The sequence below is a fragment of the Dyadobacter psychrotolerans genome (assembly GCF_004349265.1).
Lineage (GTDB): Bacteria > Bacteroidota > Bacteroidia > Cytophagales > Spirosomataceae > Dyadobacter > Dyadobacter psychrotolerans.
This window is the reverse complement of sequence record NZ_SMFL01000001.1, coordinates 115343-173013: the sequence shown is the minus strand read 5'-3', so window position 1 is coordinate 173013 and position 57671 is coordinate 115343. Positions and strand designations below refer to the sequence as shown.

Genomic DNA, 57671 nt, shown 5'->3' with positions numbered 1-57671 from the left:
TTCAACTGCTTTATCCATATCGGCATCTTCCAAAATGATAAAGGCATCGCTTCCACCCAGTTCCAGAACCGATTTTTTAAGGTTTTTCCCCGCTTCGGATGCCACACTCGCACCAGCCGCTTCACTTCCTGTCAGAGAAACGCCCTTAATACGTGTATCTGATACCAGCCCGGATGCCCGTTTACCGGAAATCAACAGGTTCGTGTAAATTCCTTTTGGCGCACCTGCTTCTTTAAAAAGATCTTCGATGGCGATGGCGCACTGCGGTACAATGGAGGCATGTTTTACAAGCACCGTATTGCCAACCATGATATTGGGTGCGGCAAAGCGGGCAACTTGGTAAAATGGAAAATTCCAGGGTTCAACACCCAATAGAACACCGATGGGGCTATAACGGATAAATGCTTTTCCATATTCAGGAGCCAGCGGTTTGTCGGCCAGGAACTTTGCACCGTGATCGGCGTAATAATCAAGAATATCAGCGCTCAAAGTAATCTCACCTTCTGCCTGCGCGATGAGTTTGCCCATTTCCATGGTAATGAGCCCGGCCAGATACTGTTTTTGGTCCCGCATCAGTGTGGCTACTTTGTGGAGCAAATCTGCACGCTTTTCGTAGCTGGTTTTTTTCCATTCAGTAAAAGCGGAGGTAGCGTTGGAAATCGCTTCATCTACCTGAGAAACACTCATTTCTTCGAAAGATTTGAGGAGTTGGTTTGTATTGGCGTCAACAGTTTGAATCGCCATAATTGTTTTTAGTTTAATTTTAGTTGATTATTCATCAGGAAACCTATCAGTCAGGTTTATTTCCAGGCTGTGGCGCATAACTTTTATCAAATAGCAGAAAGAACAGAGTACCCGATCCCTCCTGCGACTCTACATGTACTTTCACATTATTTGAAGCAAGAATGTCGTAAGTTGAAGCCAGCCCGATACCCAAGCCGCCGGGCTTATTTGTATAATCGGTCTGAAAGATTTTTTTTAGATTTTTTTCGCTGATTCCACATCCGTTGTCCTCGATCTGAACAACATATTTTCCTGCGAAGGGCATGGCTACTACTTTTAATTCTCCGCGTTTCGGGGCCATGGCCTCAATGGCATTTACAACGATGTTGGTGAGGGCAATTTTCATTTTCAGGCGATTAAGAGCCACTATGTAGTCTGTGGGATCATATTCTTTACGCACCGCAACGTTTTTAAGCAAGATCCTGTCCTGTGCCATTTCGACAACTTCATCAAGAAGGTGATGAATTGACTGATTTGCGACCTGAGCTTCATTGCCGTTATGATTTTTGATAATTTGGTTAACCAGATCGTTAATCCTGTTTGTGCTGCGTCTGATGATATCCAAATAGATTTTTAGATCATCCTCCTTAGCCTCGGAGATTATCATTTCAAGAGACAAATTGATCGTAGACAACGGATTAAGTATCTCGTGTGCCAGTGTTGCTGTAAAATCACCAGGGACTGGCGTCTCTAATAGACGATGAAGTGAATTCATTTTTAAAGAATTTCTTTGTGGGTGGATCCTAACCTCAAAGTTGAATGGATTTCAAACGGAAAGTTTACATGCAGTAGTCAAATAGTTGCATAATTCACAGGTCAATTCTGTCGTGAAAGTGTGAAGGATGTAAGTTTTACAAAGAAATTCATAACTTTTTTTGATTTTCTGTGACCAGCTTTGCGTGAGGCTAAGTTACCTACCCATTTTGTATTCCGATTTTGGGGTCTTGACTATTAATTTTTTGTTTTAAATATAATTCAGCATCACAAATGGATCACAGCAAAATGAATCATAATCATAATCCTGAAATGGGCCATGCCGGGCATAATCATCAGGCGATGATCGACGATTTCAGGAAACGCTTTTATGTGGTGCTGGTTCTTACAGTTCCAATCATGCTGTTGTCTCCGATGATACAGCATTTCATTGGCGTTTCATGGCAGTTTCCGGGGTCAACTTATATCTTATTTGCCTTATCAACGGTTGTCTTTCTGTATGGTGGCTGGCCGTTTCTAACAGGATGGTTGCAGGAAATAAAAGAGAAAAATCCCGGAATGATGTTCCTGATCGGATTTGCTATCTCGGTTGCATACCTCTATAGTTCGGTAGTTGTCTTTGGACTTGCGGGAGTGGATTTTTTCTGGGAGCTAACAACGCTTATTCTCATTATGCTATTGGGCCACTGGATTGAAATGAAATCAGTGGCTGGCGCTTCAAAGGAGTTGGAATTACTGGTACAGCTTATGCCTGACGACGCTCACAAAGTCCAGGGAGACAAAGTTGAGGACGTGAAGACGAGTTTACTGGTCAAAGATGATGTTGTTCTGATAAAACCGGGAGAGAGAGTGGCGGCAGACGGAATAATACTGGAAGGGGAAGCTTATTTAAATGAATCAATGCTGACGGGGGAATCAAAACCGGTAGCCAGGCAAAAAGGGGCCAAGGTAATCGCTGGCTCGATAAACGGAAATAGCGCCTTTAAGATCACCGTATCCCACACAGCAAAGGATTCTTATCTTTCTCAGGTAATTAAGCTGGTTGACGATGCGCAAAGATCAAAATCACAAACCCAGCTACTGGCCGACACAGCAGCAAAATGGCTGACAGTAATTGCTTTGGTTTCCGGGATTTTGACTTTTGCCTACTGGTACATAACCGGGCAGTCGTTTGCATTTGCCATGGAAAGAATGGTAACGGTGATCGTGATATGTTGTCCTCACGCGCTTGGCCTGGCGGTTCCGCTAGTTGTTGCCAAATCAACAGCATTGTCTGCAAAGAACGGCCTGCTTATTAAAAACAGACAGGAATTTGAAAATTCAAGGAAAATCACGACGATTGTTTTTGATAAAACGGGAACCCTGACAATCGGAAAATTTGAGGTCTCTAAAACGGTATCTCTCAATAGCCATTACTCCGAAAATGAGATTATTCGTTTTTCGGCAGCTCTCGAACAGAATTCTCAGCATCCCATTGCAACTGGTATCCTTCAGAAGGCAAAAGATTTGTCGATTGCTCTTACGCCGGTTAAAGATTTTAATGCTCTTACCGGTAAAGGTGTAAAGGGAACCATTGAGGGGAAAGAAGTAATGATGGTTAGTCCGGGTTACCTGAAAGAAAATGATATTTCGATTCCGGAGGGTTTTGCTGCGAGCGACACAGAAACATTCGGCTTCCTGCTCATTGACAATGATTTGATTGGATACGTAGCTTTATCTGACGAAATACGTCCGGAATCATTCGATGCCATTCGGATTTTAAAGCAAAATAATATCAAGTCTATTTTACTTACAGGTGATAACAAAACGGTGGCTGCAAGTGTATGTAAGACATTGGAAATGGAAAGCTTCATTGCGGAGGTACTTCCTGAGCAGAAACTTCAAAAGATCAAAGAACTGCAAAATGCAGGAGAGTTTGTTGCCATGACAGGCGATGGGGTCAACGATGCTCCGGCACTTGCTCAGGCTGATATCGGGATCGCAGTAGGCAGCGGAAGTGATATTGCGGCTGAAACAGCAGGCATTGTTTTGGTTAACAGCAACCCGAAGGATATTGTCAATTTAGTATTATTTGGCAAAGCAACCCACAAAAAGATGATCCAGAATCTGATCTGGGCTACGGGCTACAATGTAATCGCATTGCCTCTCGCAGCCGGCGTATTATACAACCAGGGTATTCTGCTTAGTCCGGCAATTGGGGCCGTTCTAATGACGTGCAGTTCAGTGATTGTTGCCATTAATGCCAGCCTTTTGAAGGTGGATGCTACTGGGAAGGGGAATTGAATAGTTATTTAACACGTAGCTGTCAAATTTGCTCTGCCGATGTTGTATTTAATGTGTGATTGATACAACTCTTAGCGTGAAGGATGTAAGTTATCAGCCCTGAGTTTGATGACCTTTACTCAGTAATAATGCTATTGTAAATAAAACTCAGACACAATGAAAACCAACGAAGAATTGCAGAAAGATGTTCAGGATGCGATCAAATGGGAACCCCTATTGAAAGCGGCTGAAATAGGCGTTACCGCCAAAGATGGCGTGATCACACTTTCCGGCATAGTTGACAGTTATGCCAAGAAATCAGAAGCAGAAGCTGCCGCTAAAACAGTAGCAGGCGTCAAAGTTGTGGTTGAACAAATTGAGATCAAAACATACAGCGAGCTAAATCACCGTGATGATATCGATTTGGCCAATGAACTACTGAAAGTTTACAACTGGAACTGGGAAATCCCTAACGACCGAGTGAAGGTCAGAGTCGAAAACGGCTGGGTTACAATAGAAGGTGAAGTTCAGTGGAATTATCAAAGAGAGGCTGCCGAAAGAATTATCAATAAGCTTATCGGAATCAAAGGAGTGTCCAATAACATTACGATCAAATCTGAACCACACGATGAGATTGAAAAAATGGCTATTGAAAGTGCACTGGCTCGCAACTGGTCTATTAAAGAGCAGGATATCCATGTAAATGTTGCAAATAACAAAGTGATCCTGACCGGTACAGTTGGCTCCTGGTATGAAAAAGATGAAGCGGAGCGCCAGGCCTGGAAAGCACCTGGTGTTGAAATAGTCGACAATGATATTGTTGTTGCGTATGACTATTCTCTGGTAGATTAACCGCTGAAACGAGAAGGAAGACCCCCCTGCTTTCAAAGCTGAAAAAGTTAAACCAATTAATATAAGCTATTATGATGTACAATGGATATAGTTTCTGGGGAATGCACATGTTATGGTGGATTATCTGGATGGTCATGTTGTTTTGGATATTTGCTACACCTTACAATATTCCGGGTCAAAAAAGGACCGCCGGGTCTCCCCTTGATATATTGCAAAAAAGGTTTGCAGCTGGGAAAATTTCCAACGCGGAATATCAGGAAACGAAAGCTACCCTGACGAAGGACCTGGCCAAATAAAGTCTGATTTTACTCAACGGAAAACTTCATCAAATTGAAAATCAGTTCGTTTGCAGGAAAACCAGCTGAGCCCTGGATGCTGGCCAGCATTCCAGGGCTTGTTGCTGCATATTATACAGGAATTCCGGATGCTGAAAATCCGGAAGAAAGAGTTGTTTTCGGAACTTCCGGACACAGGGGAACTTCATTGAAAAACACCTTCAACGAATTGCATATTCTGGCTATTTGTCAGGCCATTTGCCTATTTCGGGCGGAGCAAAAAACGAATGGTCCTTTGTTTATGGGTATGGATACACATGCCTTGTCTGTCCCGGCGTTTTCTACGGCCATGGAAGTTTTGGCGGCAAACGGCGTGCAGGTTATGATTTCTCAGGACGATGAATTTACGCCAACACCTGCCGTTTCACATGCCATTCTCAGGTATAACAAATGGAGAACTTCTGGTTTTGCAGACGGAATCATTATTACCCCGTCGCACAATCCGCCTGGTGATGGCGGATTTAAATACAATCCCCCGTCCGGCGGACCAGCGCCCTACGAGACAACGACCTGGATAGAAAATAAGGCAAACGAAATACTGCGTGCCAAACTGAAAGGGATAAAAAGAATTCCGCTTGCCAAAGCACTGCATGCGTCTTCGACACACCAGTACGACTATCTGAACACCTACGTGAACGATCTGAATAATATCATCGACATGGCAGCTGTTGCCCATTCAGGATTAAAAATAGGCGTCGATGCGCTGAGTGGCTCCGGTATGCATTACTGGGAACCGATTGCCGAACGATACGGATTAAACGTGACTGTTTTTAACAAAACGCCTGATCCGACATTCGCTTTTATGCCTGTGGATTGGGACGGACAGATACGCATGGATCCGTCCTCTGAATACGCCATGCAAAACCTGATCGGGTTAAAAGACAAATTCGACATTTCCGTTGCCTGCGACACGGATTACGACCGGCATGGTATCGTGACCAGCAAAGCAGGTTTAATTCCCCCAAACCATTATCTGGCGGTGATGATCGACTATCTTTTTAGGCACAGACCGCAGTGGCCGGCAACTTCCATGGTGGGTAAAACGGTGGTAAGCAGCCAGATGATAGACCGCGTTTCGGCAAGGCTTGGCAGAAAAGTTTACGAAGTGCCGGTTGGTTTTAAATGGTATGCGGACGGGCTGCTGGATGGCTCACTCGGCTTTTGCGGTGAAGAAAGTGCAGGGGCGTCCTTTGCCCGGATGAACGGGGAAGTATGGACAACGGACAAAGATGGAATGATTGCCGCGCTGTTATCCGCGGAGATTATGGCCGTTACAAAACAGGATCCGGGGGAGCTATACGAAGAACTAAGTAGTACGCTCGGGACTTCTTTTTATAACCGGATTGAAGCCGTAGCAACGACTGCGCAAAAACAGTTACTGGGCAAGACCTCAGCAGACCAGTTTAAACAAAAGCAATTGGCAGGGGAGAACATTACTTCCATCATCACCAACGCGCCAGGCAACGGTGCCTCCATTGGCGGACTGAAAGTGAGTACCCAAAACGGCTGGTTTGCCGCACGCCCTTCCGGTACCGAGGAAATCTATAAAATCTACGCAGAAAGCTTTGAAAGTGAAACGCATTTGAAGCAGATCCTTGCGGAGGCGCAGAGGATGGTGGATGCTGTTTTAAAATAATTTTCTTTTTCCAAAGTCTTTTCTTGCCATTTTCTTAATATATCGCAGCAGATAAACCAGTGTTTGGTTTTGGAAGTTAGCGTCTTTTAGTATGGTCGATGTTTTCAGGATATTTGGTTTATATCTGTAATCAGTATCAACCCTCTACATTTGTAGGTGTACGTATTGTGTCGTTGTTAATCAGTACTTTCTATCACATAATTCATAAACTTGAATTTTTTTTCAACCTTATTAACGTGGCCTTCTTTGTAGGTATATTTATCATGCTGTTTTTGCCTTTCAAATGCATATGCTCTATTTGATCTCGGCTTGATATGAAGGTAATCGCCAAGATATTCGCCAAAAACCTGATTTTGCAGGGTGGGCTCATTGAAAAATGCCTTGGCTACTGAATAGTCTATCGGAGCCGTTAAGGTGGTTTCCAGGTCATGCCGGTATTGATGCGCTTTGATCACATACAAATCTTTTTCTTTGGTGATCCGGGTTTGAAAAACGCCTTTGTTCGTCTTCGTATCTACCGTTGCAGATTGCAGCACATCATTTTCGTAAATGCTTTTTACAATGTAGTATACCTTTACTTTAAAAAAAAGGAGGTTAACATTTATATCGCTGATCAGGGTATATTGCGTTTTACCGTCCTGCGCGTCCTCGCGTATGGCCAGCATTTTTCCTACGTTCGCTCCCGATAAAACCACATCATAATGCAGGGTATCCGGCCTGACCTGGCTCTTTGCAGCGGAAAGGGTAATGCAGAGTAGTAAAAAGATAAAGGTAACTTTCATTATTTATAAATTAATTTAGCAAGTCCAACGGAGAAAATTGTGCACAGGTTCGCTAGGGGCTTGTTGCCGTTTAGGTATCAGCGCCATGTTGAAATAGGAAAGTTTTAATCAGTGTTTTCGTCTTTTGAAGGGATTGAAAATGCAAAGTCTGAAAACCCATGCCGCTTGCAATTTCTGTCAAAAGCTTGCCGTCGTCCACGTAAAGTGCATGTTCTGGTAAGGTATGCGATATGTCACTGGCCAGTTTTAGCATCGCTGTGTCCGGCTTGTGCAGATGCACATAACAAGAAGAAATGTAGCCGTCAAAGAGCTCGTCCAGTTTGAAATGTTTGATCCTGTATGCATTGAGTTCCCTTCCTTCATTGCTTACGGCAAATACTTTCAGCTGGTGTTTTTGTTTGATCTCTTTAAAAAAATCAATACTTCCGGCAATGGCAACCGACTGGGTGAACATAAAGTCCGTGAAATCCTGTTTTGAAAACGTCCTTGGTTCATAAAAAATAACCCAGTCAAGATACTCGTCATGGGTGATTTTACCTGATTCATAAGTCACAAATACCAGTTTATGCCGTGCTTCAACCTCCTGTTTTTTGAGTCCGAATTTGGCTATCGCTTTGTATCTGGACTGGTGTTGCCAGCCATTGGAAATCAGCACGCCTCCAATGTCCAGAAACAATGCCTTAATTTCAGATGTTGGTGTTTTATCAAACATTTTCTGGTTTTTCAAGGGAATAATGGGAGCATTATACGATGGTTGCCGGATCCATTACATACTGTCCTTTTCTGGCAAGACTGTTACATTTGGCCTTGTAAAGCAATATGGTCTGGGCAGCTACGGTATTTTCGGCTTCGCCTTTCCAGCATTCCAGGGCAGGAAGTTGTATGGCTCTGGCAAAAGAGAATGTTACCGGCCACGGAAGTCTGGAGCCGTATTTCAGATTCATCTGATTCAATCTTTCCGTGGCTAATTCTCCTTCTTGTCCACCAGACAAAAAAGCAATTCCTGGTACCGCCGCAGGGACGGATCGTTTCAGGCATTCTATCGTTGCATCAGCTGTTTTCTCCACACTTTTCTGGTCCGTGCAGTCAAGTCCGGGCAAAACCATATTCGGTTTTAGTATCAACGCTTCCAGTAAAACCCGCTGTTTGTATAGTTGATAAAATAGGCTATTCAGTACCCTTTCGCTCACCTCGGAGGATTCATCCAGACTGTGGTTTCCTTCCATCAGCACTTCCGGCTCTACGATCGGGACCAGCCCGGCTTGCTGACATAAGGCGGCATATCTGGCAAGTGATTGCGTATTTGCTTCAATACATTGATTTGTCGGGATTTCCTCTCCAATGGAAAAGACGCCGCGCCATTTTGCAAAACGTAGACCTGAGCTCGCAAAATCGATAAGCCTGGCACGTAAACCATCGAGACCTTCGGTGATTTTTTCGCCCGGGAAATTGATCAGATCTACGGTTCCGGTATCTACTTTTATACCGGGAATGATGCCGGCCTTCTGTAGCACGTCCACGAACTGTTCACCTGTTGATGTAAGTTGGCGCACTGTTTCCTCGTATAATATTGCTCCGCTGATATATTCACTAAGTCCCGGTGCGGTCACAAGCAGCTCCCTGTAATCACGTCGCTTCTCGGGCGTTTGCGGAATGTCGTATATAGCAAATCGTTTGTTGCAGGTTGGTGAGCTTTCATCCATTGCCAACAATCCCTTTCCATCTGCCATTAGCGCGTGAGCTGTATTGATCAGGATACTTTCCATCGTATTATTCATATCGGCTTATAATTACTGATGAGATCATTTGAATTCTTTGATTAAATCTTAACTGTCATTACACTTAGCATAAAGGTCACATGATTTTTGCTGCTGGTTGTTACGAAAGTTTTTCTGAAAGTTGTATTTATCACAGGTTTATTTCAATTCTGATATTTTGAATCTCCGTAATTGCAGAAGGTGTTTTGACGTAACATTGATCATGGCAGGAAAAGATTACGTCCTTGTAAATCAGTGATTTTTACAACTTTTTTTCCTAGGTATGTAACAAATCGGGACGGGAAGCTGACGACTTTTACAATCATATAATTGATAAGAAAGGTAGCGAGGTATCGATATCAATACAGAAATTAATCTAAAAGCATGAAAGACCACAAAAAACGACTTAAAGCACTTTTTATAGAACTGGTTAAGCTTCAAAGACACGTTATTGCATCAGATCTGAAACTGCTGGTCATTGTGGAAGGGCGTGATGCGGCCGGAAAAGATGGCACTATTAAAAGGATAACCAAGCACCTTAGTCCCCGCGAAACCATTGTAGTGGCGCTGGGGAAACCGTCTGACGTTCAGTTGCGGGAGTGGTACTTTCAACGTTACACCAGTCATTTACCAATTTCTGGTCAATTTGTGCTCTTCAACAGAAGCTGGTATAACCGTGCAGGTGTTGAAAAAGTGATGGGCTTTTGCAGTGAAAAGGAGTATGAATTATTTTTTAATGAAGTCGAGTTGTTTGAGAGAATGCTTGCCGACTCCGGTTTTATTATCCTGAAATACTACCTGGACATCAGCAAGGAAGAGCAGGAGTCGCGGTTAGAGGATCGGAGAACGGATAAGTTAAAGCAATGGAAAATCAGTCCGATCGATCAGCAGGCAATCAAATATTGGCAGGATTATTCCGATGCCCGAAACAAGATGCTGGAGCGTACCAGTTTTTTAACGACGCCGTGGTTTGTGGTTTCTGCAGACCATAAGAAACACACGCGCAATGCCCTTATTACGCATCTGCTCAGTCAGATCGATTATGAGGATAAAGATCAGGAGCTGCTTTCTTTTGATGACGGTCTTGTTTATTCGGCCACCGCAGTGGATGCAAACGACAGGTTATTCTGACAAAAAAACAGTCGGTGCCTATCCTTACCCGTTTTTCGGCTCATGAAAATAGAATCACGATTTGATTCACGCCGCACCTTAATACACAACAGAAACAGAAATTCCAGATACTACTTTCATGGAAGAACAGGAAAAAAACAACAGAGGATTATACGGCTTTTTGCCATCCGATATAGAAGGCATACGAACGCTGGCCAGGCTGGCCCTGGACCTGCGATGGAGCTGGGACCATGCTGCTGATGACTTATGGCGGCAGCTGGATGCTGAACTTTGGGAACTTACGCAAAATCCCTGGATCATGCTGAAAACCGTTTCCCGGGAGCATCTTGAACAAAAATTGAGAGACAAAGCCTTTCAGACGAAAATGGACGAGCTTATCAGTCAGAAGCAGCTTTCCGAGACAACGCCATCGTGGTTTCAAAACGCACATCCGGAATCTCCGCTCAGCTGCATTGCCTATTTCAGTATGGAGTTTATGCTCAGCGAAGCGCTGCCTATTTATGTAGGAGGGTTGGGCAATGTGGCTGGTGACCAGTTAAAATCTGCAAGTGATCTGGGTCTTCCGGTGACAGCCGTAGGTCTTCTTTATCAGCAGGGCTATTTTCGCCAGCAGATTGATGAAAACGGTATGCAGCAGGCGTTGTTCCCTTTCAATGATCCTGGGCAACTGCCCGTGATTCCATTACGCCTGCCTAACGGTGAATGGCTAAGGCTGGAAGTAACATTGGCTGGCTTTACAGTGTGGCTCCGAACCTGGCAGGTGCAGGTAGGAGGGGTAAAGCTTTACCTACTCGATACCAATGATATGGTCAATTTGCCGGTTCACCGCAATATAACCAGTCAGGTATATGGGGGAGGTAATGAGCTGCGGATACAGCAGGAAATCATTCTGGGGATTGGCGGCTGGAAGTTATTAAAGGCACTGAACCTGAATCCGCAAGTTTGTCACATGAATGAAGGCCACGCCGCTTTTCTGATACTGCAACGAGCAAGGGATTTTATGAAAACAGCAGAAGTGTCCTTTGATGTGGCGCTGGCTGTAACGCGTGCGGGCAATTTGTTTACGACCCACACCGCAGTAGCTGCCGGTTTTGATCATTTCAGCCCTGCTTTAATGGAGAGGTTTTTGGGCCCTTATGCTTCGGAAGAATTACAGATTGAATTTAACCATTTAATGGCATTGGGCCGGCAGGATCCCAACAATAGCTCAGAAAGTTTTAATATGGCCTATCTGGCTATTCATGGAAGCGGGGCTGTCAACGGAGTAAGTCGTTTACATGGCCATGTGAGCAGAAATCTTTTCCAGAATCTTTTTCCGCGCTGGCCGCAGCATGAGGTGCCGGTGGGGCATGTTACCAACGGCGTACACATGCCTACCTGGGATTCCGAATCCGCTGATAGGGTTTGGACCAAGGCCTGTGGGAAAGACAGGTGGAGAGGGGAGTTACAGGAAATGCACGACGGTCTGGATACTATTTCCGATGAAATGCTTTGGCAGATGCGTACCACCTGCCGCACGGATCTTGTGAACAATACCCGGAAAAGACTTGAAAAACAAATGAGCGTAGCGGGAGAACCTGCTGAAAATCTGGCGATTGCTAAGGATGCTTTTGATCCTGAAACACTTACCCTTGGTTTTGCACGCCGCTTTGTGGCTTACAAACGTCCAAATCTTTTACTTCACGACGAGCAGCGGTTTATCCGCATACTCACCAACCCTGAACATCCCGTTCAGCTGGTCATTGCCGGGAAGGCACCTCCGTACGATGAAACCGGTAAGGGGCTGATACAGCAGTGGGTGCAGTTTGTCAGTAAGCATAAATTATATAAGCACGTAGTTTTCCTGAGCGACTACGATGTCCTGCTGGCAGAGCAGCTTGTGCAAGGAGCGGATGTATGGGTCAATACCCCCAGACGGCCTTGGGAAGCATCCGGCACAAGCGGAATGAAGGTACTGGTGAATGGTGGCCTGAACTTGTCGGAACTCGACGGATGGTGGGATGAGGCATATACCGATGAAGTGGGCTGGGCCATCGGCGACCGGGCTGAACACGGCGAGGATGCTGGCTGGGACGCTTCGGAAGCGAATAGTTTGTATGAACTTTTGGAGAATCAGATTGTCCCGGAATTTTATGCACGCAATGAGTCGGGCCTGCCAGTCCGCTGGATCGAAAGGGTACGGAAAAGTATGTCACAACTGACGCCGAGGTTTTCTGCGAACCGTACCGTAAGGGAATATACGGAGCAGTATTATTTGCCTGCGGCAGCCAATTTTTTGAACCGTGCCGCCGAAAATGGCGCGGCGGGTGTCAGGATGGTGACCGCAAAGGAAGATCTTGAAAGAAAGTGGCAGGGGATAAATGCAGGGATAGTGCAGATTCAAAATATTGCCAACAGTTATCAGTGCCGGGTGACGGTGCAGTTGAATGGAATAAGTGCCAGTGAAGTATCGATTGAAATGTATGCGGAAGAAAGCAACGGTCTGGAAGCGGAGATCATCAAAATGCTTCCGGAACCAAATGGTCAAGAGAATGATGGCACTGCATTCGCGGTACAATTTGATAGCACTAGAGCAAAGTCAGATTATACGGTAAGGATCATTCCGTCTTATGAAAATATTCAGGTGCCACTGGAAGATAAACTGATTTTCTGGCAGCATTGATACAGGCCTTTTGAATCACTTCGATTGGATAAAAATACTAGAATACCAATGCTAAAATGATAAAACCATTAACCAAAATGAATGATTATGGAAGCAGAAATAATTGATAATGACCTTGAAATCTTGTCGCCCGAAATGGTGCGCAAGATGAATGCATACTGGCGTGCAGCCAACTATCTGTCGGTAGGGCAGATTTATCTTTACGATAATCCTCTCCTAAAAGAGCCTTTGAAACTCGACCATGTAAAACCTTTGGTGGTGGGACATTGGGGCACCACACCCGGACAGAATTTTATTTATGTCCATCTGAACCGGATCATCAAAAAATATGATCTGGATATGTTCTATATCTCTGGCCCTGGTCACGGTGGTCCTGCTATTGTCGGGAACGTGTACCTGGAAGGCAGCTGGAGTGATATTTATCCAAATGTGACCCAGGATGAAGCAGGACTGAAAAAGCTGTTCAAACAATTTTCTTTTCCCGGAGGGATTTCCAGTCATGTTGCGCCCACAACGCCGGGATCCATTCATGAAGGCGGTGAACTGGGTTATTCGCTGAGTCACGCTTTTGGTGCCGCCTTTGATAATCCGGGTTTGATTGTGGCTTGTGTGGTGGGAGACGGGGAAGCAGAAACCGGACCACTGGCGACGGCATGGCATTCCAATAAATTCCTGAATCCGGTTACTGACGGAGCTGTTTTACCCATTTTACACTTGAATGGTTACAAGATCAGCAATCCAACTATTCTCGCTCGGATTGAACATGAGGAACTGGATCAATTTTACAGGGGCTGCGGCTGGACGCCGTATTTTGTAGAGGGAGATGACCCTGAAACCATGCATATCCTCATGGCTGAGGCTGTAGAAAAAGCAGTGGTTGAAATTCTCGAAATACAGAGCGGATCCAGCGGAACAACAGGCAGGCCCCGCTGGCCAATGATTATTCTAAGGTCGCCCAAAGGGTGGACTGGTCCCAAGGAAGTGGATGGCGTCCCTAATGAAGGCACTTTCAATTCACATCAGGTGCCAATTTTGGTGGATGCCGACCATCCGCAGCACGTTCAGCAACTTGAAAACTGGATGAGAAGTTATAAACCGGAGGAGTTGTTTGATGAAAACGGAGCACTGCTAGCCGAGCTGAAAGAGCTGGCACCTACTGGCGACCGCAGAATGGGGTCCAACCCCCATACCAACGGCGGCATGCTGTTGCATAACCTTCACATGCCCGACTTTCGTAACCATGCGGTGGATGTTGTGGTGCCTGGCGGGATCATGGGCCAGGATACGATGGTGCTTGGGAATTTTATCCGGGATATAACCAAAGCCAACCAAAGCGAGCATAATTTCCGGGTTTTTGGTCCGGATGAAACCATTTCCAACTTACTGGGAGCTGTTTTCGAAGTGACGAATCGCCAGTGGGAGGCCAGGCAGGAAACAAATGATCAGTTTCTCGCTCCAAGGGGAGAGGTACTGGATTCCATGCTTAGCGAACACCAATGCCAGGGCTGGCTGGAAGGCTATTTACTCACAGGTCGTCACGGTATTTTTAATAGCTATGAAGCCTTTATCAGGATCGTTGATTCCATGTTCAGCCAACATGCCAAATGGCTGAAAGTAACCTCAGAATTGCCCTGGAGGCGTGATATTGCCTCATTGAATTATCTGCTGGCTTCACATGTATGGCAGCAGGATCACAACGGGTTTACCCACCAGGATCCCGGATTTATGGACCATGTGATCAATAAAAAAGCCGACATCGTACGCGTTTATCTTCCGCCGGATGCCAATTGTCTTTTGTCAATCATGGATCACTGCCTGAGAAGCAGGCATTATGTAAACGTGGTCGTTGCCGGTAAACATGCCTTGCCTCAGTGGCTGGATATGCAGTCGGCTATCATTCACTGTACCGAGGGGATCGGGATCTGGCAGTGGGCGAGTAACGACCAGGATGGTAAGCCCGATGTAGTAATGGCCTGCGCCGGAGATACGCCTACACTGGAACTTTTGGCGGCGGTTTCCATACTTCGGGAACATTTGCCTGAGCTCAAAATCAGGGTCGTGAATGTGGTGGATCTGATGAAGCTGCAATCTGAATCAGAACATCCGCATGGCATGAGCGATCTGGATTATGACTCGATTTTTACCAAAAACAAACACATTATTTTCAACTTTCACGGGTATCCGTGGTTGATTCACAGACTGACCTATCGTCGTGCGAACCGGAATCTGCACGTGCGGGGATACAAGGAAGAAGGTACGATCACAACACCTTTCGATCTGCGTGTTCAAAATGAAATTGACCGTTTCAACCTGGTGATCGATGTGATAGACCGTTTGCCGGAACTGGGCAGCAAGGGCGCTTATCTGAAACAACAGCTCAAAGACAAGTTGATTGAGCATAAGATCTATGTCAATCAGCACGGAAAGGACATGCCGGAAATCCTGAATTGGAAATGGATTGCGGGTTAATTTTAGCTGATTAAAATGAAGGGTATTAGAAGGGCTTTGATTCGGGTTTTGCTAGTACCCTTTAATAAATTTTAGTTTTCGGTAAAAAATGTTTTCCAGATTTGCGATGCTCTCTCAATTTCTAGTCCAAATCATTTTTTTAGTTTAACATTCAACGCAGAGACACCTATAAATACCATCAGTTCTACGCGTTGTCAAAACTTTTGATAAGCCTAGACTTCCGACATCGATAACGGAAAAATTCAAGAAGCTACCCCGGACTAGAATATAGATCAGGTAAATAAACGGGTAGATGATCCATTTTGGGATCTGTTGTTAGAGAAATTTTGTCTTCGTAAAAATATCCGAAAATAATAATTAGTACAGGTATTACAGAATGTAGTAATTCATTCAGAATCATTGGCAAGCCGATTGGAGTCCAGATTTGGCGTAAAGCTAGTTGGAAAGACACCTGAAAGATCTACTCTCTGTTCTACCTAAACCACCCCTCTCAATATGTGATTTATGTAACATATTCCACCAAAGATATAACACTTAAAGCACCGTTGATTTTCATCTTTGCAGCCTGAGCAATGGCTTAGGCGCTTACGACAATTTCGAGCTTGTCCCATTGGCCAGGTTAATGCCGCCTTTAAATTAATACAACCATAAATTTCACTCCATGACAGAAACTACTTCTCCAAAATCCGGCAACGGTTCAATCTTTGGAAAGATCATTGCTGTAAGGGGAAGCGTGGTCGATGTTTGGTTTGAAACCGATATTCCGGCCATTTACAGCTTGCTGCACGCGGGAAAAAATAATGAGATATCTTTTGAGGTGATGACCCAGCTCGATAGCCATACGGTGCGCTGCATTGCGATGACTGCGACGCAGGGCCTGGCACGCGGAACGTTTGCCGAATACAAGGGATGCGAACTCACCGTACCGGTGGGTAAAAATATCCTTGGACGGATGTTCGATGTCTTTGGAAATACAATTGATAAACTAGAACCAATCCCGAAAGCAGAACGGCGCAGCATCCATCAGTCGCCGCCGCCTTTATCGGACAGGTCTACTAAATCTGAAATATTTGTGACTGGTATTAAAGCGATCGACGTTCTGTTACCCCTGGAAAGGGGTGGGAAATCTGGTCTCCTTGGGGGCGCCGGGGTCGGTAAAACCGTTTTGCTTACTGAATTGATACACAACATGGTGGGCCAGAATCAGGGCGTCAGTATTTTTTGCGGGATCGGCGAACGCTCCCGGGAGGGCCAGGAGCTTTACCATGAAATGAAAGACGCCGGTGTGCTGGATGATATGGTGATGGTGTTCGGACAAATGAATGAACCTCCCGGAGCCCGTTTTCGGGTGGGGCACGCTGCTTTAACGATGGCTGAATATTTTCGCGACGATGAGCAGCGGGACGTACTTTTACTGATCGACAATATTTTTCGTTTTATCCAGGCGGGTATGGAGGTTTCGGGCTTAATGGGCCAGATGCCCTCCCGGCTTGGTTACCAGCCTACGATGGGTACGGATCTGTCCAAGCTGGAAGAGCGGATCGCGCATACAAAAACTGGTGCCATTACGTCTATTCAGGCGGTGTACGTCCCTGCGGATGACATGACCGACCCTGCGGCTGTGCATACATTTGCTCACCTTTCGGCATCGATCGTGCTTTCGAGGAAGAAGGCCGGTGAAGGGCTGTATCCGGCCATTGATTTGCTGCAATCGAATTCTAAAATGGCTACTCCAGGTATTATCGGAGAAAGGCATTACCAGCTCGCGCAGCAAATCAGGGAGACACTCGCACAATACGAAGAATTGAAAGATATCATCGCGATGCTTGGAATGGAACAGTTGTCGCCAGCGGATAGAGCGCTCGTGAACCGTGCCCGCAAGCTTGAACGGTTTTTTACACAGCCATTTTTTTCTACCGAACAGTTTAGCGATCTGGAAGGAAAGGACGTAAGCCTCGAAGATGCCCTGAGCGGCTGTGAACGGATTTTGGCAGACGAATTCAAGGATTTGCCCGAAAGCTGTTTTTACATGATCGGTAAGGTAGAAGGGGCAATTGCTAAAAGCAAGGATAAGGGTTCCGATAAAGTAAAAACAGGTCAAAATGAAGAAGTAACAGCCTGATGGTCATGGATAACCAGTTGATGAGCTTGAAAATTCTTCTGCCATTCGGCGTGTTTTCCGACGTAAAGGAAGTAAGCAGGATGGTGATGCAAACCTCCGAAGGTTCGTTCGGGCTGCTGCCGCACAGGCTTGATTGCGTGGCGGCGTTGCAGCCAGGCATTTTTAGTTATGAAATAGCGTCCGGTGATACAATATACCTGGCGATTGATGAAGGAATTCTTGTAAAAGCAGGTAGCCTGGTTAAACTTTCTGTACGCAACGCCATCGCAGGATTAAGTCTTGGGAAGCTTCATGAAGCGGTTCAAAAGCAGTTTTTAGAGCTTACGGAAAGTGAAAGAAATGTGCGTTCGGTGATGGCCAAGATGGAAGTGGGATTGCTTTTAAGTCTGGGGAAATTTCAAAAGGAATCATAATGGAAACTGCCGATCAACATAATGAAAGTGAATTTAGTAGGAATGTTTTCGAAATGGAAAAGCGAAAGCTGAAAGCGTTACGCGAAAAGAAGTCGGGCGTTTGGGCTGGTCTGGGCATGTTTGGTATGGTCGGATGGTCGGTAACGGTACCCGCATTACTGGGTGCGGCTGCCGGGATCTGGCTGGATAGAAAATTCCCTCAGTTATTTTCATGGACGCTGACCTTGTTGATGGCGGGCTTGTTAACTGGTTGTGTGATCGGGGGCTACTGGGTCACAAAAGAAGATAGGGAAATGCATAAAAAGAATTGAAACTGATATGAGAGAAATAATAAACGAATATGTTGCCGCGGCGTTCCTGGTGGGATTAATATTGGGTGCCCTGTACTTTGGAGGGCTCTGGCTGACGGTCAGGCATACCATGGCCAGCCGTTATCCTGCTGCCGGTTTTCTTGTGAGCTATATTTTGCGTACCGCCGTAGTCCTTGCCGGATTTTATTATGTCGGGATCGGTGGCTGGCAGGGCCTTTTGATTTGTCTGGCTGGATTTATCCTGGCACGTTACCTGGTCATTTATGCGACGAAAAGGGAAGACAAAAATGAAAAAATGCAAACCAAATTAGATAAGGTATGAAGCTCAGTCCGGATGAAACGGTATTTTGGGAATATGGCTTTTTCCATCTCAACCTGACGATCGTCACGACCTGGGTGCTGATGTTTGTGTTGGTGGTGGGCTCCGCCCTGATCACACGAAATCTGAAATCCGGAATGAAGATCTCACGCTGGCAGTGTATACTGGAAATGGTGGTTACCGGCATCAATGGTCAGATCAAAGAAGTCGGGCTCGACAAACCAGAAAAGTACATCGCTTTTATTGGAACTTTGTTTCTGTTCATTGCCTTCGCCAATGTCTGCATTATTTTTCCCTGGTATGAACCGCCCACTGGTTCTCTTTCGACAACGGCTGCATTGGCGGTTTGTGTTTTTATGGCGGTTCCGTTTTATGGTGTCGGCGCAGATGGATTCGTTGGTTATTTGAAATCCTATATTGAGCCAACGGTCATCATGCTTCCCTTTAACCTGATCAGTGAAGCTTCACGCACACTTGCACTGGCCATACGTCTTTTTGGCAATATGATGAGCGGAGGTTTGGTGGTGGCCATTCTGATCTCAATCACACCGCTGATTTTTCCGATCATCATGAGCGCGCTCGGACTGCTGACCGGTATGGTCCAGGCTTATATTTTCAGCATACTGGCAACGGTTTACATCGCCGCTGCCGTCAAAAAAACAGATACAACCGAAAATTAAATAGTTATAAAAATGGATAGTGTTACAATTATTGCAATGGTCTCAATCATTATGGCGGGATTTACAACCAGTATAGGCTGTATGTTCCCCGCCCTCGGGGAGGGGAAGTCGGTTGCGACCGCCCTTACTTCTATTGCGCAGCAGCCCGATGCTGCCCCTGTCATTACCAGAACTTTGTTTGTGGGGCTGGCCATGATAGAATCTACGGCCATTTACTGTTTCGTGGTGTCCATGATCCTGATTTTTGCGAATCCTTTCTGGAACCACATTATCTTAAAATAACCGAATATGCAAATTGACTGGTTCACAGTAATTGCCCAGATTCTTAATTTCTTTATTCTGGTTTATCTCCTGAAACGCTTTCTGTACAAACCTATTCTGAGTGCGATAGACGATCGTGAGAAAAAAATCGTGGGTCAGATCCAGGATGCGGAAAAAAAGAAAAGCGATGCGAAAAAGGAAAAAGAACAGTTTGTCGAAAAGAATAAAACCTTTGACGAACAAAAAGAACAGCGTGTAAAAGAGTCTGTTGATGCAGTAAAGGCCGAGCGAAAAAAGCAGTTGGATCAGGTCGGGAAAGAGGCTGGGGTTGCGCGCGAAGAACATAAAAAGTCCCTGCTAAAAATGCAGGACGATATGGTCAAAACAATTGCAGAGAAGACCCAAAGGGAGGTTTTGCAAATTTCCCGGAAGGCGCTGGTGGATCTGGCGTCCGCCAATTTGGAAGAGCAGACGACGGCCGTTTTTCTGGATAAGTTGAAGGCCATGAAACCGGAAGAAATTCAGCGGCTTACGCAGGCCTTCAAGTCGGACTTTGATCATGTCCTCGTTTCTACCGCTTTTGAAATATCTTCGGAGTTACAGACTAAAATCCGAAGCGAGGTGGATAAGGTGCTTGCGGCTTCGGCGGTGTATGATTTTAAGGTTTTGCCGCAAATCATCAGCGGTGTTGAGCTTTCACTGAATGGCTATAAACTAGCCTGGACGGTCTCTGCCTATCTCGATGCATTGAAAGACGGGGTATCTGAAACATCAAAGCAAAGCGCTGAACCCGTTGTTGAAGAGAAATAATAACGCTGAGGGTTTCACTGCATTTTAGAGGTTCTTCCTTTGCAGTAAAATCCTTATCTATTCAATATTTAAATAAAATAATATGTTTTCAAGCCAGGCGGGTAAAGCGGTCGATGATGCTTTAGAGTTGCTTGAAAAGAGCAGGGAGAAGTATAACTTCACTTTATCAATCAAAGAAACGGGTATGATCACCAGCGTTTCGACCGGTATTGTAAAAGTAAGCGGACTTCCCGGTGTAGGATTTGAGGAATTACTGAAATTTCCAAATGGCCTTTTCGGAATTGCCTACAATCTGGACGCAGAAGAGATAGGCGTCATTTTACTTGGCGAAGACTCACTGCTGAATGTTGGAGATCAGGTCGAAAGGACCGGAAGGGTCACTGACATACCCGTTGGAGATGCCTTGATTGGAAGGGTGATTAATCCACTCGGAGAAGCTGTGGACGGAAAAGGGGAGATTGCTTTCAGCGATCGCATGCCCATAGAACGTCCTTCGCCAGCAATAATGGACCGGCGGGCAGTGAGTGTGCCTTTGCAAACGGGCATCAAAGTTATCGACGCCCTGATTCCGATTGGACGTGGGCAGCGCGAACTGATCCTGGGTGACCGGCAGACCGGGAAAACGGCTATTACCATAGACGCCATTTTGAACCAGCGGGATAAAAATGTAATCTGTATTTACTGTGCGATCGGTCAACGGGCATCGTCTGTGGCGAAAGTACGTGCAAACCTGGCCGAAAAAGGAGCCATGGACTATACCGTTATGGTTGTAACTGAAGGGAATAATGCACCCGGACTCAAATACATTTGTCCGTATGCCGCCACCTCCATTGCTGAATATTTTATGGAAAAGGGGCGGGATGTGCTGATCGTTTATGATGATCTGACCAACCATGCCAGAGCGTATCGCGAGTTATCTCTTTTACTCCGCAGGCCGCCCGGAAGGGAAGCTTTCCCGGGAGATATTTTCTATATTCATTCCAAACTTCTGGAACGCTCCACACGTCTTGATGAAAAATTGGGAGGCGGCTCGCTCACGGCACTACCGATCATTGAAACGGAGGCCCAGAATATTTCAGCCTATATTCCAACGAATCTGATCTCAATTACCGACGGACAAATATATCTTTCTCCAAAACTATTTGAACTGGGCATATTACCAGCCGTTGATGTGGGCAAATCGGTATCCCGTGTGGGTGGTGCGGCTCAGCTACGGACGTATCGGTCCATTGCCAATCTGAAACTTGAATATGCACAGTTTGAGGAGCTGGAAACTTTTTCGAGGTTTGGAACCCGGATGGATGATAACACCAAAAAGATCATTGAACATGGTAAACGCATCCGGATTTGTCTTAAACAACAAGAACTCAAACCGATGTCTGTACCCGAGCAGTTCATTGTGTTATTGACGCTGACTGCTGGTCTTTTGGATACAGTGCCTGAGGATAAAATGCAGGAAGCTCAAAATGCGCTGATTGAAAGCGTCAATAAAATTCCGGATGATACGCTGAAACGTTTGTTTTCAGAAGAAAAGCTATCGGATGAAGACCGTCAGGCGATTCTGGATGTCGCAGAAGATGCGATTAAGACTTTTCGACATCAACCTAACGAAACAAAAACAAAAGGCTAATGGATACACTGGAAAGTCTTCGAAGGAAAGCTGACGGCGCAGCGGATCTCAAATCTGTCGTCAGAACAATGAAAGCAATGGCCGCTTCCAATATAGGACAGTATGAAACGGCACTGAGTTCACTGAAAGATTACAGCGACAATGTAGTTTTAGGAATTGCAGCCTACCTTGGCAATAACAGACCAGACAGATCTTCAATTCCTGATTTTACACCAAAAAAGACTCCGACATCGATCATTGCCATCGTCTTTGGATCTGATCAGGGCCTAGTCGGTCAGTTCAATGATTCACTTACAGGTTTTGTTTCAAACAAGCTGGGCGAATTACCCGGAGAAAAAAAGGTATGGGCCATTGGCGAACGTGTCGGGCTGCTTTTATCAGATGCAGATTTTGAGCCGGAGAAGCTATTTTTGGTTCCTGGTTCGGTTCAATTGATCTCGCCGCTGGTAGGGGAGATTTTGATCGAAATTCATCAGCACTCCGCTGAATTTGAAAACCCCGAAGTTTACATTTTTCATAATCAGCCTAAATCCGATTATGGTTATACCCCCGTGGTTCAAAAGATATTGCCACTGGATGAAAATTGGCTCGACAGTTTTATAAAAACAAAATGGCCGTCAAATAACCTGCCGCAGGTCGTGGGCGATCCGAAGAGAACATTATCAGCACTCATTCGGGAGTATTTATTTATTTCGCTATTCAGAGCGTGTGCTGAATCACTGGCCAGCGAAAATGCAAGCCGGCTGCAAGCAATGCAACGTGCAGAAAAGAGTATTCAGGAACTGGTAACAGATCTGGGATTTAAGTTTAACCGCCTTAGGCAAAGCTCCATTGATGAAGAACTTTTTGATGTCGTATCCGGATTCGAAGCGTTGAAAGATTAGGAATAGGATTTGCGTTTTCTTATTTTATTAATCAGATGGTCTCTTCCAATCGCTGGAACTATTATTTTGCTAACATTTGCTCTGCCAAAAAATCCAGGTTATACGGTAGGCAGTTGATCAACCGTGTTTAATGGAATAGGAATTTTAGCTTCTGCTCTTTGACCTGGCACACAGGGTATTTTTTGTGGGCACACAGGTAGTACAATGTATTATTTTCATCAATATGAAATTAAAAAAAATTGTCCTCAAGACATTTTCTGGTGCGGTCGACGATGATATCCTGATTTTTGCAGGTTATGCGGCTTACACTTCCCTGCTCGCATTTTTTTCTTTTATTATTTTTATAATGGCCGCTGCCAGTTTGATCGGCAAAGCGGAGGCTTCGCAAATGCTTATCAACTCTGCTTTCAGCTATATACCGCCGAGGATCGTGGATACTGTTACTCCTGTGATCAACAATATATTAGCAAATCGCTCTTCCGGCCTGTTCACGCTGGGCGGGCTTGGAACGTTATGGATATCTTCTTCTGGTATTGAGGGGTTACGTATCGGCCTGAACCGCGTGTATGCAATTCAAGAAATGCGACCATTGTGGAAAAGACGCTTACAAAGCATTGTAGTTGTTATATGCAGTGCAATCACTTTTGTTGTTCTGGCTGTGATGGTTATTATCTGGCCTCTCCTTACGGATTTTATATCAAAATATATTTCCCTTTCGATGAATTGGTTTAAGTTGATAAACATCCTGCGCTTCCCTTTGGCATTTATTTTATTGGCGGTGATTTTTTCTATTATGTATCGGATACTTCCCAATCACAACAAAAACTGGCGAAAAGTGTCTGCGGGCGCCATCTTCGCCACGATCTTATGGCTGGCGCTTGCGCAGTTATTTTCAGTTTATCTCGGACATTTTGCAAATTTTGACCTGGCCTATGGCAGTATCGGCGGAGTAATTATTACACTGGTATTTTTTCAATATTCAGCTACCGTCGTACTTTTAGGGGCGGAGCTAAATGCTGTTCTTGAAGAATAAGTGCTTATCAGATTAAAGGAAAGTTGGTAAAAAGGATACTGAATTGATCGTTGTACACACTGATGCGCGCCTTCATTACGGTACATCTGACGATTCTATCCTACAAATCCATATTACCTTGTCAAGCAGTACCCAGCTCCAAAAAGAGCAAAACATGAACAAGTAATTTGTTTGACATTTTCATGTTTTGCTTACTATTCTTGTGAAATAAAACCGCCATAATAAGTGTGAAGGTTAGTCTCATAACCATCACTCAGGTAGGTATTTGCATCATATTCGGGGCTGTCTTTTATCTGCTTAACCGATGCGTTCACCATCACATCCGAAGTATCCCATTGTATATCTTTTATCCAATTTGGCGATATAAGTACCTTTTTTCCTGGAAACCAATTTCCTGTATCGACCACCATAAAAGCAAGTTTCCATGTGCCTTCATCAATTACAAAGTCTTCTACATCGCCAACTTCGCCATCGATGGCTTTTATGTTGTAACCAGTAACATGATCTGTACTGCGCAGATGCGGATTAATTGCTTCTTCGCTGTGAAGTTTTTCGTGAACTGCTGTTTCCAGAGGCAAAGAGGGTGACATCATCATTCCGGAAGTACCCATGCCACCAGCCCAAATTCCCCCACCCCAATAGCCTGTCCAGGGATAGTGCGCGTAAAGTTCTATTTCTTGTTGACGCGAGACAGGCTTTTCAGTATCAATCTCGGGGCTGTTTTTAATTTGTTCTTTTGTAAGGTTTACAAGAAAAACTTTATTTTCCCAATCAGATGTTAACACTGCCTGAGGGGAAATAAGCACTTTACGGCCGAAAAGCCAGCTGCCGGTTTCAATAATTAAGTAACGGATAGTCCAGGCGTTATCATCAAAGTAGAATTCCTTCACTTTTCCTATTTCACCGTCAATGGCGCCCATCGTAAATCCGACCAAACTCTTTATACTCCGTTTCATAATAGGTATTAATTTAAAACTTACTTCATTTTTTATTAACCAGACAGCGAAATATACTGTTGATACTTAGGTACAGGATTCCATATTTTCAATGGTCAGGCATTCGATAATTATGTTTTCAAAAAAATCCCCGGGCGTCTATGCCACACCCGGGGATAATATTTCCTTTCAATAGCTTCTGGCACGCCCAACAATTGTTTCAAGTGCACTTTTTAGCTTATCGCTTGCACCTTTTACAGCCATTGAACTGGTATCTGCATCGTTGCTTACTGCTATCGGCTGTTTCCCTTCCATCCTTGCCTCAATCTTGCATCGGACGTCGTTCAGGCCATCTTTGTTGCCATTTTGGTCCGAAATATGTACTTCCAAACGGGTAATGTGATCACTGAACCTGCTGAGATCATTGGTTAGGAATTCCACAAGCGGGGCGGCTTTTTCTTCGTTGCCTGTTATATTTTTATCGGTATTAAACTGAATAGTCATGGTTCTTAATTTGTTTAATGAGTTGATTTTTTTGAGTCTGGAAAATGAATTACCGAGGTCAGTATCTGAAAATAGCGGCAGCGCCTGATTCCAAGGACATTTTTTCAGGAGGTAGCACAAGTACCTTTCCACCAAATTTCTCAACAAGCTCTCCAATATCATCTAGCAGGTCATCTGTTTCAGGATCTGATAGCGGACCTGTTTCAATAAGTCCGTTAGCTGCATCCACGATTTTACCGGGGATAATCCTGTCCTTTTCGAGCAACAGCGTTTCCACTCTGCCCGATGTGGCAGCAGCCACAATATCCCCGATCAGATCGCTTCCTTTCTGATCTGCTATGGCTTGGGCCACCTTTTCAGACCAGTTTTTCAGCCTTTGATCATACTCTGGCTCCATCACTTCCCAGGCCATCGTTCTCAGTCTGTCAGCAGACAATGCATCCGGATTGAGGTCAATGCCTTCAGTGAGCAAAAATGGATTTTTGTTGACTTTTCTAAACAGGTTGCGATGTTCTGGCAGAGCGGCCAGAATTAGAGGAAGGCCAGAAGGCTTCGAAAATTTTTCATAAGCAGTTTCTGCCACAATCCTGAAAAATCGCTCGGAATCCTTATCCGTCTCATCCTTTTTAGCGCCATGCCCGTGGTGCATGTTGCCACTTTCGCCACCTACACCGCCGTATGATGCCACAGTTGTATGTTTTTCAGTAAGTTCACTTCCAAGGGCTTCTTCGATAGTCCTTGGAATATCCTCTCCCAGTTCTATTTCAGATACTGAAAATCTGTTGCCTTCGAAAAAACGCATTTCCGTTAACGTCAGGCCGAGAATCTGAAACCGGTCTTCGGTTTGCAGATACTGGCGCATGGGCTTCGTGTGGAAGCTTTCGGCAACCACCATTAGCTCGGCCACAGGTAGAGGCAGGCTCACGGTTTCGAAAATTTCTCCGGAGCTGAAAACCGCCAATCCATCCAGATTGTGGTTCCAGAAGTCCCGGTCGTCTTTCAGGTTTTCAAAGGGTGCCAGGTATGCTTTTATTTCGCTCTCAGCATATTTTTCTAACAAAGAGCTTTCCAGCTGTTTGAGTATATTCTGGTAGCGGATTGGATCTTGTATATTACCTGGATGCGTCCGATGTGTCGGCATGTATACCGATATGCAAGAACCTATATTGACGGAGGATAATTCCTGAATTAATTCTTTGGTAGGTAGTTTCATAACTTTTACAATTTTTAATAAGACATTTTCAGTAATATTATCCTGTAATAACCGGGCCAGTGCTTTTGTAAATTCCGGACAGCAGGACCTGTTAAGATTTAAATTTTCATGGACTGAAATTGTTGCGAATACCTCTGCCTGTCGATATTGAACAGACTGCCTGGAATTCTTTGCAGATGGGCCGATCAGATCATTGGGTAGAGACTAATCGTCCGTAATAGTCACGCAGGTTCTTCTCAGTCACTTCATTTACAGGTTCCGTCGGATCATAATCAGGGCTGTTTTTGAGTTCATCAACGGTCAGTTTAACAATTACATTCTCTGTGCTATGCTTTATCTGGCTGATTTCAGCCGGTGTAATGAGCACCTTTTTGTCTGATTTCCAGTCATCCATATCGACTACCAAAAATTTGATCTGCCAACTGGCATCCTCGATGATAAGATCTTCAAAAGTTCCAGTCTGGCCATCTTCGGCATGTATTTTGAAGTCGATAGTCTTCGCAGTACTTCTCAGATGTGAATCGCCCTTCCGCTCTGTCCCATTTTCAATCTGATCATTATCGATGGCTTGTTGAACTGAAACAGTCATGGGAGCCATCATACCTGAAGTCCCATATCCAATGCCACTACCGAACCAGTAATTGCTCCAGGGATAATGCTTAAACAACTGCTCTTCCTGTTGTCGGTACACGGGCATATCCGTATCAATATCGGGGCTGGTTTTTACTTGCTCTTTTGTGATATTGACATCAAAAGCACTATTTTCCGAATCGATGCCAGTAAGAGCCTCTGGCGATATAAGCACTTTTCTGCCGAAAAACCAGCTGCCTGTTTCGACAATGAGGTATCTGATGGTCCATGTCTGATCGTCAAAATAAAATTCTTTGACTTCTCCAATGTCTCCATCCGTAGTACGCATGGTGTAACCGATTAAACTGTTGAGGCTCCGTTTCATGGTTCAGTTTGTTTAGTTTTAAAATGTCTTTGATTCATTATTTTCGGGAAAAATCAGCCGTGGCAAAGGTCAGTTCTGGCCAGATTCACTGCTATCAGCGTTGATATGTCCCATTAACTAATTCAGGTTTTTTGTCTTTCGTTTTGCCATTCTCCGGTAGGACGCCCGCCATTTCCCCAATCACATTAACCAATTCGGATCCTGCCGGGATTACAATTTTTGTATTGGTTTTCAATGATGTTTCAAGAGCTTCGAGCTTTCTGAGCAGCTGTGCGTTACCAATAAAATACTTCTCAGCCGCTTCGTTGACCAGTTTAATTGCTTCCGCTTCACCTTCTGCGTGAAGTACTTTTGCGCGTTTGTAGCCTTCCGCTTCTTTTATTTTAGACCTTTTCACCCCGTCGGCCACCGTTTCCGCAGCTGTTGCATAATCTATTGCTGCGATTTTCTCATTTTCGGCTTTCACAACCTTATTCATGGTGTCCTGAACGTCCGTTGGAGGATCAATTTCCTTTAATTCTGTTCTGACGATGATAATCCCCCAGCTTTCTGTTTCATTTTTTAGCGTCCTGTGCAGTTCGTCGTTCATTTTACCTCGTTCACTATTGGCTGATCTAAGGGTAAGCGTGCCAATAATGTTTCTTAAAGTGGTTCTTGCTAGGTTCACAATTTGAAACGTGTAGTCATCCACATTGTAAAGACTGCTTTTGACGCCTTCTTCTGTGCCGATTACCTTGAAATACACCTGAGCATCTACCGTAGCATTAAGATTATCATTGGTAATGATCTCTTGGGGCTTTGCATCAATCATTTGTTCTGTTATGTTGATCAAATACATTCTATCAATGAAAGGTATGATCCAATGGAATCCTGGACCTGCGAATTTGTTGTATTTACCTAGTCTTTCTATAAGTCCACGGTGCGTTGGCCGTACGATTTTCGCCCCTGCAAAGAGCAGTGAGAGGATTAAAAATATGGATATGAAGATTGAAGTTTCCATTCGGTTTTGTTTTTGTTTATTTTGAGTTTTGCGGCGTATTAACTGCTTGTGACAATGTTTTTGAAATTACTCTGTTAAAAGTGCGGGTCCGCTTTTTTCTTTCTTTATATGGATCGGCAGTACCCCGGTCATTTCACCAATCACATTGATCAGTTCTGAGCCCGTAGGGATCACGATTTTTGCGTTGGACTGCAAAGCATTTTCCAGTGCTTCCAGCTTTCTGAGGAGCTGGGCATTTCCTGTAAAAAATTCATCGGCAGCTATGTTGACCAGTTGTATTGCTTCTGCTTCGCCTTCTGCATGAAGGACTTTTGCCCGCTTAGCACCTTCTGCTTCTTTTATTTTGGCCCTTTTTACACCGTCTGCAACAGTTTCGGCTGCTGTGGCATAGTCAATGGCGGCGATTTTTTCATTTTCTGCTTTTACCACCTTATTCATTGTATCCTGAACATCCCGTGGCGGATCAATTTCCTTTAATTCGGCCCTGACAATAACAATTCCCCAGCTCTCGGTTTCCGCCTTCAGTGTTTCATGAAGTTCAGCGTTCATTTTGTCCCTTTCACTGTTTGCTGACCTTAAGGTAAGTGTACCAATAATATTTCTCAGGGTGGTGCGCGCAAGATTTACGATTTGAAGCGTATAATCGTCTACATTGTAAAGACTCGCTTTAACACTTTCTTCTGCTTCCAGTACTTTGAAATACACCTGGGCATCTACCCTGGCATTCAGGTTATCATTTGTGATAATTTCCTGGGGCTGTGCATCCAACATTTGTTCGGTGACATTGACCAGGTACATTTTATCGATGTAAGGAATAATCCAGTGAAACCCAGGCTTGGCGAATTTGTTATATTTTCCAAGTCTTTCTATCAGGCCACGGTGCGTTGGGCGGACAATCCTGATACCTGAGAAGAGAAATAGGATGACTAATAATAGGGGTGTAAGTATTTGGAAATACATATTCTATTAATTTAGATGAAGAGCTTTTAAGAGGAAAAATATGAAGTAGCTCTTTACAAAGGTGCGCATCCTATGCTCGTTGGGATTACATATTAGCTTGAATATGTTGTAAGTATCACAGGTTGGTAGGTTATCCAAAAGTAAGAGCCGCGATAATTCACATAAGTCGTTACAACCTGATTTTTTTCGGAGTAGGGTGTCGTTGGTGCTACCAAGGCTTATTTGGCACCAATTGCAGTGATTCAGAAATTTTGCTGCCGCTAGTAATCAGAGTTCCTGAAAGATTTCGGTTTCAACTTGTTTTTGGATAATGACGGTGTTTCGCCTGTCAGATGCATTTATTTTATATGGTAAATTTGTAGATAAGTTTCACTTTAAGACCGAATCACCAATTTCAATAAGTCTCAATTTTTAATTATGTTATCCAAAACCTGGCTGATGAGCCTGGCAATCATTAATTCTTCGTTGGTCGCAATCACCCGTATATGCACTTTTCCGGAATCCGTCGAAATAATCGAAGCATTTGCCTGATTTTGTTTTTCATCGAGTTCAATTCCTAAAAAGCCAAGGTTCTGACAAATTCGGCTGCGGATCTGCGGGATATTTTCGCCGATCCCGCCCGAAAAAATAAGCGTATCGATTCCACCAAGCACAGCCGCAAATGATCCGATTGATTTTTTTATCTGATAACAAAACAGTTCTATGGCTTCGGCGGCCCGGACGTCTGCCTTTTCTATCTTTAACAACTCACGCATATCCGAACTGGTGTCTGAGATGCCCAAAAGTCCGGATTCGTGATTGACCAGATGATTGAACTGCTTGGGACTGAGTTTTTCAAACTGCATCATATACCAGGCCACACCAGGATCGATATCCCCGCTTCGAGTTCCCATCAGCACGCCCGAGGCAGGTGTGAAGCCCATACTGGTTTCAACGCTTTTACCGTGCTTCACCGCTGCCAGACTTGCGCCGCTGCCAAGATGGGCCAATATGATTTTTCCATTTGCAGCTTCTTTTCCTGCCTGCCGTTCAAGCTCCTGCATCAGGTATGCATACGAAAGGCCATGAAAACCATAGCGTCGAATTTTTTTTTCACTAAATCGGCGTGGAATTGGTAACCGTTTCGCAACGGTAGGCATTTTAGCATGAAACGATGTATCAAAACAGGCGATCTGCTTTAAAGGCGGATGTCGTTTACTGAATAATTCGATCAGCTTGATTTCTTCAGGTAAATGCTCTGGGTCGTAAAGCCTGATCTCTTTTAGGTAGCTAATTAATTCAGGTGTTATTTCTTGTGGATCAGTATGTTGCATACCTTGAACGATCCTATGGCCAATACCAGATATTTTAGAAAACTCCGGGCGTTGTTCCAGCCATTCGATCAAAAAGTTGGCGGCATACTCATAGGTATTCTGCTGGATGTTAACAAGTTCCGGTTTATCAGAGGTGTTGTCAGTGAATACAGGTATGGCGTTTTTGTTTCCAATATTTTCAAGCTTTCCGCTAAGCAGCAATGCGAATGCTGGCTCGAGCTGATAAAAGGCGAACCGGATGCTGGATGATCCTCCATTGATAGTAAGTATTGATTTTTCCGCACTCATTAAGTCCGTTTCTATTAATCCAAATTATAAGACTGTTCCAATTTCCATAACCACCCTGCCTTCAATTGTTCCGGCTCTCATTTGATCAAACACAGAATTGATATTTTCCAATTTGGCAGTGTGAACTGTTGCTTTCACTTTACCTTCCAGAGCAAACTGGATAGATTCTGCAAGATCTTTTCTAGTCCCGACGATAGATCCTCTCACGGTGTACCGGTTCAATACAGTTTCAAAAATAGGCAGGTCGAAACTTCCCGCGGGCAGACCATTCAAAGCAATTGTACCTTTTCTACGCAAAGCAGAAATGCCTTGCTTAAATGCAATTGGCGATACAGCCGTTACCAGCACACCGTGCATACCACCGGTTTGTCGGTTCAAAAATTCGCCAGGATCTTCTTCAAGCGCATTTACAGTTATATCTGCACCCAGGCTTTTTGCCAGATCAAGCTTGTCTTTACTAATGTCGATGGCAGCTACATGCATTCCCATAGCTTTTGCATATTGTACTGCCAAATGTCCCAGACCGCCAATTCCTGATATCGCAATCCATTCTCCGGCCTTGGTTTCGGTTTCTTTAATTCCCTTATAAACAGTCACGCCGGCACAAAGTATTGGGGCCATTTCGATCATATTGGTATGGTCTGGTAAATGCGCAACATACCTGGCGTCCGCTATAACATATTCCGCATAGCTGCCATCTATGCTATATCCGCCATTTTGCTGGGTTTCACATAAGGTCTCCCAGCCGGTGATACAGAACTCGCAGCACCCACATGCGCTATACAACCAGGGCACGCCAACAATATCTCCTTCCTTGACACCAGTCACTTCCGGGCCGAGTGCCACCACATAACCAATTCCTTCATGACCTGGAATGAGCGGCATTTTTGGTTTTACGGGCCAGTCGCCATCAGCGGCGTGCAGATCTGTATGGCAAACTCCGCTTGCAATGACTTTGACAAGGATTTGATTCCTGCCAGGTTCTTTAACAGGCATTTCCTCAATCGTGAGCGGTTGGCCGAATTCGCGAACAACTGCGGCTCTCATTGTTTTTGGTAACATATCACTGGCATTTTTGTAGATGGGACATATTTAAATCACTCATAACCACTTTTGATCACCGTGGAGATCATTTTGAACTGCTCTTTGGCGCAAAAGGAATTTCGTGCATGGGCAGGAATGATAATACCCTGACCTAATTCTAGTTTGTGCTTTGTGCCATCAATCACAATTTCGGCAGATCCATCAATGATCTGGATATAGGTATCAAACGCCGATGATTTCTCCGCCAGTTCTTCTCCTGTGTCGAAGGAAGAGACGGTGATGTTACCGGTTGTCTTTCTTATAATAGTTCTGCTTAACACGGCGTTTGGAACATATTCTATGATTTCAACGATGATGTGCGCTTTTGATTTCTCCATTTCGGTCTCTTCTTCCTTTTGATTTCTGTCTTTGCTGCTCATATTAAGAATCTATTAATGATTTTTGCTGATGATTACCGGCAAGCAAGAGCCAAAGGTGGTGCTATTTATACCACCAATTGTTACAGATGTTCTCTTTCAAGTTGCATCAATCACAGATCAGAGACATCTTACTATTTTGTGGGATAGAACATGCTCACTACTCTTATCAGAAAGACATGAGATACCTCGCAGCCAAAATTGGTTCTGGTGATGGTGAGAAAGCAGTTGTCAATAACGTTTCCGCCAGACTTCCCATAAGCGGCTTTCCGAAGTTCCTGATATTATTAGACAAATTGTACAGTCAAAAACATACATTACCTTTGATCGCGCTCATTTCTCAGGATAAGATGATTTCAGCTTAAATTTTTGAAGTAGTGTATTATGTGCAGGATGCGGATTATACTTATATATAGATAGGCAGCAATCGATTATAAGGACCTTTTTAGGCTTTCGAGCAACGCGGCATTGGCTTTGCTTACCAGAGGCAAACCTTAATAATGCAGCTGGTTAATGCACATATTAAATAGACCACAAACAAAATACAGATCATTATATCCATGGAATTATTCGTACTCTTCTCGATCCTAATTTCGCTTTCGGCACTTTTCTCCTACATCAATGTCCGCTTTTTTAAACTGCCATCTGGGATAAGTCTGATGCTAATGGGTACCATTGTTGCTCTTGCAGTAATCGAATTAGGCCAGATTTCGAGCCGCTTTTCGGCCGTGGTAGTAAAAGAGCTGGTGCTGATCGATTTTTCCGAATTTATCCTGGGGATCCTGTTGAGCTTCCTTCTGTTCGCAGGTTCGCTGCATATGTACCTTCCCGATCTGAAAAAGTCTGCGAAAACTATTACCAGCTTTGCCGTGATCGGAACCATACTTTCTACATTCATAGTTGGATACGGGTTTCATTACATTACCCTGCTTTTCGAAATTGATATACCTCTGATTTTCTGTTTACTCTTGGGCGCACTGATTGCTCCCACCGACCCAATCGCAGTGATGGGTATTCTCACAAAAGCGAAATTATCCAAAACTGTTGAGACCAATATTGTCGGCGAATCGCTTTTTAACGATGGTATTGGTGTGGTAATATTTGCCACATTAGTTCAAATCGCTTCGGTAGGCATCGAGAATTTTGGTGCTGTACAAATTGGACTATTGTTTCTTCAGGAGGCAGTTGGTGGAATTGTAACAGGTGGCCTTATCGGTTTTATTGGTTACCAGCTAATGAAATCGATCGATCATTTCCAGACAGAAATTTTGATTTCCCTGGCGATGGTCATGGGAGGATATTCACTTTGCCATTTTCTGCATGTATCCGGCCCGCTGGCGATGGTCGTGGCTGGGATTATGACTGGCAACAGGGGAAAGGCCCATGCCATGAGCGATATAACCAGGGATTATCTGAGCAAGTTCTGGGAGGTTACTGACGAGATCCTAAATGCGATCCTGTTCCTGCTGATCGGATTGGAGATTGTTGTTGTTACATTTGAGGTAAGCTTTGTGATCATCGGGCTGCTCACCGCCATAATCATTATCCTGGTTCGATTTGGAGTGCTATATGCTACGGCAACCGCCTTTGGGTTTATCAACCAACTTGGACCAGGGACTTTGAAAATAATGGCTTGGGGTGGTCTGCGGGGTGGAATATCAATAGCACTAGCGCTGTCGCTTCCGTCAACTCCGTATAAAGAAGTTATTGTTTCTGTCACTTTTGTGATTGTACTTTTTTCTATTATCGGGCAAGGGCTTACAATTGGTCCGTTAATCAAAAAATTAGCTAAGCACACCAAATAGAGATAACTTTAATGGGCTCCCAAATATTTCTTATCAATGATAACCACCAGCTTTCATATTTCGCTGGGACGTTTTCAAGTACTTCTCAATACCCTACACTCCGGAATTTCTAAAAGACAAAATGAAATGCCAGCGACTTAATGAAATACTGGTCAAATCCAAGTTGCAGCTTGCCATCATTAGAGTACAACCCCATTTTTTATTTACTACCCAGCTTTTGCAGGCATCATATTTATTATAGGCTGACAATTGAAATCAAGTATTTAGGATAAAATATGAAGGATAAAAATCTACTGGTATCATCGACGATGACAGTGAAGAGCATGAAATTTTACTATCGCACTAGGAGAAATTCCAGGAGCCTTCAAATGCTTATTTTTTTCTACCTGCCAGCAGGCAATCCAGCATTTTAAAAAACCAAATGTGGATGCCCCTGGTTATGTATTTGTAGATTATGAACCTTCCGGGGACAAGTGGGGATGAGTGCTTACAAGAACTTATGAAACTCGACGAATTCGATCACCCAGGTATTATTATTTATTCAGGGGTAATTCCAGAGCATCGGTTAGGCGAGCTTAAAGCAATCGGTGTAGATAAGTTCATGGAAAAATCCGCATCCTTATCCGTCTTGACCAGCCAACTCCAAAAACTGCTTGTTGCATGATGCCAAAAAAACGGGCGGTAAGATAGTCATCACTATAAAATGAAACGGGGAAGGGAATTCAATAGTCAATAGCAATCCTTGTCAAGGTGAATCTTAAAAATTGTTCGGAGCTGCGCATTTTTTCCAATACTCTACAATAACCCTTATTGTATCCAGCAATTGGTCAAAGGAATTTTGCTTTACAAAAAAGCCCTGTGCGGATGTACTGTAAGCGTCAATAACCATTTTTTGGCTAATGGCAGTTGAGAAAAACAGGTATGGAATACATTTGAGATTAAGCTTCGCATCTGTGCACAGTTTGTCTTTTAGCTCTAAACCGTCCATCATAGGCATGTTTATGTCGGAAATTATTATAAATGGTGCTGTGGAAGGTCCCTGCAGGTATTCCAGTGCGGCCAACCCGTCGGGAAAGTAGATCCTTTTGTTTGGATATTGCAAGGTGTTAAAGACTTCTTCCAAAAGGTACCGATCGTCTTCATCATCTTCAATGATGATGATTTCTCTACTCTTGTTCATTCCAACTCAATTTTTACTTTAATAGATGCAAATTGCAATAAATAGGTGAGAATACAACTTCGTCGATGCTAGTGAAGCACTTCTTACTATATAAAAATAAGCGGATCAGGATTGACTACACGCCAGCCGGACAAAAGTTGGAGTGTCTTATTGAATTTAATAAATATCACACACTTGCTTCCGCTGTTGTGCATCTAACCTCGAGATATCAATCCTATCTATAAAGATTTGTGTGAAATTTATTCGGTGGTATTTCTGTACTCTTGCCTCCCTTGGTTTTCCTTCCCTCTTAGCTCTGATTTGAGCCAAATCTGGTACTTTCAAATTACAGATTAGATTCTGTGTTGATAACCTATTAAAATTTCAATTTTTTATATCTTTGTTTTTGAAGGCGGCCCAGAGCCAGCCAGTATAGCATGTTATACACTTTGTGCTGACATGCTATTTTTTTGTCCTGCCCTTTGTGTTTCGTGTGATTTGTCATAGCTAGTTTTAGACTTATATAGTATATATGCCAGTTCCAGCAATTTCCTTTGGGCTGCTATCAAAGCTTTCATTTTGATACCCTGTTTACTGACGATCCTCACATACATATTTTTAAAGTTGTCATCGTATTTCACTGCGGTCATTGCAGGGAAATACATGGCTTTCCTGAGGCTTCGGTTTCCTTTTTTCGATATCCTTGGCTTGCCTTTTACCGATGTGCCGGATTGTTTTTCTTTTACGTCAAAGCCGGCATAACTTGAAAGTTGTTTCTTATTTCTTATCAATTCAAAACCGTTTGTTTCTGCCAAAATGATAATAGCTGTCAACTGACCGACTCCTGGAATACTGCTGATAATCTCTATCTCTTTTTTAAGCTCGGTATCTTGATTGACAAGCTGGTGTATATCTTCCTTGATTTCCTGTTCTTGCCTGTTAAGAAACCTAATCCGCTCCTTGAGACGCTCTAAACTCCGCTCATGCGGTTCTGCTTCCTGACTTTCTGCATGCAGCTGGTTTTTTACTATCGAGCGCTCTGAAACTATTTGATCGCGCTCTCTTGTAAGCTGTTGAAGATATTTGTAATTGCTTTTGGGGCGCTTCCAGCTATCCAACTTTCGCTCCAACCCGAACCTGGCTATGGCCTCAGAACAGCTTTTATCTGTAATGGTCTTCGCTTCCAAAGTTCTGATATAGTTGCTGATCTTGTTTGGTAAAACAATACTTAAAGTGCAGCCTTGATCATCCAGGAAGTAAGCGAACTTCTGATGATATACCCCCGTGGCTTCCATAACAAACCGAAGTTCTATATCAGGATCTGCCAACTTTTTAGCCCATGCCAGCAATGAAGAAAAACCCTTCTCCGTGTTACTGAAAATTTTGTAGGCATACAGCTCGATGCTTAAATCGTCCAGTAACCGGCCCAGCGTCACTACTAATTCCTTTTGGGCAACATCTACTCCCAATACTTGTTTTAAAGCCCTCATCGTACTAATGTTAATTGTTAGCATAAAGTGATGAATCTCCCGGTTCGTCTTGTCTCCTGGTTGGATATTCTGGATCTTGAGCAAATCTCAATTCCTTACATTCTGTTCAGACTCGAAAAGATAACAAAGGATGAGGCAGTTTCTAATCTCCAATATACTTCATGAGTTATTAAGTGGTACATCTGCTCTCATCCCTTTATCACTTTATATTACAAATCTAACTTTTATCCTTCCGACTGAGTTAGCTTCGTAAACATAGGAGTGGTACGCCAAAACAAATTACTGTATATTGCAAACTGGCACGTTAAACTGTACTATCTGAAATGGTTGAACGGGCAGTTTCAAGTAGGTCAATGAACTGATAAAAACGGTTTCTTGAAATCTCCATTTCTCCCATTTTCAGAAAGAGTCTTAGATCCAGATCCTTTTTGGGCAAAACAGCTTTAAGCTCGTTAATAATATAGTCATTATAATAATGGATCGATGGGCTTGCAGAAACATATTGGTTAAAAACAAGACCCTTGCTTAGACCTTCAAACAGGGCATATAGTGTAAAATATCCTCCAAGTGAATGTCCCATCAGGGTACGGTTTGTGCTGTCAGCCCTGTATGTGTGTTCTACGTGCGGGATCAGTTCATGACGCAGAAAGCTGTAAAAGTTCTTACCACCTCCGCTGATTGCAAAACTATCCGCGGCAGATGCCTTTGGATATGTATAATCCCTGTTCCTTAATGAATCCATCAGATAAGCATCCCGGTAACCGATACCTATGATAATGGGCTCTCTGAAAGATTTTTTCCAGCTGAGTTTCTTAGTAGAAGCGCTTACATGTTCAAAGTAGGCGTTGCCATCCAAATGGTATACCACCGGGTATTTCTCAGAGGAGCCGTGTTCATACTTTTCAGACAGCCTGACAAACACATTAAAGGTATCCTTTACAGCCGCTGAGTATATCTTGAAGGTTGGTCCGGTTTGCTGATCTTCAATCTGCTCAGGTGTATCCTTATCGACGAGTGCTGTAATAAAAAGACAATAATGATGTGGAGGTGTATTCCATTGCCCCTGACTGTTTCTTCTGTAAAAGCTTTTACTTGATCCTCCCAGCTTTATTTCATAGGTAAAAGATTTACCCGATTTTTCAGGATTCGGAAGGCATTCTATGGCCACGATGAAATCCCCATTCAATACAATTCCAGCATACGTTAAATCAAAACGGAGCCAGCCTTTTTTTACCAGGTGCTTTTGCAGTAAACTTTTTTCAACGATCCGGCTGGATGGTTTGTCCATGTCATACCGGTAGAAATTGATTCTGAAACTTGCGCTATCTTCGGTGTCGCTGTCAACATACAAGTTTGCTGACGTAATCTGAGCGGGTCCGCTTCCCAGTTTAATCAACTGTCCAATCTCAAAGATGTCATTTTGCGAAAACATTCCGTCTGTAAAATGAATAGGACCGCCTCGTTTTTTTATACCATAACTTTTCTCTACGGGCTTGCTTCCAAGAATTTTAAGCTCCTTCAACCAGGCTGCTTTTTCATCAAGTTTTATTTCTACTGTTCTATCAGGGGAAAGCGCGTTGATGGCTACATCCAGCTGCTCATAGCCAACCAGCGAAAAACGGAGAGTGTCCATAAGGTTCTCAGCAGGGATTTTTAAAGAAAACCAGCCATTCTCCATTGAAGTTGTGCCAATGTTCTTTTTATTGATACCTATGTTAACGTACGCTAGCGGGCTGTTGCTTTTGGCATCGTGAATATTTCCTTTCAGTATGATTTGTGAACGAACAGAGAAACTGTTGCAGAGAATAAATATCAATACCATTAAACGCGTGAGCATAACCCTAAAATGATCAAGTAACAAAACAGAAAACTGTTTATTAATAGCATACGTGGGTTATCGTTAAATGTTGCAAACAGCTTGGGGGCAAAATGCTATTGCCTTCTCTTTAAAAACCCTCTCACCATGTACGCACCTGGCCCAGATGCTCAATATTCTGCTGACGCATATCAGAAACCATGTAAAACCCTAGAATATCTACCAACAATTGCATAATGAGACCACATTCTTACTTGCCATCTTATTTTATGACTATTTAGAGATATACAATTTCTTATATATGTAAGTGTTCTTAACAGTACGTTACATTTGATGGGCTACAATCATCTTATCTTCTAATACAAAAACGGCCATTTAGATCAAATAAGCCTCTTTTCTTATTTGATAGTATTTCACTCCCTTGGTTACATAACTTATTTTTATGTTAAGTAAATGGCAGGTGTCAAAATTATTGATAAGTCTGTATTGTCCAGCTTATACATCATTTGATAGACTCGTCACTTTAGCATAAGATTATGCCGATTTGGTTTGAATGGAATCTTACCATGGATTTGTAACTTTTAATTTCAAGTTGCGGCGAATGATGAATTCACCCTTATTAGTAAGTTATCATTTCGTAGATGTAAAATGTCTGCTTTGATTCGCCATAGCGAATTATGGCTTCGAGTTTACCCCATTGTAATGTCAGCTCTATTTCGATCTGGTCCTGTGGGCCGGGAAAACCATTCGCCGTCAAGTATGCCATTACATTTTTTTGATAATGACTTAGAACTCTGGCGCTCCATCGCATTTCGCGAAATGAATTGACAAAAAGCAGATATTTAGAGCTGTTCAGCAAAATGATAACCTTATCCATTTCAAGATATAAATTCACCAGTCTGCCCTCTTTAATTTCCAGTGTATCGGCATGTTGCCTGGCCAGGTTTTCTGACATGTAGGGTGTAATCATAAAACCGCTACCAGCTGGCACGCCCGGCCAGCTAAAGCGCTGAATAATGAGAAGGTGCTGTTTGCTCCGCTGGAAGTTTTTAAGCAGCGGAAGCGTCAATAGCTCGAATGGGTTATAAGGAACAGACATATAATTAATTATTGGATTAAATCAATATTCAGAATGCATTTCCAGCTAGCAAGAGAAACGAAGTTTATTCAATCACTTAAAATTCCTGCCGGTCGGAAATATTTCGGTTTGCACGACTTTTCGGACCTGTGTTTTTTTGTTGATCATCTGGGAGGCATATTCATCTTTTTCATCTGCGCGTGATAACGTCTGAACGGGCGGATCGGTCTTAACCTGGTGCATGTTTCGCAGCAGGTGTGACATGTCATAACAGTGCCGGACGATAACATGCGTAACTTCACCTTCCCTTTGTAGCTTGCCTTCAACCATTAGAAGGGGTGACCGAAGGATTTCCTTTCGGTATTTTTCAAACAGGCTTTGAAAGACGACCAAATTGGCAAAGCCTGTTTCGTCTTCAATGGTTATAAAACACACACCGCCTGCTGTGCCAGGCCGCTGACGGACGAGTACCAGACCCGCCACGCGGATAATCATTCCGTCTTTATAGTTGCCTAAATTTCCGGTAGGTACGGCATATTGCAATTCCAGCTCGGGCCGAACAAAGCTGACGGGGTGTGCTTTTAAGGATAGAGAGGTAGATGCATAATCCTGCACGACGTGCTCAGAGGCGGTCATTTTTGGAAGGTCGACTTTGGGCTCAAACTGGCTTTGTGAGTCCTGACCTGTAAAAAGACCCATGGGGCGATCCGCCAAGGCGGACGCTTCCCACATGGCCTGGCGGCGGTCCAAAGACATTGACCGGAAAGCATCCGCGTCAGCGAGTCGTTCCAGTGCGGCCTGACCTACTCCCGCATCACGGATGGCGTGTATGCTGTTGTAGGGGCTGATCCTGCCATTAAGAAGTACCCACATATCCATCTCCCTAAGTCCTTTAACCTGCCGGAAGCCCAGACGGATTGCGTGGTATTTACCTGATTTTTCCTCCAAAATATTATCCCACTGCGAAAGATTTACATCCACAGGCCGTACCTTTACAGCATGTTTTTTTGCATCAATAACAATCTGAGCGGGCTGATAAAAGCCCATTGGCATACTGTTGAGCAAAGCAGCAGCAAAGATTTCGGGGTAGTAACATTTGATCCAGCTGGAAACATAAACCAATAGGGCAAAACTGGCAGCATGACTTTCGGGAAAACCATAACTGCCAAAGCCTTCCAGCTGCTTAAAGACGCGCCGGGCGAACTCTTCGGTATATCCTTTTGCTATCATACCATCAACGAGTTTTTTCTCATACTGGCTAACAAGGCCTTTTGCTTTAAAGGTGGCCATACTGCGCCGCAATCCATCTGCTTCGGCAGGAGTAAAACCAGCTGCCACAATGGCAATTTTCATAGCCTGCTCCTGGAAAAGGGGTACACCCAGCGTACGGCCCAAAATGTCTTCGAGCTCTTTTGAAGGATATTCAACAGGTTCTTCGCCATTTCGCCGCCTGAGATATGGATGAACCATATCGCCTTGAATGGGGCCTGGGCGAACGATGGCTACTTCGATGACCAGATCATAAAAACATCTTGGTTTCAGCCGTGGCAGCATCGACATCTGCGCGCGGCTTTCGATCTGAAAAACACCCACTGTATCAGCGTGGCAGATCATATCATAGACGACCGGATCGTCCTGTGGTATATTGGCCAGGGTAAGGTTGAGACCATAATGCGCCTTGGCCAGATCAAACGCTTTTCTAATGCAGGTAAGCATTCCGAGCGCAAGAATATCAATTTTTAAAAAGCCCAGCGCGTCGATGTCATCCTTGTTCCACTCGATGTTGGTGCGGTCTGCCATGCGCGCATTTATGATCGGGCATAAATCGGTGATCTTGCCCTGGGTGATCACAAAGCCACCCGTGTGTTGTCCCAACTGCCTGGGAAAACCCATAAACTGTTGGGTCAGATCCAGTACCTTACAAAGATGTTCATCGTCAGGATTAAAGCCATGCTCGCTGATTCTTTTGCCCTCAAACCACTCATCGGTAAATTCCCAGATCGAGCTTGAAAGACGGTTAATCGCATCAACAGATAATCCCATTGCCTTGGCCACATCGCGGATGGCGCCTTTCTGGTGTAGCTGGGTGACCGTAGCGACAATCGCAGAGCGGTCACGGCCGTACTTACGGTAAATATATTGTATAACCTCCTCGCGCCTTTCATGCTCAAAATCGACATCGATATCAGGCGGCTCATTGCGGGCCGAAGAGATAAAACGCTCAAAAAGAAGATCGAATTTGGTCGGATCTACCGAGGTAATACCCAGACAGAAACAGATAGTGGAATTGGCAGCTGAGCCCCGGCCCTGACATAAAATTCCCTGATCACGCGCAAAGCGTACGATATCATAAACAGTCAGAAAGTAGGCAGCGTATTGCATTTCTTCAATGAATATCAGCTCGTATTTAATGGCGGAGCTTATCTTTTCTGGCAAGGTCTCACCATAAAACTCATGCGCTCCTTTCCAGGCTAAAAAGGTCAGCTCTTCAAGCGGCGTGCGGCCTTCACTGGTGATCTCCTCCGGATAGACATATTGAAGAGAATCCAAAGAGAACTGGCAAGCCTGAGCGATTTGCTCACTGCGAAGGATCGCATCCGGGTAGTGGCGGAAAAGCCGGGCCATTTCCTTTTTTGATTTCAGGTACCGCTCCGCATTTTGATGCAGTCGGAAGCCGGCATTGTAGATCGTACATTTCTCGCGGATACAGGTAACAATATCCTGAAGCTGTCTTCGGGCTGGATGGTGGTAATGCACATCATTGGTGGCGACCATAGGAATATCAAGGCGGGCTGCGAGCTGGTCAAGACGAAACAGCATTTTGCCATCATCACCCCTATAAGAGCGGTTTGCTCCCAGAAATACCGCATCCCCCAGCACGCGCCGGTACTCTTTAAGATGAACGGTAAAGGAGGGGTCAAATTCAAAGGCTTCATTCAAACTTGCCGGCGGCAGCACGATGAAAAGCATCCCTTCCGCATGGGAATAAACGTCGGCCTTATAAAGATCACATTTACCCTTTTCAGTCCGAAGGTTTCCCAACGATAGCAGGCCTGAAAGCCTGGCATAAGCATCCTTGTCAGTCGGATAGGCCAGAAGGCTGGGGCCATCAATCAGGTTCAGCCGGCAGGCCGCGATGATGCGGATGTTTTTTGCTTTGGCAGCTGAATGTGCCCTTACGATTCCTGAGAGCGTATTGTGGTCGGTAATGGCAATTTGTTCATAGCCGAGCGCTACTGCCTGCTCAACGATTTCCTCGGGGTGCGATCCGCCCCTGAGGAAACTGAAATTGGTCGTAACCTGTAATTCTGTATAATTCATGGCTAATGGTATTTTTATCAACAGAAAAATCCGTGTATAAACCACTCCGGTTGATTCGTTCCATAGTGACCGAGCCGGAAGATCCAGTAACGCGCTCCATTTTCATCTTCCACACAGTAGTAATCCCGTTGCAGACCGTCCTGGATCCACCATTCCTGCTCTATACGTTCGGGTCCGTCTGCTTTTTTTATTTTATGCACCTGACCCTTGTAACGAAACAGCATCGGCGGGTAGTCCGGAACGGGCGCTGAAACCTGGATCAGTTCCGGTTGTGGCAATAGACTTACCGGCCGCGGCCGGTCGGTGCGCCATTTGGTCTGTGGTTTATCCAGCAGGGAAGTAGCCGTTTTAATCGAGCGCTCCGGCCAATAATGCTCATCAGGCAAATAGCGGTGAACGATGTCCATGCCACCTCGGCCGGTCAACCGATCGAGCAGTTCAGCGATTTCAGCCTGATCATTGCTTCCGGATATATTCCAGAGTGTTTCCTGAGTCTGCTCAACATCTTCTACAACAGGTGCTTCCAAAATAAATAGCTCAAAGCCCAGATCAGGGCGCAGAGAAGAAACTTTGAGTTGAAAAAGCCGGAACAAATGCTGCTGATTGCAGCTTGCGCTATTAGTGCCGATTTCAATTTGCTGCACTCCGCCATCCATTCTGAATGCTTTAAATAACACTTTTCGGATTCCTTTGGATTCTTTTAAAAGGCGGCTGCACAACACTTCCAGTAATTTACTCAAAGCCATTTCTATGGCTGGCGCTGTTCTGATTGGTTCCAGGCAGGGCAACCTTTCCTGGTAAGGTTCGACAGGGCAGACCGGCAGGATGTTTTCAGTGAGCTGACCTAAGGCCTGATCCAGACGCGAGAGCAGCTGCTGACCAAAGCGGCGGCGAAGAATAGAGCGCGGCATACTGATAAAACTGCCGATCTGGTAAAAGCCAAGTTTATTCATTCGTTCAAGAATACCTGCATCCAGCCGAAGAGCCGCCGGTGGGAGCGGTGCTATTGCCTGCGATTGTTTGCAAGGTTCGATCAGTGGCGTAATTCTTCCATAGTGACAAACAGCCCAGGCCGCCCCAATCGTGTCTGCAACAGCAGCGCGCACATCGTATCCCGAGCCGCGAAGACGTGCAGTAATGTCTTTCATGTAAGCGCGTTCACTTCCCCAAAGATGCGCGCAGCCTGTGATATCCAGGATCAGACCGCTGTCACAGTCAACAGCCACAATGGGTGTATACCGAAGACACCATTCGGCCAAAGCAGAAAGCAGACGGGCAGCGAGACCCGGTTTATCTTCAAATACCTGTAAGTTTGGCTCAACAGCGCGCGCGTCGGCTACGACCATTCCTGAAAGGATTCCCTGTTTTTCAGCGTCGGCACTTGCAGCGGTAATTACCATTCTTCCAGCCTTAGGCGCAGCCAGCACAAAGGCGGTATCTTTTAAATCCGGGTGACGGATCACCCAGCGGTCTGTGATCAAATGCCGAAACCAGATAGAGACGTATCTTTTCATATCATCCGGCTTTTAGTAGTTGATCTTCATCTGATAAAATACTAGGCTTAACCGCGCTATAATCAAACGATCCGTTGATCCATTGAAGCTGCCACTGACCCGGCTCACCGTTTCTGGCCTTTAAAAGCTCAATGTTCCATCGGGCAAAGCCCATTCCGGGCATTTCAGGATCTAAACTACTGGCAAGCGGCGTTATTTTCCATCGCGCCGTGCAGGCCGTGTTTTCGATACGGCGCGGATTGAGCCGGTGCAACAGACCAGTCACGCGGCTTTGCTCAACGGCAAGCTGTAACCTTCTGGATTCAGTCAAATTCAGCTCTTTTAACTCACCGACCACAGCAGAAAGCGCCTGGCATTTAAGGGACTCTTCCACCATCCACAGAAGGTCTTTCTCGTTTTTAACATCAATAAAAACAACCCGGTCCGGATCAATTCCGAAAAATTTCAGGGCAGGAGGGAACAGCGTTCTCTTTTGGCTGATCCATAGACAAATGCCACCGCGCTGCATCATCTTGCCCAAAAGACCTGCCATAAAACCCGTGGTTGCCGCAGCGTCTTCGCGGCCAGCGCTGATCAGCTCGTGGATAGCGCCTGTTGGAAAAATGTTACCTGTAAATGATCTTTCAATGATCCCCAGGCCAAAATCGACGCGCTGACTTTCCGTGGGAGTGCGAAAGCCCTGCAAAGTGTGTATTTGCTTTTGCAGCTGCTGAAAAATGTCAATTTTATTTATGGCCTGTATCATAATCTAAATATTTAAAATTACATTTGATACGATTTGTACCAAAGTGTTGATTGTAATAATAACAAACAAAAGATGAACAGTCAAAGAATATTTTTTTCCGGCAACATTAAATTCCTTCGTGAACGCAAAAATCTTAGCCAGGAAACACTTGCAGAAAAACTTGGTTTAACCCGTTCCAAGCTTAACGCACTGGAAAACGGACATACCAAGGCCCCTCAGCCAGATGACTATTTGAATTACTCTATGTATTTTAAAATAAGTGTGGATAATCTATTAAAAGTCGATTTGTCAAAGCTTTCTGAATTAAAACTCAGGGATCTGGAAGCGGGTAATGATGTGTATATGACGGGCAGCAATATTAGAATTTTAGCCATCACAGTGGACAAGGGTAATAAAGAGAATGTTGAATACGTCCCGGTAAAAGCAAAAGCTGGTTACCGTAGCGGATATGCTGATCCTCAATATCTGGCTAAGCTCCCCAAATTCTCGATGCCTAACCTTCCCAGAGATAAAACCTACCGGATTTTTCCAACAGAAGGCGATTCGATGCTGCCCATACCGGAAGACAGCGATATCACCTGCATGTTTGTTCAGGACTGGAAAAGCATAAAACCCCAAACACCCTGCATCGTGGTGTTAAGTGGTGAGAAGGACTTTGTATTCAAACAGGTAACAGTAAATGATGATGCGACCATTCTCCTGAGTTCATATAACTGTATTTACGATCCCTATACCGTCAGTGCCGAAGAAGTTTTGGAAATCTGGGAATTTTATAGCTTTCAAAGCAAGGAGATACCCAATATAGAAGGTAACGATCAGATCATGAAAGTGCTATTGGACGTTCAAAAGCAGGTTACGGAGTTGGTCGGTAATAAATGATGAGTTAACTTTTTTCCAGATATTCCGTGAAGCTAAAGTGGCAACTGGCAACCGAAATTATCTTCCTGACTCACAATGAGCAGATACATGATGTGAACATGCTTTGGCATCCAAAAGCCGAGAAAGTATTGTGGCGTCCTGAAATACAGCCAGACTGGTCAGCGTAATGTGCGTTACAAAAACAACCTGAAACGGCATGTCCTTAAGGAGTTGGTCGAGCTTTGCCATGAAATGATTCCTTATTGCAAAATCCGGTATGCTTTCTGATCATTTATTCACTTTTCTGGCCGGCTGCTTTTGAACTTTGATTTTAGAAATCGTTGAAGCAGGATTGACAATTAACAGAGCGTCAGATTTTACTTCGTGTAGAAGATTATCGATACAGCGTTTTAACGCAAATTTTTTGCTTTACTTGCGTCCTCTATCATTATTGATAGGAGAAATAGTTCATCTAAGAGAAGTAGTTCATCAAGGAATTCCGAAATTTCGGCGTTCCTTCTTTTTTATTAGGATAATTATTTTTAGGGACATACAGGAGCTCTCAAGTAGATTCTGTTAATATTTAAATTCTAAACACAAGTCTAACAGAACTGCCTTTTTTCGGATGATAGGAAGGATGATATTGAATGTATCCCAGGTTTTGTAGTTCGTTAATGTATTTATGGTAAGTAGGTGCTGCCTTTATTCTGGAAAGTTCCATGACTTTTTTTCGTGATATGGAAAATGGGCCATCTTGGTTGCTTCTTTTGAATAGTTCGACAAGAGCAAAATAAATTGTCAAATGCCAGGCGTTTAGTCTTCCGTCATTTAAAGCGGCGGTTAGCCCAAAAGGAATGTGATGCTGTCTCATAGTGATTAGCGTTTGTTTCTTAGAATATCCTGAATTTCACTGCTCTGATAATAAAAGGAGCCACCGATTTTTACCGGATTCAGAACTGAGGTGATCCTAAGGTTTTGCAACGTACCTGCTGAAATTTTTAATAGCTTTCTGACCTCTCCGCTTCTTAGCCATTGGGCGGGTTGTGGCTGCGGCTGGGCCATAAATGATTTCAGATCATTAAGTAATTGCTGGCGAAACAGCTGTAAATCTTCTTTGGTGACTAGCTCAATTTGCATAGTGATTCAAATAAGGTTGGACATGATCCTGAATGCCGGCAATTGAAATCCTGCTGGCCTTGCGTTTGTAGTAGGATGGCTCGTAGTGCAGATACCGGAAATCGATAAGCTCATGCAGCAGCTTTATGTAAGTCGCGGTACTGGAAATCTTCGAAGCCAGCATCACGTCTTTACCGAATATTTCCAAACATCCTGTCTCACCCTGACTCTGGCAGAGTGAGACCAGCGTAACATATAAGCCAATGTGTGAGACGCTTATTCTGGGATCCTTTTCAATAGCTGAAAAGAATCCCCTTAAAATTGTGGCTGTTTCCATGTGCTGCAATTAATCAGATGGATACACCGTTTTTTCTGGAATGCATAATCCGAATCGTTGGTTTTTGCCTGATTTCGGGCTCCTTCTTTTGTGGTCCGGTAAGTTGTAAAAGACTGACCTTTTTACTGTTTTCATCAAACAAATCCACTGTTTTAAACTGTGGATTGGCTTCCAGTGAGATCCGGTAAGTCCTGCCCTGGCTGTTAAAAAGGACCTGCTCGCGGTTGCCGTCTTTTAGCGAAAGCAAAAGATTTTGCTTCTGCGGGTTTTCCAGGTCCGATTTCTCTATCGGAAGTTGCTTTAAGACTTTTTCAAGATCAAACCCATAGCCTTGATTGAACTCTTTGAGTTTATGATTGCCTGATGGGTCTTTATCGTTAAAATCCAGTTTGATCCATCCGGGCTGCTGACTGCCGGACAAATCGAAGTGGTTATCTTTGTGAATGGCCCTGCCTTCCAAAAGGTTTTTGGCCTGCAGGGCATTAACCGCTTCATGGCTGCTGAAAACCTGAGAACGGGTCTCAGCGGGCTTGCCTTCTTTAGTCAGGGTCGCCTGATAGTTCTCAAAGCGGTATTGCCCCTGTTTGTCCCTGGAAAAAGACAAATTGTAATCCATCTTTTGATTTACGGAGACATAATGGGAAACCGGGATTTTAAATTGTTGATGACCATTTTGAAGCTGTTTTTCCAGCCTAGGGAATACATTCCCGAATCCCGCTACATTCAGTGCCTGTTTTAGCTCCGTGAGATTGTGGTTGGATTTGACAGTCTGCTGCTGCTGGATATGTTTTTGTCTGATCGGCTCAATGACCTGGCTGAAAATACGCTGAAGGATCCCTGGATAGACCTGTGCGCGCAACTGGCTTCTTTGTTTTGCCAGGATGGCCAGCACCATTTTTTCTTCCGGGTCCGGTGTTTTGGCATATTTGGCCTGAAGGTGGTCATAGAAGCTCAGTTTCTGTTTTAAAAAGGCGCTGTCATGAATAATTCCATCAGAAAACAGTTTTTGCATTCTTGCTTCCCTGGCTTTCCAGTTATCGATCTCAGAGACGATTGAGCCTGCATTTTTCTGTTCCATAGCATCTAAGTTTTAAGAATAAGCAGAAGGCTAACTACATAGACATTTTTGATTTTTTGCTTTTGCCACCCGAGGGTGAACCCTCGGGTTTGGATTCCGGTTGACTGATGCTCGGCTTTTTGTCATCCGTTTTCTGAGTCTGTTGCTGACCAGTTTTCTGGGCTTCCTCTGGCATCTGCTGCGGTCGAATGCGCTTCTGATTTTGATCGTAGACAACAATGGCTTTGAATTGGGGATTGGCTTCGATAAATACCTTTTGCTCGTTTCCGTTGTGCGATAAGGTGACGGCCTGCCGGTTGCCTTTCTGAAGGGATTCAAGGAGCCTGGTTTTATCGGTCTGCTCGGAGAGCTCTTTGATGGGCAGCTTGGCAAGCGACTTTTCAAGATCAAATCCATAATTATCGCTAAACTGTTTAAATTTATAGTTTCCGTTTTGGGCAGTCTCTTTAAAATCAAGCTGGACCCAGGCATTGTAAAGCTTCCCTTCTTTACTGACCAGATCTTTGTTGACCGCTCTTCCATCAAGCATATTAAATGCTTCCTTTTGGGTGATATTACCTCCTTCCTTGTTGATGTAAAAGGTTTGTTGCAGTGGCTGGGCCTGATTGTCTTTTTTTAGTGACGCGGTATAGCTGTTAAAAAAGTACATATCGCTCTGGCTTGACTTTTTGAAATGTAGCGATGAGCTCATCTCGTCCTTGCCGTACTGGACGTTGTGCTGTAAGCGGAATTCAGTTTGCGCTTTGGCAAGGTTTGCTTTCAGATCAGCCTCCAGGTCCTGGCCAAAGCCGGTAAATTTTACCTGGTCTTTCAGATATTCGAAATTTTTTTCATTCATGACTTTCTTAGATTAAATGTTAAAAATGATATAACTCAAATTACAGAATGGGTTTGGCCTGGATGATTGTCCTGTTTTGAACCAATAATTCTAGGTGGCGACCACCATTTTTTTCCATCAATTGGATTATCAATTGTTTAGCATCGGGAATGGTGAATTTTGAAAGAGCAAAGACAAATTCATGGGATTGGTTCGCGTCAATGACGCTTGTCTCGCCGTGTACATACAACGGATTGATTTCTGTTTGCTGGGTCGCAGTCCTTTTTACACGTTTTTTGTCAATGATAAAAAAGCGCAGACTCTCGATGTCGTAAGAAATGTTCGAGCGGTTGTCGAGCTTTAGCCTATAAAAAATCACTTCCTTATTAATGTAAAGTCCGCTGAGAGAAAGCCTGGTTTTGTGCGAGGAATCATTGATTTTGCCTGAAACATTTTGCTCATTGGAAGCATGTTCTGCGGCATTTTTAAGGAACTGTTCATTAGGTTCTTTTTCCAGCACTGCATCGGCCGGTTTGGATGCATCTGGGACTTTGATCAGTTCGATGTTTAACTGAGAAGGCTCTTCGGCGTAATTCACTACAAAAGAGTACAGTTTTCCGTCAGAGGTAATAACGGTCAGGTTTGTCTGTTCAAAGTGCTTGGTAGCTGCTTTTACCTGTAAAATATTTTCAACTCCTTTTGCCTTTTGCGCCAGAATGTCACGGCTGCCTTTATCGACACTTTTTATCGCATAAGGAAATATCAGATTGACTGTTTTGTTGTAAGTGATTTCCAGCGGAAATGGCTCAATGACAAAGAGCTGCACATCCTGGGCCCATGCTTTTCCACTGATGGTCAGAAAAAGCAGGGCAATGATCCTACTTAATTTAAAGTTTTTCATCATGCTTGTATTTTAATTGTTTCTTAAAGCTGAGCTCAGATCGATTTTAGGTTTCCGTCCCTAAGAAGGATCTGGTAGCCGGCCTTGACCGATACCTGCACAAGCCTGGCTTTCTTCCCAAGTAAAGTTTTAGCTGCCTGTATTCCGGCGCTGGCTGCCTGAGCTCCAAATGATGGGTCCACAGATTCAAGTGATAGCCCCTGGATATCCTGACTGACAGACTGTTTGGCAACGTTTCTTGAAATTGAGCCCGGAATGTAGATTCCAGCCTGTCCGTCCAGGTCATAGACAGACAGCTTGACGGGGAATAAGGAGTTGTTTAGCCGGATAGAAGCGATATCAACCAGCATCCGCTCACCATTTACCGAAACGGTACCGTAAATAAAATTGTCTTTGGGGATCAGCGTTCCGGCTACATAAATATCGGCTGTAAGTCTGAGCTTGATCGTCGAGCCCGTCACCAGGGTCTGCTCTTCATGCACCACTGCCTTGATGGCATTGTCCACACTGGCACTCACAGGTTCATCCAGTGAGAAAAAACCATTGGTCTGAAAGCCGATCATCGAAACGGGGCTGCTGGCTGAATCAGACCCGGTTGCTGAAAAGTTTCCGATTGGCGTTTGATCAGCCGAGCTTTTTACCTGATAGGATGGCGCTTGCGCAGACGCATTTTGGGCTTGAATTTTACTTGCAATCCGTTCTGGATGCTGTATGTCCAGGATTTTATCAAGCATGATGTTCAGTTCCTGCAGTTCAGGATCCTGCGGGTCAATGTTTTGCTGACCTTCCAGATTATTCATGAGTGATTCAAGCTTCTGGAGATTTTCGTCAGGGACAGAAACAGCCTCTTTTTGCGTTAGCTCATGCTTGGAAACGGATTGGTGAAACTGTGGTTCACTAGTTCTGGACAGAACAGAATCAAGAGATTTTAGTTTGTTGATGATAAGGGTCTGCTGGTTGCCCGCATACATTTTTCCATTGTAGGAAACAGGTTTCTGTTCTTTCAGATCGCTCTGCGGCGCACCAAGTCCCTGCATCGAAAGCTCTGCCGCTGATTTGTCTGGCTGGGTTAGCTCTAAGCTGCGGTAAGGATCTTTTTTTAGCTGCTCGCGGATTTTAGCTGAATCATCCATGGCCTGTTTATAGTAGGTAAGCTTGCTGAATGCGGTTTCATCTTTCAGCTTAGGATCCGGAAGGCTCGTGTTTAACCCCTGTGGCTGAGTCTGAGCTACCTGATTTTTATAGATCATTTTAATTCCAATAGCCCAGTAGGCCAGTGTCAGAAAGGGTAGGACTAACAAAGGCAGATAGGTGTAGAACTTTCTGTTTTGCATGAATGAGGCAGATTGTGTCTTTGCTTCCATGATTATTTTTGGGTTTGGTTTAATTGATTCAAACTGTCTTGTATCACGGCGCTTTCAAGGCTGTCCAGATACATGCTCATTTTGACTTTGGCGTGCAGCTGCTCTTTGATTTCGTGTTGATCAAATGGGCGAAAGTAGCGTATCAGGGCACTTGCTTCAGGCTTACTTAGAGAACTAAATCCTTCGAAAATCAGATAGGTACAGTAGCCGCTACTTACACTCATCACAGTCAGACAGAATGCTCTAAGCCATCCTGGACGAAGTTTGTCTGCCCTGGACTGCATGAAACTGGCCCAGCAGCGCTGAATTCTGATAAGTTTTTTAAAGATCTGTCTGGCAAGCTTGTAGTCCGCTTTTTCAGCGGGTTTTCTGGCGCGGTGGGCATTGAATTTGTAGAACATAGCTGGGTGAGATTTTGTAATAAAAAAATAGTTACCTGACACCGGCTACCGGTTTTGAACCCCAATGTCTTTGTTTTCAACAGTTACCCATTTCTCAATCAGAAAGCCGTGTGGGTTGTTATCGGATCTGGATACCGTTCGAAGTGACCCTTCAGTTATAAGTTTACGGGTTACGATGCTGGTTGGCCGGATGATGCGCTGCTGAGCGCTGCATTGAAAGCTGTATGGGTAGGCGCTTGTCTGAACCTGAATGCTGTCAATCTGAATCTGCTGACTGATGTTTCCCGAAATGATACCTGTGAAATAACCTGATTCACGCAGGTCATCATACTGCTTTTTGGCAGAGCCATCTGCCAGATACAGCGCTTTGGAAAGGCTGTACTGAATGGCTTTATCATCAGGATCCAGGGTGAAAAAAAGTCTGTGGAAATTAGCGATATGATCGCGGGCTTCGACCGGAATGTTCTCACTTCTTGGCGAAGCATACGCTTCAAGAATTTTTCCGGATTCCAGAATATAGACTCTTGACTGAGCCATTTCAACGCTTTTAAGACTTTTAAAAAGTGTAAAGCAGCAGAAAAAAGCGGAGCTGACAAGAGCCACAAAAGTGAAAGTCCGGATATGCTTGAAAGCCGTGTCAATATTTTTTGCTTTTTGAAACATGGCATGTATTATTTAGTAGACAGCTTGTCTGTTTAAGAAATCAACTATTTACCCGGAGCTTTCTCGGCAGCCTTGGGTAATCTTCCAAAGCCACCGCCAGCTGGAAAAGCATAGTTTCCTACACCCATGGCCGTGTTGGCAAAAAGGGAGGTGACTTTATTAAGCAGCGTATTTTGCCCGCCGGCCTGGATAATATATCCTGCCACAGATGGCACCGAGAAGTAGCCTACAATGCCAATAATTAAAAATATCAGGTAGGCCATATCGTGAGAACTGAAAAAGGTATCGCCGTTTTGCTGCACCTGACGGATGTCAAGCGTGATCATTTTCTCCTGAATTTTTCCGATGATGCTGCCAAAAATATTGGCTACCGGAAGCCACAAATAAATATTTATATAGCGTGCAATCCAGGCAGTGAGCGTGTGCTGAAATCCGTCAAAAACAGCAATGCCAAATGCAAAGGGTCCGATGACAGCCATTACGATCAGATAAAAGGTCCGGATCGTGTTGATACAAAGTGCTGCCGATTCAAAGACCACACGGAGCACTTCGCTGATCATCGCTTTGATCGAATTGCGGAAATTATAGCTCTGCTTTGCCATGTAGAATTTGATGTCGTTGGGAATGCCCTCGCCAAAACCCTCAGAGTAGCCATCGCCATAGGTATATTTGAGCCACATATCCCGGTTTCCCTTGCTGTCATCACCTACATACATTTGCCAGAAATTTGAATTCTTAACCGCATCTTCTTTCTTTTTCAAAAGAATGGCAATCGCTTTGTCTGAATCTTTAACCATCGATGCGGTGCCTCGCACAGTAGGAGACAAAACCGCGTTGATCATCGCGATCACCGAAGGGAAAATCAAAATGACAAACCCGAGCACGAAAGGCCTGAACAACGGATAGAAATCAATAGGCTCGGCGTTGGCCAGATGCCTCCATATCCGATGGGAGATATACCATATAGCGGCAAAGCCGGCTATACCCCGTCCTACGTTGATAAGCTTACTGCAAAGGGGCAGCATTTCCGAATACAGACTGTCCAGCACCCCATTCAGACCCCGTACCTGCTGCTCAAACCCCTGTGAAAAGGCCCAATCCGGCAACAGAAATCCTAGAACCATCAAAATGACGGTTTTTGTAAATTTGTCCATTTGCATCAGTTTTATGGTTTTATGCCATACATTTTTTCCATGAGCTCAGTGTCTGCTTTTTCTGCCGATCTTTGCTCGGAAAGTAAGGCTGCATTGGTGTTGAAGTGGCGCAGAAAGGTGAGCTTGCCACTCATGTCTTCATAGATATCATCGATCGCGGCAAGCCTTTCATCGTCGGACGCGCGGAGCTTCTTTGCGGTGACCACCGTTGTAAGTGCATCCAGGTTCTGTATACTTTGCCTGATCAGCCTGGAATAGACCTTCTGCATATAATCCAGCTCGTCAGAGCTAAATGATCCGTCTTTGGAGAACTTTTTATAAGCCGACTGATACTCGTTTAGAAGCGCCAGCTGGCATTCGATGATGTCTTTAACCCGCTGGTATTTTTTTACTGCAGGGCTTACCTCAAGAAGACCATCCAGGAAAGCTTCATGTAGTTTGAAATTGCCTTTGGATAGATCCCTGATGGTGGTATATCCTTTAAAAAGGATGTCATATCCTTTTTTGAGCTCAGTCAGTATCTTTCTGAGCTGATTGAGTTTTTCAATATTCAGAATCAGCTGGGTTACCTCCGCAGTTTGCGCTCTGACCGGCCGTGCCGGCAGTGCAAGCACTATGAGCAGCATAGCAATAAAGAAATTTTTCATAAAGGTTTGGTTTTAGATTTAATCCAGGCCATGCCACGCGCGGCGGTTTTCAAAATCCTGGTCCTCAGATTTGCGCTGAGCAGACAGCATTGCTGCCTGTGCGGAGAGCTGCCTTGCGAAGGTGTAATTCTGCTCCGAGCGGTTGTATAGCTCGGTAAGCCGCTTCACTCTGGCATCATCGCTCATACAAAACACGCCGTCTTCGACTAGGCCCGACAATTCGTCCATCATGACAATACCATCCGCGATTGCCTTTTCCAACACCGATTTAACCAGTGCCTTTTCACTAGCGGCAAGCCCTGTGTTTTCTGCGAAAAAATCGGGTAGTCCCCAGTAGATGAAAAGCATATAGCGAAAGTTGAGAAGCGACCGTTGGTTGATGTCAAGTTTTCTGATTTGCGGCTTGACGATGCAAAGGGAATCAAAGCGGTTTTTATGCAGTTTGAATTCGCTGTCTTTCATGCTGCTGATCGTTGTCAGTCCTTCTTTTGCAATCTTGTAACCCTTTTCAGTCAGCTCCAGATACAGTTTCAGATGTGCGATCTGCTCGATCAGATACTGCTTCTGCGTCTTCTTTTGTCTTAACCACTCTTTGACTTTCTGTGCGCAGCCTATCTGCGAGCAAAGCATTAAAACCAGCAGGATCAAAACATTTTTCATATCCCTGGCTCAGTTTATAAGTGATTCAGTCAATTCCATAGAGCTCTTTGACCACCTTTGCATCGAGCTCGTCTTTGGCCCTTGAAAGGCTCAGCATTTTGTTTTCGTGGTTAAAGATGCTCAGCTCATCGTAAATCTTATCCACCTGTTTAGCTGCCCGGTCAATGATTTCCAGCCTTTTCACATCACTCATCTGGGTGGTGAAGGATTTGACAACCAGTGCAAGCACATCCACATTTTTGACGGTCTCTTCCAGTATCCCTGAATAAACCATCTGCATATGGGCGAGCTCTTTGGCGCTGAAATGTTTGTCATTCCGAAACAATGCCCATGCTTTCTGGTACTGCTCGACGATCAGGGCTTCTTTTTCAGCGATCTGTTTGATGCGGAAATAATAGGAGATGACTGCCTTGACCTTTTTGAGCTCATCGTAATATTCCCTGTACAAATCGCGCTGCTTTTTTACCCAGTCAGCAATCTCATCAAGGTGCAGTTTAGCCATCGTATTCTCTATGGCCTTCTGCGCGTTTTGCAGTTTAATGACCCTGTTTTGTCTTCTCTGGATCATCAGATCGACAGCCTTCACTACCTTTTTAATGGCCGCTTTGATAATGGCTGCCCATGGATTGGCCGCCTCAGCGGGCTGGATTGGAGCAAAAGTGGCAACGAACAGAACCAGAAAGAAGATGATCTTTTTTGCCATGACGTTTTAGTTTAATGAATTTGAATTAGGCGACTTTCGATGACCGGATTTCTTCACTCAGAGCCTGAATTCCTTTTTCGATGCTTCCGTGTTTTTTAGCATACTGCGCCACTTTCAGCTTCTCAGTTTGCTCGGTGGTATAAGTCAGATATTCCTGTGGGCTCACCTCTGTCCGGTAGACCCTTGACAGCGTGCCGCCCAGACTGATGAAGACTTCCTTGTATTTTCTGAGCGGATCGTTGGCCTTGTTGACCGAAAGCACCAGTGCCTTTTCTTTTTCGGTTAGTCCTAAAAGCTCCTGAATCTGGTCGAATTTGTTTTGATATTTGGACTGGTCCAAAAGGATCTTACAGTCCGAGTTATTGATAATGGCTTGTTTAACAATAGGAGAGGAGATAATATCTTCCACTTCCTGGGTCACTACAATAGCCTCACCAAAGTATTTTCTGACTGTTTTAAAAATATACTTAATGTATTCGGCCATCCCTTCTTTGGCGATTGCTTTCCAGGCTTCTTCTATCAGCAGAACCTTACGGACACCCTCCATTTTTCGCATCTTGCTGATGAAAAGCTCCATAATGATGATAGTGACAATCGGAAACAAAATCACATGCTCCTTAATATTGTCCAGTTCGAAGACGATGAAGCGCTGGTGCAACAGGTCCAGATTCTTGCTAGCGTTCAGAAGGTAATCGAACTCGCCACCCCGGTAGTAGGGCATCAGCACATACAGAAAATTGTGGATGTCAAAATCTTTTTCTTTGACATTATCAGTTTCGATGATGCGGATAAACTCCGTTTTTAGAAACTCGTAGAAACTATTAAAGCAGGGGAATATCTTCGGATTCTTATCCAGATGCGCAAAGTATAGGGTTAAAGCGTTGGAAAGCGCGACATATTCACTTCGCTTAAAGGTTTCATCATCCTTTTTCCATAGTGACAAAAGAAGGGTTTTGATGCTTTCCTTCTTTTCGGTGTCCAGCTGCTCACCCTCCGGAATAAAAAAGGGGTTAAACTCGATCGGGTGCTTTTCATCGTAGGTAAAATAATAACCGCCTACCATATCACAGAGCCCTTTATAGCTGTGGCCAACATCGACAAGCACAATGTGGGCGCCCGTCTCGTAATAGCTTCTGACCATATGGTTGGTAAAAAAACTTTTACCCGAGCCAGAGGGTCCTAAAATGAATTTGTTTCGGTTCGTGCAGATCCCCATCCGGATGGGTTCATCGGAAATATCCACATGTATGGGCCTTCCGGTCAGGCGGTCACCAAGGCGGATACCCACCGGGCTCAGTGAATTTCGATAGCTGGATTCAAGGTTCAAAAAACAGGCCGCCTGCTCAGTGAAGGTATCAAAGGTTTCGTTCATGGGAAAATCAGCCTGATTTCCCGGAATTCCTGCCCAGTAAATTTGAGGAGCGCCTACGATTTCCTGCCTAGCACTAATGTCCATCTGAGCCAGTGCAGAAGTAGTCATATTTTTAATTTCTTTCAGCTCGGTCAGATCATCGCTCCATACCATCAGGTTAAAATGGGCTTTCACCGGCATGCGCTGCTCTCTGATTGC

General features: G+C 44.4%; 57 protein-coding genes (2 of these 57 running past the window's edge). 21 read left to right on the top strand and 36 right to left on the bottom strand.

The window, feature by feature from the left end:
* Both E0F88_RS00785 and E0F88_RS00780 read right to left on the bottom strand, forming a co-directional pair.
* Positions 1-744 carry the 5' portion of an NAD-dependent succinate-semialdehyde dehydrogenase gene (locus E0F88_RS00785; protein WP_131955723.1) on the bottom strand. It extends 639 nt beyond the left edge of the window, so only the first 744 of its 1383 coding nucleotides appear in the window; it begins with the start codon at positions 742-744; its stop codon lies off the left edge, out of view.
* 46 nt (positions 745-790) lie between these two features.
* Positions 791-1498 (bottom strand): ATP-binding protein, encoded by a 708-nt coding sequence (locus E0F88_RS00780; RefSeq protein WP_131955721.1) that lies wholly within the window; start codon positions 1496-1498, stop codon positions 791-793.
* A gap of 272 nt (positions 1499-1770) precedes the next feature.
* Here E0F88_RS00780 and E0F88_RS00775 point away from each other — a divergent pair, with 272 nt between their 5' ends.
* The 4 genes from E0F88_RS00775 to pgm all read left to right on the top strand — a co-directional run bounded on the left by E0F88_RS00775 (position 1771) and on the right by pgm (position 6582).
* Positions 1771-3780, top strand: coding sequence for a copper-translocating P-type ATPase (locus tag E0F88_RS00775; RefSeq protein WP_181956065.1), 2010 nt, complete (start codon positions 1771-1773; stop codon positions 3778-3780).
* Positions 3781-3936: 156 nt separating this feature from the next.
* Positions 3937-4611, top strand: coding sequence for a BON domain-containing protein (locus tag E0F88_RS00770; protein WP_131955717.1), 675 nt, complete (start codon positions 3937-3939; stop codon positions 4609-4611).
* 71 nt (positions 4612-4682) lie between these two features.
* A complete protein-coding gene (locus tag E0F88_RS00765) occupies positions 4683-4907 on the top strand; it encodes an SHOCT domain-containing protein (RefSeq protein ID WP_131955715.1) in 225 nt (74 codons plus the stop codon).
* A 34-nt stretch (positions 4908-4941) separates the two neighbouring features.
* Positions 4942-6582: a phosphoglucomutase (alpha-D-glucose-1,6-bisphosphate-dependent) gene (pgm, locus tag E0F88_RS00760; protein ID WP_131955713.1), complete on the top strand. Its 1641-nt coding sequence runs from the start codon at positions 4942-4944 to the stop codon at positions 6580-6582.
* 176 nt (positions 6583-6758) lie between these two features.
* On the opposite strand, the gene E0F88_RS00755 is transcribed toward pgm, so the two are convergent.
* From E0F88_RS00755 to E0F88_RS00745, 3 genes are all read right to left on the bottom strand, one after another.
* Positions 6759-7364, bottom strand: a complete 606-nt coding sequence (locus tag E0F88_RS00755) for a DUF6134 family protein (protein WP_131955711.1) — start codon at positions 7362-7364, stop codon at positions 6759-6761.
* A 70-nt stretch (positions 7365-7434) separates the two neighbouring features.
* A complete protein-coding gene (locus tag E0F88_RS00750) occupies positions 7435-8076 on the bottom strand; it encodes an HAD family hydrolase (RefSeq protein ID WP_131955709.1) in 642 nt (213 codons plus the stop codon).
* Between the two features lie 31 nt (positions 8077-8107).
* Positions 8108-9142 carry a class I fructose-bisphosphate aldolase gene (locus E0F88_RS00745; protein WP_131955707.1) on the bottom strand — a complete coding sequence of 345 codons (1035 nt, stop codon included), beginning with the start codon at positions 9140-9142 and terminating at the stop codon, positions 8108-8110.
* A 363-nt stretch (positions 9143-9505) separates the two neighbouring features.
* Between E0F88_RS00745 and ppk2 the strand changes: the two genes are divergently transcribed.
* The 13 genes from ppk2 to E0F88_RS00680 all read left to right on the top strand — a co-directional run bounded on the left by ppk2 (position 9506) and on the right by E0F88_RS00680 (position 23846).
* The gene (gene ppk2 / locus E0F88_RS00740) at positions 9506-10252 is read left to right on the top strand and encodes a polyphosphate kinase 2 (RefSeq protein ID WP_131955705.1); all 747 of its coding nucleotides are present in this window, start codon (positions 9506-9508) and stop codon (positions 10250-10252) included.
* A 118-nt stretch (positions 10253-10370) separates the two neighbouring features.
* Positions 10371-12914 carry an alpha-glucan family phosphorylase gene (gene glgP / locus E0F88_RS00735; RefSeq protein ID WP_131955703.1) on the top strand — a complete coding sequence of 848 codons (2544 nt, stop codon included), beginning with the start codon at positions 10371-10373 and terminating at the stop codon, positions 12912-12914.
* Positions 12915-13001: 87 nt separating this feature from the next.
* On the top strand, positions 13002-15383 hold the full coding sequence (locus E0F88_RS00730; protein WP_131955701.1) for a phosphoketolase family protein: 2382 nt from the start codon (positions 13002-13004) through the stop codon (positions 15381-15383).
* A 661-nt stretch (positions 15384-16044) separates the two neighbouring features.
* Positions 16045-17505: a F0F1 ATP synthase subunit beta gene (gene atpD / locus E0F88_RS00725; protein ID WP_131955699.1), complete on the top strand. Its 1461-nt coding sequence runs from the start codon at positions 16045-16047 to the stop codon at positions 17503-17505.
* Positions 17506-17510: 5 nt separating this feature from the next.
* On the top strand, positions 17511-17918 hold the full coding sequence (locus tag E0F88_RS00720) for a F0F1 ATP synthase subunit epsilon (RefSeq protein WP_220466195.1): 408 nt from the start codon (positions 17511-17513) through the stop codon (positions 17916-17918).
* A complete protein-coding gene (locus E0F88_RS00715; RefSeq protein WP_131955697.1) occupies positions 17918-18229 on the top strand; it encodes an AtpZ/AtpI family protein in 312 nt (103 codons plus the stop codon). The genes E0F88_RS00720 and E0F88_RS00715 overlap by 1 nt, the downstream gene beginning before the upstream one ends.
* 7 nt (positions 18230-18236) lie before the next feature.
* Positions 18237-18551, top strand: a complete 315-nt coding sequence (locus E0F88_RS00710) for an ATP synthase subunit I (protein ID WP_229213633.1) — start codon at positions 18237-18239, stop codon at positions 18549-18551.
* Positions 18548-19228 carry a F0F1 ATP synthase subunit A gene (locus E0F88_RS00705; RefSeq protein WP_131955695.1) on the top strand — a complete coding sequence of 227 codons (681 nt, stop codon included), beginning with the start codon at positions 18548-18550 and terminating at the stop codon, positions 19226-19228. Before E0F88_RS00710 ends, E0F88_RS00705 begins: the two co-directional genes overlap by 4 nt.
* A gap of 12 nt (positions 19229-19240) precedes the next feature.
* On the top strand, positions 19241-19510 hold the full coding sequence (locus E0F88_RS00700) for a F0F1 ATP synthase subunit C (RefSeq protein WP_131955693.1): 270 nt from the start codon (positions 19241-19243) through the stop codon (positions 19508-19510).
* Between the two features lie 6 nt (positions 19511-19516).
* Positions 19517-20299, top strand: a complete 783-nt coding sequence (locus E0F88_RS00695; protein WP_131955691.1) for a F0F1 ATP synthase subunit B family protein — start codon at positions 19517-19519, stop codon at positions 20297-20299.
* 82 nt (positions 20300-20381) lie between these two features.
* Positions 20382-21929, top strand: coding sequence for an alternate F1F0 ATPase, F1 subunit alpha (locus E0F88_RS00690; RefSeq protein ID WP_131955690.1), 1548 nt, complete (start codon positions 20382-20384; stop codon positions 21927-21929).
* Entirely contained in the window at positions 21929-22813 is an 885-nt protein-coding gene (locus E0F88_RS00685; protein ID WP_131955688.1) for a F0F1 ATP synthase subunit gamma, read from the top strand. The genes E0F88_RS00690 and E0F88_RS00685 overlap by 1 nt, the downstream gene beginning before the upstream one ends.
* A gap of 223 nt (positions 22814-23036) precedes the next feature.
* Positions 23037-23846 carry a YihY/virulence factor BrkB family protein gene (locus E0F88_RS00680; RefSeq protein WP_131955686.1) on the top strand — a complete coding sequence of 270 codons (810 nt, stop codon included), beginning with the start codon at positions 23037-23039 and terminating at the stop codon, positions 23844-23846.
* 194 nt (positions 23847-24040) lie between these two features.
* Here the strand turns inward: E0F88_RS00680 and E0F88_RS00675 are convergent, their stop codons facing one another.
* The 9 genes from E0F88_RS00675 to E0F88_RS00635 all read right to left on the bottom strand — a co-directional run bounded on the left by E0F88_RS00675 (position 24041) and on the right by E0F88_RS00635 (position 32477).
* Positions 24041-24802 (bottom strand): PRC-barrel domain containing protein, encoded by a 762-nt coding sequence (locus E0F88_RS00675; protein ID WP_131955684.1) that lies wholly within the window; start codon positions 24800-24802, stop codon positions 24041-24043.
* Positions 24803-24970: 168 nt separating this feature from the next.
* On the bottom strand, positions 24971-25285 hold the full coding sequence (locus E0F88_RS00670) for an HPF/RaiA family ribosome-associated protein (protein WP_131955682.1): 315 nt from the start codon (positions 25283-25285) through the stop codon (positions 24971-24973).
* A gap of 58 nt (positions 25286-25343) precedes the next feature.
* Positions 25344-26498, bottom strand: a complete 1155-nt coding sequence (locus E0F88_RS00665) for a baeRF3 domain-containing protein (RefSeq protein ID WP_131955680.1) — start codon at positions 26496-26498, stop codon at positions 25344-25346.
* 190 nt (positions 26499-26688) lie between these two features.
* Positions 26689-27453, bottom strand: a complete 765-nt coding sequence (locus E0F88_RS00660; RefSeq protein ID WP_131955678.1) for a PRC-barrel domain-containing protein — start codon at positions 27451-27453, stop codon at positions 26689-26691.
* 94 nt (positions 27454-27547) lie between these two features.
* Entirely contained in the window at positions 27548-28453 is a 906-nt protein-coding gene (locus E0F88_RS00655) for an SPFH domain-containing protein (RefSeq protein ID WP_131955676.1), read from the bottom strand.
* Positions 28454-28519: 66 nt separating this feature from the next.
* A complete protein-coding gene (locus tag E0F88_RS00650) occupies positions 28520-29413 on the bottom strand; it encodes an SPFH domain-containing protein (protein ID WP_131955674.1) in 894 nt (297 codons plus the stop codon).
* 404 nt (positions 29414-29817) lie between these two features.
* Complete coding sequence (locus E0F88_RS00645) at positions 29818-31014, bottom strand: acetate/propionate family kinase (RefSeq protein ID WP_131955672.1); 1197 nt, start codon at positions 31012-31014, stop codon at positions 29818-29820.
* Positions 31015-31038: 24 nt separating this feature from the next.
* On the bottom strand, positions 31039-32076 hold the full coding sequence (adhP, locus tag E0F88_RS00640) for an alcohol dehydrogenase AdhP (protein ID WP_131955670.1): 1038 nt from the start codon (positions 32074-32076) through the stop codon (positions 31039-31041).
* A 35-nt stretch (positions 32077-32111) separates the two neighbouring features.
* Positions 32112-32477, bottom strand: a complete 366-nt coding sequence (locus tag E0F88_RS00635; protein WP_131955668.1) for a cupin domain-containing protein — start codon at positions 32475-32477, stop codon at positions 32112-32114.
* A gap of 176 nt (positions 32478-32653) precedes the next feature.
* Here E0F88_RS00635 and E0F88_RS00630 point away from each other — a divergent pair, with 176 nt between their 5' ends.
* The 3 genes from E0F88_RS00630 to E0F88_RS33550 all read left to right on the top strand — a co-directional run bounded on the left by E0F88_RS00630 (position 32654) and on the right by E0F88_RS33550 (position 34943).
* The gene (locus E0F88_RS00630; protein WP_131955666.1) at positions 32654-32839 is read left to right on the top strand and encodes a hypothetical protein; all 186 of its coding nucleotides are present in this window, start codon (positions 32654-32656) and stop codon (positions 32837-32839) included.
* A 195-nt stretch (positions 32840-33034) separates the two neighbouring features.
* Positions 33035-34279 (top strand): cation:proton antiporter, encoded by a 1245-nt coding sequence (locus E0F88_RS00625; RefSeq protein WP_131955664.1) that lies wholly within the window; start codon positions 33035-33037, stop codon positions 34277-34279.
* Between the two features lie 499 nt (positions 34280-34778).
* Positions 34779-34943 carry a hypothetical protein gene (locus E0F88_RS33550; protein WP_165939968.1) on the top strand — a complete coding sequence of 55 codons (165 nt, stop codon included), beginning with the start codon at positions 34779-34781 and terminating at the stop codon, positions 34941-34943.
* Between the two features lie 93 nt (positions 34944-35036).
* Here the strand turns inward: E0F88_RS33550 and E0F88_RS00620 are convergent, their stop codons facing one another.
* The 7 genes from E0F88_RS00620 to E0F88_RS00590 all read right to left on the bottom strand — a co-directional run bounded on the left by E0F88_RS00620 (position 35037) and on the right by E0F88_RS00590 (position 45402).
* Entirely contained in the window at positions 35037-35459 is a 423-nt protein-coding gene (locus tag E0F88_RS00620) for a response regulator (protein WP_131955662.1), read from the bottom strand.
* Between the two features lie 419 nt (positions 35460-35878).
* Positions 35879-36928 carry a transposase gene (locus E0F88_RS00615; RefSeq protein ID WP_131955660.1) on the bottom strand — a complete coding sequence of 350 codons (1050 nt, stop codon included), beginning with the start codon at positions 36926-36928 and terminating at the stop codon, positions 35879-35881.
* Between the two features lie 304 nt (positions 36929-37232).
* Positions 37233-38765: an alpha/beta hydrolase-fold protein gene (locus tag E0F88_RS00610; protein WP_131955658.1), complete on the bottom strand. Its 1533-nt coding sequence runs from the start codon at positions 38763-38765 to the stop codon at positions 37233-37235.
* 598 nt (positions 38766-39363) lie between these two features.
* Complete coding sequence (locus tag E0F88_RS00605; RefSeq protein WP_131955656.1) at positions 39364-39843, bottom strand: hypothetical protein; 480 nt, start codon at positions 39841-39843, stop codon at positions 39364-39366.
* A 72-nt stretch (positions 39844-39915) separates the two neighbouring features.
* Positions 39916-43143, bottom strand: a complete 3228-nt coding sequence (locus E0F88_RS00600) for an error-prone DNA polymerase (protein ID WP_131955654.1) — start codon at positions 43141-43143, stop codon at positions 39916-39918.
* A gap of 17 nt (positions 43144-43160) precedes the next feature.
* Positions 43161-44657 carry a Y-family DNA polymerase gene (locus E0F88_RS00595; protein WP_131955652.1) on the bottom strand — a complete coding sequence of 499 codons (1497 nt, stop codon included), beginning with the start codon at positions 44655-44657 and terminating at the stop codon, positions 43161-43163.
* A gap of 1 nt (position 44658) precedes the next feature.
* Entirely contained in the window at positions 44659-45402 is a 744-nt protein-coding gene (locus E0F88_RS00590; RefSeq protein ID WP_131955650.1) for an ImuA family protein, read from the bottom strand.
* A gap of 72 nt (positions 45403-45474) precedes the next feature.
* Between E0F88_RS00590 and E0F88_RS00585 the strand changes: the two genes are divergently transcribed.
* The gene (locus E0F88_RS00585) at positions 45475-46281 is read left to right on the top strand and encodes an XRE family transcriptional regulator (protein WP_131955648.1); all 807 of its coding nucleotides are present in this window, start codon (positions 45475-45477) and stop codon (positions 46279-46281) included.
* 57 nt (positions 46282-46338) lie between these two features.
* On the opposite strand, the gene E0F88_RS33545 is transcribed toward E0F88_RS00585, so the two are convergent.
* The 15 genes from E0F88_RS33545 to E0F88_RS00515 all read right to left on the bottom strand — a co-directional run.
* On the bottom strand, positions 46339-46509 hold the full coding sequence (locus E0F88_RS33545; protein ID WP_165939967.1) for a hypothetical protein: 171 nt from the start codon (positions 46507-46509) through the stop codon (positions 46339-46341).
* Between the two features lie 334 nt (positions 46510-46843).
* Positions 46844-47131, bottom strand: coding sequence for a hypothetical protein (locus tag E0F88_RS00580; RefSeq protein ID WP_131955646.1), 288 nt, complete (start codon positions 47129-47131; stop codon positions 46844-46846).
* A 5-nt stretch (positions 47132-47136) separates the two neighbouring features.
* Positions 47137-47397, bottom strand: a complete 261-nt coding sequence (locus E0F88_RS00575) for a helix-turn-helix domain-containing protein (protein ID WP_131955644.1) — start codon at positions 47395-47397, stop codon at positions 47137-47139.
* Positions 47387-47713, bottom strand: coding sequence for a hypothetical protein (locus E0F88_RS00570; protein ID WP_131955642.1), 327 nt, complete (start codon positions 47711-47713; stop codon positions 47387-47389). The genes E0F88_RS00575 and E0F88_RS00570 overlap by 11 nt, the downstream gene beginning before the upstream one ends.
* Before the next feature lie 13 nt (positions 47714-47726).
* Entirely contained in the window at positions 47727-48791 is a 1065-nt protein-coding gene (locus E0F88_RS00565; protein ID WP_131955640.1) for a hypothetical protein, read from the bottom strand.
* Between the two features lie 34 nt (positions 48792-48825).
* Complete coding sequence (locus E0F88_RS00560; protein ID WP_131955638.1) at positions 48826-49629, bottom strand: hypothetical protein; 804 nt, start codon at positions 49627-49629, stop codon at positions 48826-48828.
* Positions 49630-49669: 40 nt separating this feature from the next.
* Positions 49670-50512 (bottom strand): conjugative transposon protein TraN, encoded by an 843-nt coding sequence (gene traN / locus E0F88_RS00555; protein ID WP_220466193.1) that lies wholly within the window; start codon positions 50510-50512, stop codon positions 49670-49672.
* A gap of 32 nt (positions 50513-50544) precedes the next feature.
* Positions 50545-51873 (bottom strand): conjugative transposon protein TraM, encoded by a 1329-nt coding sequence (gene traM, locus E0F88_RS00550; RefSeq protein ID WP_131955636.1) that lies wholly within the window; start codon positions 51871-51873, stop codon positions 50545-50547.
* A 2-nt stretch (positions 51874-51875) separates the two neighbouring features.
* Positions 51876-52274: a hypothetical protein gene (locus E0F88_RS00545; RefSeq protein ID WP_131955634.1), complete on the bottom strand. Its 399-nt coding sequence runs from the start codon at positions 52272-52274 to the stop codon at positions 51876-51878.
* 45 nt (positions 52275-52319) lie between these two features.
* A complete protein-coding gene (gene traK / locus E0F88_RS00540) occupies positions 52320-52937 on the bottom strand; it encodes a conjugative transposon protein TraK (RefSeq protein WP_131955632.1) in 618 nt (205 codons plus the stop codon).
* 44 nt (positions 52938-52981) lie between these two features.
* A complete protein-coding gene (gene traJ / locus E0F88_RS00535) occupies positions 52982-54091 on the bottom strand; it encodes a conjugative transposon protein TraJ (protein WP_131955630.1) in 1110 nt (369 codons plus the stop codon).
* An 11-nt stretch (positions 54092-54102) separates the two neighbouring features.
* A complete protein-coding gene (locus tag E0F88_RS00530) occupies positions 54103-54738 on the bottom strand; it encodes a TerB family tellurite resistance protein (RefSeq protein WP_131955628.1) in 636 nt (211 codons plus the stop codon).
* 18 nt (positions 54739-54756) lie between these two features.
* Positions 54757-55398 (bottom strand): hypothetical protein, encoded by a 642-nt coding sequence (locus E0F88_RS00525; protein WP_131955626.1) that lies wholly within the window; start codon positions 55396-55398, stop codon positions 54757-54759.
* 25 nt (positions 55399-55423) lie between these two features.
* A complete protein-coding gene (locus E0F88_RS00520; protein WP_131955624.1) occupies positions 55424-56101 on the bottom strand; it encodes a conjugal transfer protein TraI in 678 nt (225 codons plus the stop codon).
* Positions 56102-56126: 25 nt separating this feature from the next.
* Positions 56127-57671 carry the 3' portion of a TraG family conjugative transposon ATPase gene (locus tag E0F88_RS00515; RefSeq protein WP_131955622.1) on the bottom strand. Its footprint extends 927 nt past the window's final position, so the window shows 1545 of its 2472 coding nt (coding positions 928-2472); its start codon lies beyond the right edge, outside the window — the gene reads right to left on this strand; it ends in the stop codon at positions 56127-56129.

Coding starts and splice junctions, on each gene's coding strand:
- traK (WP_131955632.1), bottom strand. CDS start 52,937: ATGTTTCAAAAAGCAAAAAATATTGACACGGCTTTCAAGCATATCCGG.
- E0F88_RS33550 (WP_165939968.1), top strand. CDS start 34,779: ATGAAACTCGACGAATTCGATCACCCAGGTATTATTATTTATTCAGGG.
- glgP (WP_131955703.1), top strand. CDS start 10,371: ATGGAAGAACAGGAAAAAAACAACAGAGGATTATACGGCTTTTTGCCA.
- E0F88_RS00590 (WP_131955650.1), bottom strand. CDS start 45,402: ATGATACAGGCCATAAATAAAATTGACATTTTTCAGCAGCTGCAAAAG.
- ppk2 (WP_131955705.1), top strand. CDS start 9,506: ATGAAAGACCACAAAAAACGACTTAAAGCACTTTTTATAGAACTGGTT.
- E0F88_RS00625 (WP_131955664.1), top strand. CDS start 33,035: ATGGAATTATTCGTACTCTTCTCGATCCTAATTTCGCTTTCGGCACTT.
- E0F88_RS00675 (WP_131955684.1), bottom strand. CDS start 24,802: ATGAAACGGAGTATAAAGAGTTTGGTCGGATTTACGATGGGCGCCATT.
- E0F88_RS00715 (WP_131955697.1), top strand. CDS start 17,918: ATGGAAACTGCCGATCAACATAATGAAAGTGAATTTAGTAGGAATGTT.
- E0F88_RS00780 (WP_131955721.1), bottom strand. CDS start 1,498: ATGAATTCACTTCATCGTCTATTAGAGACGCCAGTCCCTGGTGATTTT.
- E0F88_RS00710 (WP_229213633.1), top strand. CDS start 18,237: ATGAGAGAAATAATAAACGAATATGTTGCCGCGGCGTTCCTGGTGGGA.
- E0F88_RS00700 (WP_131955693.1), top strand. CDS start 19,241: ATGGATAGTGTTACAATTATTGCAATGGTCTCAATCATTATGGCGGGA.
- E0F88_RS00750 (WP_131955709.1), bottom strand. CDS start 8,076: ATGTTTGATAAAACACCAACATCTGAAATTAAGGCATTGTTTCTGGAC.
- E0F88_RS00600 (WP_131955654.1), bottom strand. CDS start 43,143: ATGAATTATACAGAATTACAGGTTACGACCAATTTCAGTTTCCTCAGG.
- traJ (WP_131955630.1), bottom strand. CDS start 54,091: ATGGACAAATTTACAAAAACCGTCATTTTGATGGTTCTAGGATTTCTG.
- E0F88_RS00575 (WP_131955644.1), bottom strand. CDS start 47,397: ATGCAAATTGAGCTAGTCACCAAAGAAGATTTACAGCTGTTTCGCCAG.
- E0F88_RS00755 (WP_131955711.1), bottom strand. CDS start 7,364: ATGAAAGTTACCTTTATCTTTTTACTACTCTGCATTACCCTTTCCGCT.
- E0F88_RS33545 (WP_165939967.1), bottom strand. CDS start 46,509: ATGGCAAAGCTCGACCAACTCCTTAAGGACATGCCGTTTCAGGTTGTT.
- E0F88_RS00520 (WP_131955624.1), bottom strand. CDS start 56,101: ATGGCAAAAAAGATCATCTTCTTTCTGGTTCTGTTCGTTGCCACTTTT.
- E0F88_RS00580 (WP_131955646.1), bottom strand. CDS start 47,131: ATGAGACAGCATCACATTCCTTTTGGGCTAACCGCCGCTTTAAATGAC.
- E0F88_RS00605 (WP_131955656.1), bottom strand. CDS start 39,843: ATGTCTGTTCCTTATAACCCATTCGAGCTATTGACGCTTCCGCTGCTT.
- E0F88_RS00770 (WP_131955717.1), top strand. CDS start 3,937: ATGAAAACCAACGAAGAATTGCAGAAAGATGTTCAGGATGCGATCAAA.
- E0F88_RS00695 (WP_131955691.1), top strand. CDS start 19,517: ATGCAAATTGACTGGTTCACAGTAATTGCCCAGATTCTTAATTTCTTT.
- traN (WP_220466193.1), bottom strand. CDS start 50,512: ATGATGAAAAACTTTAAATTAAGTAGGATCATTGCCCTGCTTTTTCTG.
- E0F88_RS00635 (WP_131955668.1), bottom strand. CDS start 32,477: ATGAGCAGCAAAGACAGAAATCAAAAGGAAGAAGAGACCGAAATGGAG.
- E0F88_RS00720 (WP_220466195.1), top strand. CDS start 17,511: ATGGATAACCAGTTGATGAGCTTGAAAATTCTTCTGCCATTCGGCGTG.
- E0F88_RS00745 (WP_131955707.1), bottom strand. CDS start 9,142: ATGAATAATACGATGGAAAGTATCCTGATCAATACAGCTCACGCGCTA.
- E0F88_RS00660 (WP_131955678.1), bottom strand. CDS start 27,453: ATGAAACGGAGCCTCAACAGTTTAATCGGTTACACCATGCGTACTACG.
- traM (WP_131955636.1), bottom strand. CDS start 51,873: ATGGAAGCAAAGACACAATCTGCCTCATTCATGCAAAACAGAAAGTTC.
- E0F88_RS00560 (WP_131955638.1), bottom strand. CDS start 49,629: ATGAATGAAAAAAATTTCGAATATCTGAAAGACCAGGTAAAATTTACC.
- E0F88_RS00545 (WP_131955634.1), bottom strand. CDS start 52,274: ATGTTCTACAAATTCAATGCCCACCGCGCCAGAAAACCCGCTGAAAAA.
- E0F88_RS00730 (WP_131955701.1), top strand. CDS start 13,002: ATGGAAGCAGAAATAATTGATAATGACCTTGAAATCTTGTCGCCCGAA.
- E0F88_RS00630 (WP_131955666.1), top strand. CDS start 32,654: ATGAGATACCTCGCAGCCAAAATTGGTTCTGGTGATGGTGAGAAAGCA.
- E0F88_RS00690 (WP_131955690.1), top strand. CDS start 20,382: ATGTTTTCAAGCCAGGCGGGTAAAGCGGTCGATGATGCTTTAGAGTTG.
- E0F88_RS00670 (WP_131955682.1), bottom strand. CDS start 25,285: ATGACTATTCAGTTTAATACCGATAAAAATATAACAGGCAACGAAGAA.
- E0F88_RS00610 (WP_131955658.1), bottom strand. CDS start 38,765: ATGCTCACGCGTTTAATGGTATTGATATTTATTCTCTGCAACAGTTTC.
- E0F88_RS00585 (WP_131955648.1), top strand. CDS start 45,475: ATGAACAGTCAAAGAATATTTTTTTCCGGCAACATTAAATTCCTTCGT.
- E0F88_RS00620 (WP_131955662.1), bottom strand. CDS start 35,459: ATGAACAAGAGTAGAGAAATCATCATCATTGAAGATGATGAAGACGAT.
- E0F88_RS00775 (WP_181956065.1), top strand. CDS start 1,771: ATGGATCACAGCAAAATGAATCATAATCATAATCCTGAAATGGGCCAT.
- adhP (WP_131955670.1), bottom strand. CDS start 32,076: ATGTTACCAAAAACAATGAGAGCCGCAGTTGTTCGCGAATTCGGCCAA.
- E0F88_RS00565 (WP_131955640.1), bottom strand. CDS start 48,791: ATGGAACAGAAAAATGCAGGCTCAATCGTCTCTGAGATCGATAACTGG.
- E0F88_RS00530 (WP_131955628.1), bottom strand. CDS start 54,738: ATGAAAAATTTCTTTATTGCTATGCTGCTCATAGTGCTTGCACTGCCG.
- E0F88_RS00645 (WP_131955672.1), bottom strand. CDS start 31,014: ATGAGTGCGGAAAAATCAATACTTACTATCAATGGAGGATCATCCAGC.
- E0F88_RS00685 (WP_131955688.1), top strand. CDS start 21,929: ATGGATACACTGGAAAGTCTTCGAAGGAAAGCTGACGGCGCAGCGGAT.
- E0F88_RS00655 (WP_131955676.1), bottom strand. CDS start 28,453: ATGGAAACTTCAATCTTCATATCCATATTTTTAATCCTCTCACTGCTC.
- E0F88_RS00615 (WP_131955660.1), bottom strand. CDS start 36,928: ATGAGGGCTTTAAAACAAGTATTGGGAGTAGATGTTGCCCAAAAGGAA.
- E0F88_RS00665 (WP_131955680.1), bottom strand. CDS start 26,498: ATGAAACTACCTACCAAAGAATTAATTCAGGAATTATCCTCCGTCAAT.
- atpD (WP_131955699.1), top strand. CDS start 16,045: ATGACAGAAACTACTTCTCCAAAATCCGGCAACGGTTCAATCTTTGGA.
- E0F88_RS00705 (WP_131955695.1), top strand. CDS start 18,548: ATGAAGCTCAGTCCGGATGAAACGGTATTTTGGGAATATGGCTTTTTC.
- E0F88_RS00680 (WP_131955686.1), top strand. CDS start 23,037: ATGAAATTAAAAAAAATTGTCCTCAAGACATTTTCTGGTGCGGTCGAC.
- E0F88_RS00525 (WP_131955626.1), bottom strand. CDS start 55,398: ATGAAAAATGTTTTGATCCTGCTGGTTTTAATGCTTTGCTCGCAGATA.
- E0F88_RS00595 (WP_131955652.1), bottom strand. CDS start 44,657: ATGAAAAGATACGTCTCTATCTGGTTTCGGCATTTGATCACAGACCGC.
- E0F88_RS00570 (WP_131955642.1), bottom strand. CDS start 47,713: ATGGAAACAGCCACAATTTTAAGGGGATTCTTTTCAGCTATTGAAAAG.
- E0F88_RS00650 (WP_131955674.1), bottom strand. CDS start 29,413: ATGTATTTCCAAATACTTACACCCCTATTATTAGTCATCCTATTTCTC.
- E0F88_RS00765 (WP_131955715.1), top strand. CDS start 4,683: ATGATGTACAATGGATATAGTTTCTGGGGAATGCACATGTTATGGTGG.